Consider the following 57671-nt stretch of genomic DNA (forward strand, 5'->3'; position numbering starts at 1 on the left):
AGCTTTAATTTTAAAAGGAATGGACATGAATTTAGTAAAACAAGAAAAAGAAGCAATTGGTGGTGAAGAAATTAGAGGAGAATATGTACGAATTGGTTCTTTAGGTGAAGTAAGCGAAGACGGAAACTGGCCTCCATTTTATGATAAAGGAGATAAAAAAGATAACGAATAAAAACCTAGATTTTAAAAATCTAGAAGAAAACCATTTATCCATCCAACTTAGTTTGGATGGATTTTCTTTTTGTATTTATAACAAAGTTCACAATGCCATAAGTGTATTTGCTAATTATGAATTTGAAAAAACTCCAGCAACTCCTTTTGAACATTTAGAGTTTATAAAACAATTATATCATCAAGAAGAATTATTAAAATTAAAATATAAAACAGTAAATGTTACACATTTTAATAATTTAGTTACCCAAGTACCACTTCCATTCTTTAATAAGGATAATTTATCCGATTACTTACAAAATACTGTTAAAGTACTTGAGAATGATTACATTACCTATGATGAAGTAAATAATTCAGAAATAATTAATGTATACATTCCATTTGTAAATATTAATAACTTTTTAATTGATACGTATGGAACTTTTATTTTTAAACATTCATCTACAGTATTAATTGAAACACTTTTAAATAAATATAAAAATTTTGATGACGATTTTTGCTTTGTAAATGTTACTAATTTTAATTTTGAAATAGTAATTATAAAAAACAAAAAATTAGCATTATTTAATTGTTTTTCCTTTAAAACTAAGGAAGATTTTATTTACTATATTCTTTTTACAGCAGAACAACTAAACTTAAATCCTGAAGAATTTAACCTTGTTCTTTTAGGTGATATTGAACAAGAATCAGAATTATATAACATGCTATACCAATATATTAGAAATATAAAATTCTACGATTTTGAAAATCCAAATCAATCCATTGAAGGTCTTTCTTTACACTCACACTTTACTATTCTAAATCAAATTTAATGCGCATTATTTCAGGTAAATATAAAAGTAAACGTATTCAGGCTCCAAAAAAATTACCTGTTAGGCCAACCACAGATATGGCTAAAGAAGCACTATTTAACATTATAAATAACTTATATTATTTTGATGAATTAACAGTTTTGGACTTGTTTTCGGGTACTGGAAATATAAGTTATGAATTTGCGTCGAGAGGAACCTCCAATATTACTTCTGTAGATGCCAATTTTGGTTGTATAAAATTTATAAATGAAACCTCTAAAGAATTAGAAGCGACTATTAATACAATTAAAAGCGATGTCTTTAAATTTTTAGAAAATTCAACATCAAAATTTGACATAATTTTTGCTGATCCTCCGTATGATTTTGAATTAGAAAAATTTGAAAAAATTGTTGATTTAGTATTTCAAAATGAATTACTTACTGAAAATGGATTGTTAATTGTTGAACATTCTAAACACACCAAATTAGATACTCATAAAAAAATAAGTTATCAAAAAAAATATGGTGGAAACATGTTTAGTTTCTTTGAAAATTCAGAAGAAGAATTAGAATAAGGATTTTATTATTTGTTTTTCAGAAATTCCTTCAGCCTCAGCTTTATAATTTTTAACAATTCTGTGTTTTAGAATTGAATAAGCTACTGCTTGAACATCTTCAATATCTGGCGAATATTTACCATTAACTGCTGCATTTGCTTTTGCACCTAAAATTAAATTTTGTGAAGCTCTTGGCCCAGCACCCCAATCAATATAATTATTTACTATTTCTGGAGAAAATTCTGAATTTGGTCTTGTTTTAGAAACTAATTTAACCGCATACTCAATTACATTATTTGCAACTGGAATTCTTCTAACCAAATGTTGAAAATTAATAATTTCTTCTGAAGTTAATATTGAATTTATTTTTGTTTTTTCATCATTTGTTGTGCTTTTAACAACTTCAACTTCTTCATCAAAACTTGGATAATCCAATTGAATAGAAAACATAAACCTATCCAATTGTGCTTCTGGTAGTGGGTAAGTTCCCTCCTGCTCAATTGGGTTTTGAGTTGCTAATACAAAAAATGGTTCAGCTAAAATATGATGATGCCCCGCAACAGTTACAGAACGCTCTTGCATAGCTTCCAAGAGTGCAGCTTGTGTTTTTGGCGGTGTTCTATTTATTTCATCAGCTAATATAATATTGCTAAAAATAGGACCTTTTATGAATTTAAAATGACTGGTTTCATCTAATATTTCACTTCCTAAAATATCAGATGGCATTAAATCTGGTGTAAATTGAATACGTTTAAAGTTTAATCCTAAAGTTTCGGCTATTGTGTGTACAATTAGTGTTTTTGCTAATCCTGGAACTCCTATTAAAAGAGAATGTCCACCACTTAAAATTGAAAGTAAAATGTGGTCTATAGCTTCATTTTGACCAATAATTACCTTTCCAATTTCTTTTTTTAAATCTTTATGTTTTAGAACTAATTCTTTTAAAATATCAACATCAGACATATTATTCCTTTTTCCAATTATTTTTAAACTCACATTTTTTAAAATCCTTATTAATTTTTATGTAAGTGTCTTCAATTTTGTTTTTAGCCCATTTATCAACGGTTTCCTCTTGCTTTTTTTGTAATGTTAATTGTTGAATTTTTTCGTAATCTTGCGTGAAATTAGCAGTATGAGTTTCATTTTTGCTTTTCAACAATATAATTTTATGCATTTTTGCACCGCCTCTAATTTCATCAAAGAAAGGTTCTGTTATTTCACCTGCCTTTAGGCTACTTACTTTACTATATAAATTAGGATCCATACGTGTTAAATCAAAACGCGTATCGTTTGTTTGTGGGTTTAATATTAACCCTTTATTGCTTCTGGTTTCTATATCATCAGAATATTTAAGGACTGCATCTTCAAAAGTAATTTCACCATTTATAACTTGTTCACGTACTTTAGCCAACTCAGCTTTAGATGCATCTAATTCTTCCTGGGTAATTTTAGGTTGAATTAATATATGACGCACATCTCTCTCTTGACCTTTTACTTTTTCAACTTGGATAATATGAAAACCAAAACCAGATTCAAATGGTTCAGAAATTTCCCCTTCATCTAAACTAAAAGCCACTTCTTTAAATTCCTTAATAAAATTAGATTCTCTTGTAATAGTATATTTACCTCCTGCACCTGCACCATTTCCTGAAACAGCTGGATCATCAGAGTTTATTAATGCTTTAAGTCTAAAACTATATCCTTCTTCAATATCTTTTTTAATGCTATTTAGTTTTTCAAATACACGGTTGGTTTCTTCTTCAGTAGGTTTTAGGGTTTTTACAATTTGAGCCAATTCAATTTCTGCACTAAATTCAGGTAAACTATTTTCTTTTTCCAGATTTTTAAAATAAGTTCTAACTTCTTCTGGAGTTACATCAATTTTTTCAGTAATACTTGCGCGTTCACGTTGAATTAAAAGTTGTTCATTTTGTATGGTGTACAATTCTTTTCTAAGATCTTCTTCATCTGAAAAACCATAATATTCTACAACTGCATCTATTGATCCTAGTTGCTGACCAAAATAAGCTATATTACGTTCTACTTCAGAATTAACTTCGGCTTCAGAAACCTCAATACTATCAATAACAGCGTGATGAGCTAATAATTTTTGAGTCATAATTTCTTCAAGAATTTCACAATCTGTAATATCTATTTTACCCTCAATACGTTGCTGTAATTCTTTTTTAAACTTATCAATATCAGAATCTAATACAATATTTTTACCTACTACAACGGCAACACCATCCACTTTTATTCGTTCTTGAGCATTTATTCCAATAAAAATAAAAAGGAAAGCTATTAATATACTGTTTTTCATCATGTTAGTATGTTTCAATTTGTTGTTTTTTTCTTGCATCATCAATTAAAGTTTCTTCAATTTTTCTTAATAATAATAATTTACGTTGGTGTAAAATCATTTGCTTTATAGTTGGTGTTATGTAGCTTTTTGGGGCTATATCGTTTCGTTTTAACACCTCTTTTATGGTCACCAAATATAAGCTTAATGAATCTTCTTTTTGAATAAAATTTCCTTTTTTTAATATTTCGTTTTTATCAACATTTTTTAAAACTGTAACTTTAGAAACTAAGTCACTATATTTTACCCAAACTGAATCGTTTAAATGGTGAGAATTTAACGCTAACTCGTTTGCGTGTAAACTATCCAAATCCTTTTTTTTAGTTGATTTAAATAGCTTTAACAATTCATTTTTATTATAAACGTCTTTTCCAATCTTGATATATTTCAACTTCAACAATTCTTCATTTAGTTTAAAATTTTGATTGTTTTTTGAATAAAAATCATCAATATCCTCATTTGTAACAACGGTGTCTAAATATTGTTTAACTACCGCCTCTTTATAGGAATTAATAAATAAATCTTCACGGTATTTTTTAACCAAATTTTCAAAATCTTCCGCTTTGTTTTCTAAATTTAATTGTGCTTTAGATAAAAGAAGCTGTTGTTTAATCCAATTATTTATATAATTGTTGGCTAATAAAATACTATCGTTTGTATTAATTTCATTATTAAATATTTTTTTTAAATCATCTTTATACAAATACGTGTTATTTACACGTGCTACAGCTTCACGATTTTCATTTTTAATAGTGAAATAATTGCAGGAATGCAATACTAAAATCCCAATTATATAAATATATAATTTCTTCAATTTAAACTTTATTTAATTTTAATAATTTCTTTTTTACCTTATTATTTATTTTAACCTGATACTTTTTGTGCAAAGAATCAATCCATAATTTTTCTAAATAATTTTGGTAATCGCTAATTACTACTCCTTTAATATCTTCTAAAATAGCTCCTTTATATTTTTTATCTTTAACAGCATTAAAATAATTTGAAAGCCCTAAACTATCTTTAGATTTTTCCCATACTTTCTTTTCCAACAAATCAAAAAGTAATAACCCTTCTTTAAATTCATTATAAGTTGCCGCAAACTCTTTATTGGTAAACTCAATATTTTCTTTATAATAGTTTAAAACTTCTTGTTCTTTAAAACTATTAAAGGCCTCATTTACTGTATTATATTTAGCTTTCTTTAAAAAAGACACAAAACTATTCTGATTTATATTTTTATTCTCTATTGTAAGTATGTTGCTGTTAAATATTTTTGAATCATTTCTCCAATCATCAGTTTTAAATTGATTTAGTGCATTTTCATGAACCCTTATTTCGTATTCATCAAATAATTTATCAACAACTGATTGCCCTATTAAATTTGAACGGTTATCTCTTTTAATCTTTTGAGTTAGATTATCCTTGACTTTTTCAAAACTTTCAATTGGATATTTATTCAACAATTTTATAATATGCCAACCATATTTAGTTTGAAAAGGTGTTGAAATTTCTCCTACTGTTTGCAGTTTAAACGCAACATTAGAAAAATCTTCAACCATTTGACCGTAACTAAATTTATTTAATTTTCCACCATTAACAGCACTTGCATTATCTTCTGAAACTCTAGTTGCAATTGCTTCAAAACTTTCATTTTCATTTATCACTAAATTATAAATTGAATCTATTCTCTTTTTTGCTTTATTAGATTCGCTTTTTAACATAATATGTGCAACTTCCAATTCTCCTCTTGCATCTCTTTTATCATGCACTTGCACAATATGATATCCAAATTTTGTTTTAAATGGTTTAGAAATAGTATTAACAGGAGTTGAATATACAGCATTTTCAAAAGGATAAACCATTTGCAAAGCAGTAAAAAAACCTAAATTACCTCCATTTTGCTCAACAGATGGATCCTCAGAATATTGTTTAGCTACTTCAGAAAATGATTTTCCCTGCAGCACTTTTTCACGAGCTTCTAACAATTTATTATAGGCTAGTAAAGTGTCATTTGGAGTTGCGTTGGGCTTTATAAAAACAAGCATATGGCTTGCGTTAACTTCTTTTAAAAGCCTTTCATAAGCTTCTTTAACCAATTTGTCAGTTACTTCTTTATCTTTTAAATAAGGCTGAATCAGTCTGTTTTTATAATCTTTTAATTCATTAATATATTTTTGAAAAGTATCTAGTTTTAAATCTTTTGCTTCTTTTACCTTTAGTTTATAGTTTATAAATAACTTTAAATAATCTTCTAAACTATTTGCTGAATCAGGAATAATGTTTCTATTTTTTTCATAATTATAAATAAATTCCTGAGTATCATAAGAAGCATCATTTATTCTAAATAATGTTGACTGTTTAGTTTGAGAAAAACTATAAATACTAACAAAACAAAAAATAATTAATACATTATTTAACTTCATAAAACTGTAATTTTTGTTTTTAAATTAAAACATATAAGATTAACAAAAAACGCTGCAATTTATTTTATATTTTTTAATTTGAATGTTAAAGCAATCACAAAGAAATTATACCTTCTATTTTTTCTGCTAGCTGATATTTTAAAATAATATCATCAGCTTTTTTCATAACAATATGAATTGAAACGCTGGTGTATTTTCCTGTTTTTGAAGTTTTTTTATTAATTACTGCACCTTCATAATTAAATAAATTTTCAACCTGATCAATTTTAGAAGTATCAGAAGGTACAATAAATTTAAAAAGGTATTTTGTTGGAAAACTAGTATCCTGTTTTAATTTTTTCTTTAATTTTTTATAAAATTGTGTTCTATTATCCATCTACTTTTTTTTAAAAATATAAATTGCAAATATAATACCAAGCTAAAATGTTAATATTTTACTGACAAAATTACATTAATATTTTAGTATAATTTATTGAATAACTTATTTTTGTAATATGCAAAATAAAATTGTAATAACTGGCGGACCAGGAACTGGAAAATCTACGGTAATTGAAGAACTTAATAATCGTAATTTTTTATGTATGTCCGAAATTTCAAGAGAAGTTATATTAAATGCTCGCGCTGATGGAATTGAACAATTATTTTTAAAAAAACCATTACTATTTAGTGAGTTATTGCTTGAAGGCAGAATTAACCAGTATATTGAAGCAGAGAAAAAAAATACTGATGTTGTTTTTTTCGATAGAGGAATTCCTGATGTGCATGCGTATATGAATTATATAAGTATCGATTACCCAAAAACGTATGTAAACAAGAGTAATTTATACCGATACAATTACATTTTTTTAATGCCACCATGGGAAGAAATTTATATTTCAGATAACGAACGTTATGAAAATTTTGAGCAGGCTTTAGCAATTCACAACCATTTAGAACGTACATATAAAAACTTAAATTACCCAATTATTGAAGTTCCAACCGGAACAGTAGAAGAAAGAGCTGATTTTATTTTGAAGTGTATTAAATAATGAATACACCTATTGATATATTAAAAACATATTGGAATTACAATCAATTTAGAGCGCCTCAAGAAGAAATAATTAATACAGTTATTAACCGTAAAGATTGTGTGGTTTTATTACCAACAGGAGGTGGAAAATCTATTTGTTATCAAGTTCCAGCTCTCCTTTTAGAAGGAGTTTGTGTTGTTATTTCTCCATTAATAGCTTTAATTAAAGATCAGGTAAATAGTTTATTAGAAAAAAATATTAAGGCAATTGCCTTAACTTCACAACTTTCACAAGAAGAAATTATAATTGCCTTTGATAATTTACAGTTTGGCGGATTTAAATTTTTATACTTATCCCCTGAAAAACTGCAATCAAAATTTATTCAAGATAAAATTAAACAATTAAAAGTTTCCCTTATAGCAATTGATGAAGCGCATTGTATTTCAGAATGGGGACACGATTTTAGGCCATCTTATTTAAAACTACCTATTTTAAAAGAATTACAACCCAATGCAACTATAATAGCTTTAACTGCAACAGCAACTGAAAGGGTAATTTTAGATATCAGCAAAAATTTAGAAATTGAAAATGCTACGCTATTCAAAAAATCATTTCAAAGAGATAATTTAACATACCAAGTTATTTATACCGAAAATTTTTATGGAAAACTATTGCAAATACTTCAAAAAATAAACGAATCTGTAATTATTTATACAAATAACAGAAAACAAACAAAAGAAGTAAACAACTACATAAACAAAAACAATTTTAAAAGTACCTTTTATCATGGAGGACTATCATTTAAAGAAAAAAATACAGCTTATGCAAGTTGGATAACTGACCAAACGCCTATTATGGTTGCAACAAATGCATTTGGAATGGGAATTGACAAATCTAACGTAAGGGCAGTTATACATTTAAATATTCCAAATAGTTTAGAAAATTATATTCAAGAAGCAGGAAGAGCAGGAAGAGATGGTAAAGAGTCTTTTTCAATAATTTTAACTAATGAAGCAACTATTTATAACACGGAAGAACGATTTAAAACAACAACACCTTCATTAAAATTTATAAAAAAAGTTTATTCAAATTTAAATCAATTTTATAAAATTTCACTTGGAGAACAGCCGCTTGAATTATTCAATTTTTCATTACAAGAATTTTGCGCAACATATAAATTAAACATTTTAAAAACCTATAATTCAATTAAAATATTAGAGCGAGAAAATATTATTTTACTAGATGAAAACTATACTAAAAAATCAGTTTTAAAATTTATAGTTAGTAATAAACACCTTTTTAATTATTTAGAAAACAATCCTTCAAAAAACAACTTAATTAAATTAATATTAAGAAGTTATGGTGGAATTTTTGAACACTTCACAATAATTGATGAGCATAATTTATCAATAAAATTAGGCATAAAAAAAAGTGAAGTGATTTCAATTTTAAAAAATTTAAATGAAACTGGAATTGTAAATTATACTTATGAAAATTCAAATTCTAAACTTTCATTTTTAGTAATTAGAGAGGATGCTTACACGATTAACAGAATTTCAAAAAATATTGAGAAACAACATCATTTAAAATATGAAAAATTAATGGCCACTATTTCATTTATCAGAAATAAAACAGCCTGTAGAAACATTCAACTACTCTCCTATTTTAATGAATATATAACTGAAAATTGTGGTAAATGTGATGTATGTATTTCAAAGAACAAAAATACTGAAATTACATTTCAAATTTTAAATCAAATTCTTGCATTGCTATCTGAACAGAGTTTGTCTTCACAAGAACTTTCTGTATTATTAAAATACAACGAAAAACAACTTTTAAATTCTCTTAAAATACTCTTAGAAAAAAATAAAATTGCCATAACTTCGCAAAATAAATTTAAATTAAAACTTTAATGAGAGATTTAAGAATTGTATTTATGGGAACACCAGAATTTGCTGTTGCCACTTTAGATGCACTTATAAAAGCAAAATTTAATGTAGTTGGTGTAATTACAGCTCCCGATAAACCTGCTGGTAGAGGTAGAAAATTAAATGAGTCTGCAGTTAAAAAATATGCTTTAGAACATAAATTAAACATTTTACAACCAACAAATTTAAAAGACGAAGATTTTATTAAAGAACTTGAAAACTTAAATGCCAATTTACAAATTGTTGTAGCATTTAGAATGTTACCAAAAATTGTTTGGCAACTACCAAAATATGGCACCTTTAATTTACACGCATCTTTACTCCCAAATTACAAAGGAGCAGCTCCAATAAACTGGGCTATAATAAATGGTGAAACAAAAACTGGTGTTTCAACATTTTTTATTGATGAAAAAATTGATACAGGAAATATTATTTTACAAGAAGAAGTTAAGATAGGAAAAGATGAAATTTTAGGTGAACTCTATAATAAACTAATGAATATTGGAAGTAATTTAGTTGTAGAAACTGTAAAAATGATTGAAAAAGGTGACGTTAAAACAAAAAAACAACCCGAAACTGAAGAAAAACCAGCGCCAAAAATATTTACAAAAACTTGTAAAATAAATTGGAACGACTCTCTAAATAATATTTATAATTTAATAAGAGGCTTAAATCCATATCCTGCAGCTTGGACAACCTTAATTAACAATGGAGAACCAATAAAAGTAAAAATATTTGATGTAAAACCTGAATTTAAAAATCACAACTTAAAATCAGGTTCAATTATTACATCAAAAAATGAAATTAAAGTTGCCGTTTCTAACGGTTTTGTAATAATTGAAAGTTTACAATTGGCAGGTAAAAAGAAAATGGATAGCAAAAGTTTATTAAACGGATATACGTTTTATCCAAATTCAATAATGAAATAAGCCCTATTTTAAAGGGCTTATAAGGCATTTTCACAAAAAAAAAGCTAGGTTATTAACATTTATAATCATTTATTAACAAAAAACTCACTTTTTTAGTCAAAAACTTGCATAAACCCTTATTCCATCTAACTTTGTTAAGCTTATTGTAAGCAAAAAATGTTTAACCAATTAATTTAAAATTTAAATTATGAACAAATCAGATTTAATTGATGCAATGGCAGCAGATGCTGGCATTTCAAAAGCAGCAGCTAAAGCAGCGTTAGAATCATTAACAGACAATGTAACAAAAACTCTTAAAAAAGGTGGTAAAGTTGCATTAGTAGGATGGGGAACTTGGTCAATTTCTAAAAGAGCAGCAAGAACTGGTAGAAATCCTCAAACAGGAGCTACTATTAAAATTGCAGCTAAAAATGTAGTTAAATTTAAAGCAGGTGCTGGATTTAGTGATGCAGTAAACTAATACATAAGAAATTTCTTATTACGCATTTAAACTCTTCAATTTTTTTGAAGAGTTTTTTTTATAATTAAATTTTACTATATTTAAAAAAACATTGTTCGTTTTTATATGATAGACAAAAATCCAACTAAAGGTAAATTATTAATTGCTGAACCCTCTATTCTTAATGATAAAGAGTTCAATAGATCTGTAATTTACTTAACTGAACATAATAAAGAAGGTTGTATTGGATTTATTTTAAATAAGCCTACTGAATTTGTTTTAAATGATTTAATCCCAGAAATTGAATGTGATTTTGTTGTTTATAATGGTGGGCCCGTTGAACAAGAAAACTTATACTTTATTCATAAAATTCCAGAATTAATTCCAGACAGTATTCAAATTGATGATGAATTTTATTGGGGAGGTGATTTTGATATACTTACAAAACTTTTACATAATAAAGCTATAAATGCTACAGATATTCGTTTTTTTCTAGGGTATTCAGGTTGGTCTATCAACCAATTGAATGAAGAATTAAAAGAATCTACTTGGGTTATTGTTAAAAACAAATATCCAAATATGTTAAACATTAAAAGCGATGATATTTGGAAAAACCAATTAATGGCTTTTGGAGGTGAATATCAAATTTGGGCAAATGCACCTAAAAACCCTGCATTAAACTAAGTCTTTTATTTTTAGAGATAATTCTCGTCCAATTGAAGTTTTAAAAATACTTTTTTTATATTTTGTGACTGGCTGAATTCCAATAATTGAATTTGTAATAAATACTTCATCTGCTTTTTGAAGTTCAAAAGGAGAAATGGCTATCTCTTCTATTGAATAATTATCGCTTTTTGAAAGCATTTCAATAATTTTTTTCCGCATTACTCCTTTAATACAGCCTTCTGTTATAGGTGGAGTTTTAATAATATTATCTTTAATTATAAAAATGTTTCCATTAATTGCTTCAACCACATATTTTTTTTCATTCAACAATATGCAATTATCAATATTATTTTCTTCAGCATAAATACTAGCCAATACATTCGTTATTTTATTAGTGGTTTTAATAGTTGACAACAAACCAGAATACACGTAATAATCTTTAAAAACATCTAATATATATATATCTTTTAATCCATAATTTAAATCTGAAGCCTCAATTAAATAGCTAGTTTCGTTACTTACTGGTGCATAAAAACCGCCATTATTTCTAAAAACAGTAAGTCGCACTCTTGCATTTTCTAAATTATTTGATTTAACAGTATTTATAATTTCATTTTCAAAATATTCCAATGTAAAAATCATTGGAATTTCCATTCTTAACATTCTCATTGAAGCCATTAATCTAAAATAATGATCTTCCAAAAAATGAACCTTGAAATTTTCAACTTTAATTGTTTCAAAAAGCGCATCCCCATATTTAAACGCCCTATTATTGGCATTAAATAATTCTATAGAATCGTTTACAAGTGAACCGTTAAAATTTATCATAAATTAAAAATAAGGTAGTAAAACTACATAAAAAAACCTTGAATGAGATCAAGGTTTTAAAATATAAAAAGTTTTTAATTAAGCGCCAATTGTATGTTTTAATTCATCAATTTGATTTTCCCAAAACATTTTAGATTCTTCTATTTCATCTTCTTCAGCAAAATCAGTAACAATTAATGATACATCTTTGGTTATTTCATCTACTTCAATTCTAAATTCAAAGAACGATTTATCGTCTTCGCCATCTAACCATTTAAATTTTATTTTTTCCTCGGGTCTTTCTTGTAAAACCTTTGCTTTTTCTTCTGATCCATCCCAGATAAAAGTAAATACTTCTCCTCTAGAATTCACATTGTCGGCAAACCATTCTGAAAGTCCAGAAGGTGTTCCAAAATATTGATATAACATATGAGGTGAAGCGTGTATCGGAAACTCTATTTCAAATTTTATTTTTGTTGACATCTCTTTTATTTAAAAGCACAATATATATAAATTATCCATTCTAAAAAAATTTAAATTATTAAAAAAAATAGCTAAATAAATTTGCGACAACAAGTTTTTTATTTTTATATTTGCACCCTCAATAAATGGCGTGGTAGCTCAGTTGGTTAGAGCGTCGGATTCATAACCCGGAGGTCTCCAGTTCAATTCTGGATCACGCTACAAATTTAAAGTCAACAAAACGAACAGTTTAGCTTTCTAAACTGTTTTTTTTATGTCTAGTTTAAATGAAATTCTTACCTTTAACTACGAAAGTGCATACGATTGCTTTTACTATTTTTCATTAATATTTATATTATCTATAGATACAGTTCCAAGTACTATTCCAAAAACATCTTTTTTTGTGTAAAAAACGTTAACTAATTTACCGAAAATGTGGTTTGAAATATATTGTTTGACTTTTTGATAATAAGATTGTTTTTTTCAGGACAATCAATATAAAGTAATCTCACTTTTATTTCGAAATTCCAACAATTATAGCCGCTTCACTTGGATAAAGTTTAGATCTTTAAGGATAGCTTTAAAAATAAAAATTGTTTCATTTGGAAAGAAAATCATTATAAAACTGTTGATTGTACAACTGATTTATCTAGTCCTATTTAATTATATTTTTAAGAACAGCAATTAAAGTTTAATAGGTAATTACAGCTTAAAATAGTTAATTAAATTCGCTGCTTAAAAACTAACCTACTTCAAAACGTTTATTAAAATTAAGTATATTAGCATTACACTACTAACTTTAATTTATTATGTTAAAAATTAAACACCTTTTACTTTTTATAATTGTACTGTCAATTAATTTAAATGCACAGAAAAAAGACTCTTTAAAATGGGATGTTTCAAATCCTAAAGGCGATTGGAATTTCAAAGAGTTAAAATTAACTACTAATGAAGGAACCTGGATGAATTTAGATGTAAGTCCAGATGGTAAAGAAATCGTTTTTGATTTACTTGGTGATATTTACAAAATTCCAGTAAGCGGTGGAAATGCAACATTATTAAGAGAAGGGTTGGCTTTTGAAGTTCAGCCAAGATTTAGTCCTGATGGTAGTAAAATTTTATTTACAAGTGATGCTGGTGGTGGCGATAATATTTGGGTTATGAATGCTGATGGAACCAATGCAAAACAACTTACTAAAGAAAAATTTCGATTGTTAAATAACGGTGCCTGGTCTGCTGATGGAAATTATATTTTTACCCGTAAGCACTTTACTTCAGGACGCTCTTTGGGTGCTGGAGAAATTTGGATGTATCACATTACCGGAGGTGTTGGAACCCAAATTACCAAAAGAAAAAATGATCAACAAGATGTAAATGAACCTGTTACTTCTCCTGATGGAACTTATTTGTATTATAGTGAAGATGTATATCCCGGTGGCTCTTTTCAATACAATAAAGATCCAAACAATCAAATTTATGTTATTAAAAGGTACGATCTTGAAACCGGTAAAACCGAAACAATTACAGGTGGTCCTGGCGGTGCTGCAAGACCACAACTATCAAGAGATGGCAAAAAAATGGCTTTTGTAAGGCGTGTAAGAACAAAAACTGTATTATTTATTCACGATTTAGAAACTGGTGAGGAATGGCCAATTTATGATCAATTAAATAAAGATCAACAGGAAGCCTGGGCTATTTTTGGTGTATATCCTGGTTTTAGCTGGATGCCAAATAATACTGAAATTGTTTTTTGGTCTGGCGGAAAAATCAATAAAATTGACATCAATAATTTAAGTATCAATAATATCCCTTTTAACGCGGAAGCAACCATTAAAATTGCCGAATCAATTCATTTTGACACACCTGTTTTTTCAGATGAATTTACTTCAAAAGTAATTAGAAACGTTGTAACTTCTCCTGATGGAAAAACCATATTGTTTAATGCTTTAGGGCATCTTTGGACTAAAAAATTACCAAATGGCACACCAAAAAGGGTAACAAATGGAACTGACTCAGAAGCTGAACCTAGTTATTCTCCAGACGGTACAAAAATTATATACGTAACCTGGAATGATGAAAATTTAGGTGCAATTTATCAGCTTTCGTTGAAAGATGGAAAAAGTTTAAAATTAACTTCTGAAAAAGGAATCTATCGAACTCCTTCTTACAGTTCTGATGGTAATAAAATTACCTATTTTAAAGAAGGTGGAAACAGTGATCAAGGAAGAACTTTTACCAAAAAAACTGGTATTTACACTATGAATGCCAATGGAACCAATAAAAAATGGATTACTAAAAACGGGCAATTCCCTGAATTTAATAAAGAAGGAACACGAATTTTATTTCAAACCGGTGGTACCTTTTTTGGGAATTTAGTAAAAGAATTAAAAAGCGTTGATTTAAACGGACAAGATGAAAGAACTTTAGTAAAATCTAAATATGCAAACCGATTAGTGCCTAGTCCAGATAATAATTGGATTACTTTTAGTCATTTACACAAGGTTTATATTGCACCAATGCCAAAAATTGGCAAAACCTTTGATTTAGATGATGCAACCAAATCTGTTCCTGTTTCTCAACTTGCAAAAGATGCCGGTGTAAATATTCATTGGTCTTCCGACAGTAAAAAAATTCATTGGACATTAGGTGAAGAATATTTTACAAATAACATTGCAGATCGCTTTACATTTTTAAAGAACTCACCGGATAGTATTTCTCCAATGACAACAAAAGGCATCAAAGTAAATTTGGTACAAAAATCTGATAAACCTTCCGGTAAAATTGCATTTACCGGTGCACGAATTATTACAATGGAAGGAGATGAAGTTATTGAAAACGGAACCATTGTTATTAATGAAAATAAAATAGAATCCGTTGGAAAAAGTGACGAGATAAACATCCCGTCAAATGCTAAGGTAATTGATGTAACCGGTAAAACCATAATGCCTGGAATTGTTGATGTTCATGCACATGTTGGTGGTTTTAGAAATGGTTTAACAGCTCAAAAACATTGGCAATTTTATGCAAATTTAGCTTTTGGTGTAACTACTTCACATGATCCATCAGCAAATACTGAAGCTATTTTTACGCTGGCTGAATTAATTAAAGCAGGAGAAATGGTAGGGCCAAGACTCTACTCTACCGGTTTTATTTTATATGGTGCCGATGGCGATTTTAAAGCTAAAGTGAATAATATAGAAGATGCTCGTTCTGCAATTAGAAGAACAAAAGCATTTGGTGCACTTTCCGTTAAAAGTTATAACCAGCCTAGAAGAGAACAGCGTCAACAAATACTGCAAGCTGCTCGTGAAGAAGGTATTTTTGTAGTTCCGGAAGGTGGATCTACTTTTTATCATAATATGACAATGATTATGGATGGCCATACAGGCATAGAGCATAACATACCTGTTGCACCAGTTTATAAAGATGTATTGGAACTTTGGAGCAATAGCAAAACAGGATATACTCCAACATTAATTGTAAATTATGGAGGTGTTAACGGTGAATATTACTGGTACCAAAAAAATAATATTTGGGAAAATGAAAAACTTTTAAAATATACTCCAAGAAATATTGTTGATGCCCGCTCCAGGTATAGAACAATGGTTCCTTTAGAAGAGTATGAAAACGGACATATTCTAACTTCAAAAACCTGTAAACAATTAGCTGATTTAGGTGTAAAAGTAAATTTAGGTGCACATGGCCAACTTCAAGGTTTAGGAGCACATTGGGAATTAGCAATGCTAGCACAAGGAGGTATGAGTACAATGGAAGCGCTCCATTCTGCAACTATTAATGGTGCCGAATATTTAGGAATGGGAGCTGATATTGGATCTTTAAAAGCTGGGAAATTAGCTGATTTAATTATTTTAGATGAAAATCCACTAGATGCTATTGAAAATTCAAAAACTGTTCGATATACCATGGTAAATGGAAGATTGTATGATACAGAAACAATGAATGAAATTGGAAACAGAATTAAATCAAGAACTAAATTTTATTGGGAAAATAATAAATACAATACTGCTTTTCCATGGCACGAATCAACAAACAGCTATACATTACCAGGATGTAGTTGTGAAGTTTTACATGATTAGTAATTTTAACAAATCATAATCCAAACTTCTTTAGTTCAATTCTGTATATTACTAAAAATTCAACTTTATAAAAAAAAACCTTACATAGAACTGTAAGGTTTTTTTAATAAAGTTGAGGTTAAAAAACTACATTTTATTAAACCTAGTTTTGTTTTAATCTTTTAAAGTATAGCAACTTTCCTAATGTAACCCCAAATTAATACGCTATTTGTTTAACTAAAATTTAAGTTTAACACTTTCAAAACTACTAAGAATTTATAAAAAAAAATTACGGATTTCCATAAAGTATTTTATTAAATAGAATCTTAAATTAGTCCTAAATCTTTTGCAATAGAGACTAAATGTGTAGGATTATTGGCATTAAATTGCTCTCTTAAAATTTTTAATCTTTTTTCTATAGAACTTACGCTTGTAGGAGACCACATTTTTTCTTTTAAAATAGTACTTATTTCTTCTTGCAAATATCCTTTAGATAGACATTCTATCAAGAAAATATCATATTCAACTATTTCAATTGAGTTACTTTTAGACATTGATCCAGCAACATGTGGAGAAATGTAAATACTTTCTGAATTATTTAGTTGTTGTACTGCTTTTTTAAGTTCTCTTAAACCTTCCCTGCTTTTCCAAACATAGGCATTAATTTTATGCTCATTGAATAATGTTTGAACCCTATATTTTTTATCTTCAACCGAAAACACAGCAATTTTTAATGAAGGGAATTCCTTCCTAACAATTTTTATTAGTTCATCACCGGAAGTTATTTTTTGTTCTAAATAATCCTCATTAAATGATAAGTCACTAATTAATAAGTCATAAGGAACATTATTTAAACTTGCGCTCTTTAATTTTAAAAGAGCTTCATCACAATATTGAACATAGTCAATTTGTTCTATATCTAATTTACTGAGTTCTACCTTTATTCCACTGTTAATAAAGTCCATATCTTCAGCTATCAATACTTTTTTAAACATAGCTCTTATTTTTTAAAACTAATAAATGCTTTAAATCCTTTATTTAAAGATGTTTCAAAAGTAATAATACCATTTATTGATTTTATACGGCTTTCCATATTCTTAAGGCCATTTTTAAATTTTAACTCTTTTAAAGCAAATCCAATTCCATTATCAGAATAATTTATAAAATGTTGATTACTGTCTTTTTTAAAGGAAATTGCAACTAGTCTGGCACTACTATGCTTTTGCATATTCACCATTAATTCTTGCAATACTCTGTATATTTCAATTTGTTTGTCTTTCGTTAATAATTTCAATTCAACATTATTAATATCTTTAACAATAATTGTTGTAGTATTTGTATTAAAACTTGCAAGTAATGCTTTTAAAGACTTCTCAAAACTTTCCCCTGTTTCAATTGTGCTGTTTTGATGTGAAATATCTCTTGTAAGCAAATACACTTTTTCCAAATCATCTAAAAGTACTTCTTTTGTTTCACTGGTATACTGAACCTTATTCATAATATTAACAACATTATTAGCCACTTCGTCATGAATTTTTTTGGCAATTCGAGTTTCAGTCTTATAAACTTCTTCTTTTTTTTCTTGTTGATGTTTTTGTCTGCGGTAATATCCAAAACCTATAAAGCCTAAAAGGATTGCACCACTTGATGCAGCTCCAATAATATTTCTCGCTTTTTCTTTTTCTAATTCGAGCTCTTTTTTTGAATTAACAATTTTTAATCTCAAATTTTCTCCACGGTTTTTTTCACTATCATATTTTAATTTGGCGAATTTATTCTCTACTTGTCTTTCAGCCTCAACTAAACTGTCACTTATGCTAATATATGAAGCATAATATTTTTTTATCCTTGAAGAATTATCAAGGCTTATAAGTTTTTGCAGTGCTTCCAACTGGTCTCTAGGGCTTTTTTTATGACTTGCCAGATTATACATTTTTAAAGCATAGTCTACAGCTATTTTATCATTCCTTATTTTATAAAAATCAGATAGGTGAGCATAACTAGTAATAAGTCCCATACTGTCTTTATCCTTCTGCCTAATCTCTTTCGCTAACATATAATCAGAAAGTACACTTAAATTTTTATTATTTAGCCATTGCGCATAAGCTTTATTGTCTATAATTCTAGCTTTTTTTCTTGGTTTTTTTTCGATAAGAGAGTCCTTTAATAATTCAGTAAATAATGCTATACTTTCATCGTATTTTTCCAAACTACGTAAAGCAATTGCTTTATTATTTAAAATACCTATAGAATCGATTCTGTTTGTAGCAATTTTTAAAGCTTTATCATTCCAATAAATTGCTTCATTAAAATCCTTTTGATTTTTTGAATTTATAGCTAAACAATTGTATAAAGAAGATAAGTATAATACATTTGTTTTATCCAAATAGTTTATTGCTTTTATACCTGTTTCATCACTTCCTGTATAATCACCTAAATTTGATTGTATAATTGCCATGTGAGTTAAATTCTCTCCTATCCTAGCACTATCTTCTACTATTAAAAACATTTCATTGGAATAATTATAGCAATAATAAGCACTATCAATTTGAGAATTAGCTCGATAATAATATCCCATTCTGGAATATTGATTTCCTATACCTTTTATATTATCTTTTTTCAACAATTTTAAATATCTTTTTGAAATATAAATCGCACTATCATAGTTTCTTAAATTTCCAAAAAGGTATGTTTTGTATGCCAGAATTTCTTTTTGTTTTGATGTTAACTCTTTCTTTTTTGCCAATTCCATGGCCTTATTCGCATATTTCAAAGAAACACTTAAAGGTAAACTGTTTTCTTTCATATTTTTAATATGATAATCTAAAGAGTCTGATTCAATTTTTAATTTAAATTTTAAAAATTCATCTCCAAAGCTAAAATTTGAGGCATGTGCTATATTAAAAACACAAAAAAAGAGGAATGTAACTTTTAATCGTTTCATTCCTCTAAAATAATATAAAATTTATCAATTATAAATTTTAATCTCCAATAGTTAACACTTTTATTGGTATGTAAATTAGAAGGAGAACTTTACCGTGAATTATAAAATTATTGCTCAAGATTTAGATTTTAAGAAATTACAACCAAAAACCATATTTAATATTTTAATCTAAAACTTAAATTAAAAGTTGGTTGTATAGAGTACCTATCAATAGGTACAATTTCTTTACTTGCAAAATTATAAGTGAAAAATCTGTGAAGTATATTTTTTGCTTTTAAAATATTTACAAAGGATAATTCAATTTCTGGAATTACTTTGCTTTTAAAGTTTTTAAACTCATATCCTAAAGAAATATCCATCCTTTTATAATTTGGTAATGTAAAAGTATTTAACCTATCATATGAAAATCTATATGTTGTAGCAGACAATTCAGTTACTTTAGAAGGGTAAGAATAAGGTTTTCCAGTATGCCATTTCCAAGCCAAAGCAATATTTAAATTAGCTATATCTACAGAGGTTGAAGCAATTAATTGGTGCTTTATACTCTGATTTCCAGGAAACGACTTTGAATTATTTAATTCTTTAAAAATATTAACTGCATCGGTATATGTATAACTTAACCAACTTGTAAAAACACCTGTTTTATTTCTTAAAAAAAAATCAAAACCTTCAATTTCGCTTTCACCTTCATGAAAATCTTGATCATTTGGATCTAAGAACCCATAATTAAAAGTAGTAATTGACTCTATCCCTTTTTTAAAATATTCAATATCTATTAAAAAACTTTTATTATTAAAAGATACTCCTCCATTAAACTGATGAACATTTAATAATGGAAATTGCTCTCCATCTACCCCTACCCATAATTGATTGCCGTTTTCAAATGTATCACTTACGGTTTCATACGTTTGAAGAGATGCTTGTGTTTTTATTTCAAAAGAAGCATTTACATTAAAATGATTAGCAATTGTTTTTTTAGTATAAATTCTTGGTTCAAATTGAAATGAATTTAATTGGTCATAATAATTTAACCGAACACCAAAACGAATAAAATAATTTTCAGGTTTCTGTGCTGTAAAATTACTAAATAAAGAATGTGTTCCAATAATACTCTTTTGAGAATCTGTTATTGAATAATCATCTTCTTGTCTGGATAAATAATCAAATACTATTTTTTTCTCATTCCATTGATAACCAAGTTGAATTTTTGCAACTTCAGTTAAAATATTTTCGCGATTAATATTAAAATTAATCTCTTTTATTTTATTATTTCTAGTTTGTAATTGCTCCTCTTCATAATCATCATCTTCATACTCACTGAGTCGCTGAAAATAATCCATCTCATATTCTGTATAATTAGCAGTAATTTGAGTGTTATTTTTTTTGGTTTCATTATTCCAAACTATCCCGCCACTTTTACTACTGGCATATAAGTTTTCATTTAATAAATACTCATCCTCTTCAAAACTGTAATTAAATTTATCTAACATCATTAAACCGTGTATTCGAAGCGTATTATTTTTATTTAATTTATAATTAACACCTCCACTAAAATCATAATAATAAACATCTTTTTTCAATGTTTTAGATGTTGTAATACTAGAGTTTTTAAAGGTTTGATTCATTAAATTATTAAAAGGTTGTAACTGTAAAACATCTGTAAAAGACCGTCTAAATGAAAAATCTGTAGTTATTTTACTTCCTATTTTTAAATTTGAAGAAAAATCTACATCTAATAAATTAATCCCTAAAGATGCATTTGAATTAATACTGTCTATCATTAAGGTTGAAATCTCAATTAAACCACCTGTATGATTGCCATATTTGGCACTTACTCCGTTGCTAAAAAAGTTTACTTTATTTACAGAGTTTGGGTTTACCGATGAAATACCTCCTAATAAATGCCCTGTTTGATATAATCGAATACCATTCCACAAAATTAAATTTTGGTCTGGTGTACTTCCATGTACAAATAAATCCGTTGCATTTTCTTGAGAATTGGTAACTCCAGGTAAAAACTGTATACTTTGAAAAACATCAGCATTAATCAATCCTCCTAAAACTCCTTGATTTTTTGGATTTAAAACAAATGCACCTTCACTATTTTTTGAAATTCCTTTAGCTAAATATGAAATTTCAACCAGGTCCAATTCAGTTTCTTTAGCTGAAATCTTAATTTCAACATAATTTTTAGTTCCAGAAATTGTAACATTATACTTTCCATAGGCAATATGGCTTATCTGAATATTTTTTGGAACAGTTCTTTTTATAAACTCAAATTTTCCGTTTGCATCTGTAATTGAATTTAAATCATTAACAAATACCAAGGCACCTTCAATAGGTAAGTTCGTATTTTTATCAATAATTACGCCACTAAATTTGGTATCAAAATCTTGAATTGCTAAACTAAGTGCATAAATATTTTTGCCAGTTTTAATAGATGAAATTTGATATGCTTCTTTTAAATCAGCTAAAAAAGTGTCTAATATATCAGGTAATTCTTTGTTATAAACAGCTAAATGAGTAAGTTCCTCATCATTGTATGAAAAAAAAACTTTATATTTATTTTCAGCATTTTTAAGCGTTTGTTTCAGACTTATTTCAGTTTGACTATATAAAATATTGACATTTATTAAGAAAAGAACAATAAAGTAATATTTAATATTCATTAACAAATTCAATTTGATATTTATTTTTCTGAATTTTTTCAGCTTTTAAATGAAATGGAGTAAAAACAGTCAACAATGCTTCCTCTAAATTCTCTTTTGAATACCTTCCTGAAAAATACATTTTTTTATTTAATTCCGAAAAAGAAATTTCAATATCATAAATTGCTTCCAAATCAGCTATTACAACTTCTAGTGGCGTGTGCTGATATGTGGCATATTTCGTCTGAATTTCTTCATTCCATTTATATTTAACAGGTTTTATTTCATTTTGTAAATTATCCACTTCTTGAGAAGCTGTAATTATAAATTCATTCTTTTTAATGCCAACTTTTACTTTACCTTCAAAACAAGCTACTTTAAAAAAGTTTAAGCGATCTAAAACTTTAAAAGTAGTTCCTAAAACAGCAATAGTTCCATTTTTTGTTTCAACATTAAAAGGCGAACCCTTTGAAACTTTAAATACCATGGCACCTTCAGCTTTTAACTTTCTAAAAAAACGATACGTAAGCTTATTATATTGTATTGATGAATTTGGTTCTAAATAAATTTTTGAGCCATCTTGCAAATCTATCGTTTTAAAAGCCGCTATTTCAGTAGTAAATTTTACATTATTGATTTGATAAATACCTAGTCCAAAAACAATTAAAATTGATGCCGCTATACCAACCCAAGAATATAATGAAACTTTTTTCTCTTTTTTTACAAATACCATTTTACTAAGTAATTGTTCCCAAGTAGTATTCTTTCTTTTTGGAACGCTCCAATTATCTAAAGTTTTTATAATTTTAGAATAGGATAAAAAAGCTTCTTTCCCTACAATTTTTTCTAATTCTTCATCGGTAATTTTACCTTCCATCCAATCTGCCAAATACTTTTGATCTTTCATGATTATATTTTTTAGCTTTGGGGTTTATCTATTAAATTCTTTAACATTAGTTCTCAAATAAACCAACGCATTATGCATCCTTTTTTCAATTGTTTTTACTGATAAATTAAGTTCCTCAGCAATTTCTCGATACTTTTTTTTATCAATCCTATTCATTAAAAAAACTTGTCTTTCTCCATCTTTTAAATTTGAAATGACTAGTTCCAATTTTTGTTCAAACTCATTTTTTTCCAAATTAAACTCAGGCGATTCTATATTTACATCTGATATTTTTTGCTTCTGAAAAACAATTTTCACCTTTTCATGCTTTTTTATGTTTAAGCATTCATTTCTACCTAAAGTATATAGGTAACTTTTTATGTTTTCCAAAGAAACCGTTTTACAGCGTTCCCAAAGTTTTAAAAACACATTTTGAGTAACATCTTCCGCTTCAATTTGATTTCCAAATGTGTAATACAAATAATTGTACAAACCATCTGAATACTTTTTATAAACCGTTTCAAATGTTTTATGATTACATAAATTCATAAAATAAATTTTAAGTTTCTACAAACTTAAAAGAAAAACTTTAAACGGTTCTTAATCCATTACAAATTTAAATCCTACATTAACTATTCCAGCTGTTAACCCTGTATTTCTTTTGTAATTACTGTACTTTAAATCAATACTTTTTAAGCCTAGTTTCCAAATTCTTCGAGACGTAAAAATATCGGTATATGAGATTCCAAAGCCAAATTGATTAGAATTAAATTCAGACAAATCATAATCTGAAGTATAATAATCACTGGTTGATAAATTTTCTTCATAAGGTGCAAAATAATCTGCAGCTGTTTGTGTGTAATATCTATACGTTGGATATAAAGTAAAAGTGTCTGAAATTTTTATTGGTAATTCAATATTTGCTGTGTGTGCTGTAATTCCCCAATCATCATAATAATACCTATAATAAGTTCTCAAAGAAACAGCCTCATTTATATAATAGTTAAAACGTGCACCTACAGGAATTTTAAATCTAGTTGTAGGTAAACGCTCAATATCATCTGCTAATTGAAATACATCTGTATTACTTTTTGAAGTATAATTTGGAATACTTGAAGCATTTCCAATAAAATAATTAGCTTTATCTCCAAAATAAACCCGTTGCATAGGATTTGCTAACCAACCATCTTGTTTTACCAAATCTAAAAAGAGAGAAACTTGAGCTTTTTTACTTAAAATTTGAAAAAAACTCAATGAAACTGAATACGTATTTCTTGATTTATTGTCAATTAAATTTGTATTAAATGGACTCCAAACTGTTGGTCCATTTTTGTTTATAATTGTTCCGTTTTTATTTAGAATATCTACCCCGGTAAAAAAACCTGCATTAAGGTTACTGTTTGCCTCTTTATATGCCTTAATTTCTGTTGGATAAACAGGTTGCCAACTATCAAAATATACATTTCCTTTTAAATCTATTTCTGTATTTTTTTCATTAAAAAGCTTTGTAAAGCTTCCACCAAATCCAAATGACGTATAATCAAATTCATTTGCAAAATTTAAGTGCACCCCAACAATACTATTTCTATCAGCTGAGTAATGGCTATAACCAATATCTCCACTTGCCCAAACATCTGATTTTGAAGCTCCGGAAGACTCAACCCAAGGACTTCCACCTGAACTATTAGAAATACTATTTCCTAAATTATTAGTATTTACATTTGTTGATGCAGCACTTTTGGCTGAAATAGTTCCTTTGTCATCATCATCATAATCAAAACGATTTGAAGTGTTTCCACCTCCATCAAACGGATTTACATTACTAGACGAAGCTGATGTGTATGCTGAAATAGTTCCATCAATAGTTAAAACGTCATTTGCATTTAAAGGAATTGAAACTGTAATATTTGTTGCTATATCAGTTAATTTTTCAGTTCCAATACCACCAGTAACAGCTGCATTATCACCATCTTGTGAATAAAAACTTGAAATTAAGTCAACTTCAGCATTTTCTAAAACACGCTTTGTATAGTTTTTGTTTAAATCTTTGCTAGTTTGTGAAAAACCAACAAATGAAAAAAGAAAAACAACTGGTATTATTATTTTTTTCATATTATTTAAATTAATTACATCCACAACCACCACCTGATTTCCCTCCATTAGCTCCAGAAGCTGCCTCTCTATAAACTTGAAAGCTAGTTTCAAACTTATACGCTTTTTTTGATGCTAATAACATATCTGGATCATTCAAATAAACTTTTTCATATTCTTTAACTGCCACACAAGAAGCAGTTAAAGAACTAATTACTAGTAATACACAAATTTTTTTAATCATATTTTATTAATATTTATATTTTTAGAATTATGGATACCACCTTTATTATCAATAATTATGCATTCAATATTGTTTAATTGATTTATTCGGTTAAGTCCAACTTCAGTTCCCATAACAAAAATTGAAGTGGCTAAAGCATCTGCTAATTCAGCTTTAGGTGCAAAAACAGAAACACTAACTATATCACTTGCAGGATAACCAGTTCTGGGATCAATAATATGAGAATAGCGCTTACCATTAAATGTTACAAATTTTTCATAATCACCTGAAGTTACAACTGCCTTATTTGAAATTGGTAAAAGAGCAAATGCATTATTCTTATTTAATGGATTAGTAATTGCTACTTTCCAATCGTTTTCATTGGGTTGTTTTCCCCATGTATTCATATCACCAGAGGCATTAATAATACCAGCCTTAACACCTTTTGAAATTAAAAGCATTTTTGCTTTATCAGCAGCATACCCTTTTCCAATAGCACCAAACCCAATTTTCATACCTTTTAATTTTAAAAACACTGTTGAATTTTCCTTATCAAGAATTATATTTTGAAAGCCAACTTTTAAAACAGATTTTTTTATTTCTTCTTCCGAAGGCATTGTTTTTAAACTACCATCAAATTTCCAAATTTTGTCCATTGAAGCATAACTAATATCAAAAGCTCCATCAGTTAATTTTGAAATAGCTAATGATCTTTCAATTAAGTCAAATAATTCTTTATCAACTTTTACAGGTTTAATACCAGCGTTTTTAATAATTTCTGATGTTTGAGAATTGGTATCCCAAGAAGATATTAGTTTTTCAATTCTTGAAATTTCATTTATGGCTAAATTAATGTACTTAGTGGCACTAACTGTATCATTAGCAACCACCGAAATATCAAATCGGCTTCCCATTAATTTTAATGTTTTTCTATGTATTTGTTGGCTATAAAAAGAAGTCGTTAATAAAAGAAAAACAACTAAAAATTTATATTTATTTTTTAAGCGCATCTTTAAAATGAAATGAGTATTTTTATATATTCAGAAGGTGTTGTTTTTTTGTAACCAGTATTTCCTAAAACCTCCCCTTTTTTATTTAAAACAACAACATAAGGAAAATAACCAGGTTTATTATATTTTTCCATAAGTCTCTTATTTTGTATTTGTTGTTTCTCCGTTAATCTATTTTTACTTTTTCTAGGAAAGTCTGCTTTAAACATTATAAAATGTTGCTTAGAATATTTTATGAATTCAGGAGTACTCCAAATTTCTCTATCTAATTTTATACAAGGCGCACACCAATCGGAACCTTGAAATACCAAAATAATATTTTTATTTTCTTTAAGTGCTAAATTTTTGGCATCATCAAAATTTGTATTCCAATTTTGAGAATACATTGTGTAACTTCCAATAAAAAGAAAAAGGATTGCTATTTTTAAATTCATATAAATATGTTATAAGTATTTCGTTTTACTTTAAAACAATTTAATAATGAGATACCCTAAGAAATTAATATCTTTTTCTCAAAAAAATCTTAAAAACTATATTAGAGCTAAATCATTTCATAAAACATTATTTTAATAATAATTCAATAAAAAGTTAAACATAAAAAAATTGAGTTTGAAGTAGGGTAAATTAAAAATCACTTGTTATAATTAATACAACAAATGTTTATTTATAAATCAATTGTTAATATTTACTAACCCCTAATCCTCCTTTATTTAAGTTGAAAACTTTAACACATACTATTTATATTGCAATTATGTCTTTAATAGTTATCGTTGTTACTATATACCTCTCATATGTAGGTTACAGCTATTACAATACTCCCTTAGAAGAACGATTTTATCATCCTAATCATAATTGGTTTAAATCAAGTGGTCTCTTTGGACAAGGTATTGGTATTATAGGAACCTTTATGATTACTTTTGGTGTAGCAATTTATATTGCAAGAAAAAGGTATCATTTTTTAGCAAAATATATTCGCTTAAAATACCTTTTAGAATTTCATATTTTTTTATGCACTTTAGGACCCATTTTAATTCTTTTTCATACGACTTTTAAATTTAACGGTATAGTATCAATTGCTTTTTGGAGTATGGTAGCTGTAGTATTGAGTGGTGTTGTTGGAAGATTTATTTATATACAAATACCTCGATCTATTGAAGGTAGGGAACTAAGTTTAAGTGAAGTTCATAATATGAAAACGGATTTAACTTTAGTTTTAAACGAAAAATTTGAATTAGACAACAATGTAATAAATATGATTGTAAGTGCTACGGATGCTAACCAAAACTTATCTGAATCCAAAATTTCAATACGAAATTTAAGAAAAATTTTGAAATCAAAAAGAATTCCTAAGCCTGAAAGAAATTCTATTATAAAAATGGTTGTAAAGGAAAAAATTCTTTCAGGTAGAATTGCCAGATTACAAACTATGCAAAGGCTTTTTAAATATTGGCATGTAGCACATTTGCCCTTTGCTCTTATTATGCTCATTATTTTAATTATTCATATTGGTGTAACAGTTGCCTTTGGATATAAATGGATATTTTAATGAAAGATGTAATTTTAGAACAAATAGTAGTTTATGGTGTTGTTTTTTTTATATGTTTAATAACAGTCTTTTTTTATTTAAAAAAGAAAAAAAACGAAACTAGTATTGTTGTAAAAAAAGTAGCTACCGCTAAAGAGGAAGGGCTTTTTGAACCAGTTTCACTACATCCTTATATTGATTTAAACACTTGTATTGGAAGTGCCGCTTGTATAGAAGATTGCCCTGAAAAAGATATTTTAGGAATAGCAAATGGCAAAGCTACTGTAATACAAACATCTAACTGTATTGGTCACGGTGCTTGCTTTCATGCCTGTCCTGTAGAAGCAATAACACTTCGTATTGGAACAGAAAAAAGAGGTGTTGATTTACCACATGTTAACCAAAATTTTGAAACCAATAGCAAAGGTATTTATATCGCTGGTGAATTAGGAGGAATGGGCCTAATAAAGAACAGTGTTGAACAAGGTCAACAAGCTATTGAAAACATGTTAAAAAACAAAAAATCTTCAAAAGAAAATATATTAGACGTTATAATTGTTGGCGCAGGTCCAGCTGGAATTTCAGCTTCTTTGGCGGCTAAAAAACATGGTTTATCTTCTCTTACTTTAGAACAAGACTCGCTGGGAGGAACAGTTTATACGTTTCCTAGAAAAAAAATTGTAATGACAGCTCCAATGGACTTGCCTTTATATGGAAAAGTAAAACTTTTTGAAACATCTAAAGATGAATTACTTCAATTATGGGAAAAAGTAATATCATCACATGATTTAAAAATCTTAGAACATACAAAAGTCGAAAAAATTATTCCTTCTGAAAATGACACCTTTAAAATTATTACTAATAAAGAAGAAGAATTCATTTGTAATAACGTGTTACTCTCTATTGGAAGAAGAGGAACTCCAAGAAAATTAAATATTCCTGGTGAAGATTCTGAGAAGGTTGCTTATAGACTCATTGAATCAGAAAGAATAAAAAATAAAAATATTATTGTAGTTGGTGGTGGGGATTCTGCGATTGAAACTGTTCTATTATTAATAGATGCCAATAATGTAACACTTTCTTATAGAAATGATAAGTTTAATAGATTAAAACCCAAAAATAAGTTGAAAATTCAACAGGCAATAGACAACAAAAAAATAAATATGCTATTCAATTCAAATCTGGTTAGCATCAATAATAATGAAGTGCTTGTTAAATTTTCTAACAATGAAAATGTGGTGCAAATTGAAAATGATCTCGTGTATATTTTTGCAGGTGGTGAATTACCAACTGCATTTTTACAAAAAGCTGGAGTTGAAATTTCTAAACGTTTTAATTACATCATGAAAAAACATAAATAATGAATGCGTAGGTATTTTAAACATATTATCCTTATTTTATTATTAAATACCTCATATAACTATGGACAAATTTCTCCTGGGAAATTAAGTAAAGCCCACTCAGAATTAGAAGGAATGAGTAACTGTATGCTGTGTCATGATTTAGGAGAAAAAGTATCAAACGCAAAATGCTTAGATTGCCATAAAGATATTCAATCACTAATTTCTGAAGAAAGAGGATATCATAATAGTTTTGATGTAAAAGATAAAGATTGTTTTAAATGTCATAGCGAGCACCATGGTTTAAAATTTGAGATGGTTCGTTTTGATGAAGAAAACTTCAACCACAAACTTACTGGATATAATTTAGAAGGTAAACATGAAGTAATTGATTGTAGAAAATGCCATGTTTCCGATTTTATTGAGGATTTAGATATTAAAAAAAGAGAGAAAACTTTCTTAGGATTAGAGACAAAATGTTTATCATGTCATGATGATTATCACCAAGAAACACTTTCTTCAAACGATTGTGCATCTTGCCATGACATTGAATCCTTCTCTCCTGCTTCAAATTTTGAGCATTCAAAAACGGATTATATTCTTAATGGCCAACATGAAAAAGTTGAATGTAAAGAATGCCACCAGTTAACTACAAAAGATGGTAAAGATTTTCAAGAATTCAACAATATTGCTTTTAATGATTGTAAATCTTGTCATGAAGATGCTCATAATAACCAACTACAAGGAAAGTGTTCTCAATGTCATACAGAAGAATCTTTTTCAGCATTTAATGGTAACCAAAATTTTAACCATAATACAACTAATTTTAAATTAAAAGGAAGTCATAAAAAAATTGATTGCTTTAGTTGCCATGACAAAACTTCAAATCCTCTACTCGTTTTTCAAAACACTAAAAATGTAGAAGAAAATAATTGTATTGAATGCCATACAGATAAACATGAAGGTAAATTTGGCAATGAATGTGTTAAATGCCACATTGAATCAAGTTTTGTTTCTTTAAAATCTATGGATTTTTTCAACCATAATGTAACAGATTATCCTCTTGAAGGATTGCATAACCAAGTTGATTGTAAACAATGTCATGATAAAAGATTTACAGAAGCAATAGATTTTTCATCGTGTAATAGTTGTCATGAAGATTATCATCAAAATGAATTTAATGTAAATAATATTTCACCTGATTGTAATAGTTGTCATACTCTTGAAAATGGCTTTGACACAAGTATTTTTACTTTTGAAAGACATGAGGAAACACAATTCCCATTAGAAGGAGCCCATGTTGCAACTCCTTGCTTTGCTTGTCATATTAGTGAAGAAGATGATCGATGGACTTTTAAAAATATAGGGACTACCTGTGTTGAATGCCATGAAGATATTCATAAAGATTATATAGATAAAAAATATTACCCTGATAATAACTGTACAACTTGTCACGTAAATGAAACTTGGCAAAGTATAAGTTTTGACCATAAAACAACAAATTGGCCTTTAGAAGGGAAACATCTTGAAGCTGATTGTAGAGAATGTCACATTACCAATAATGAGTCAAAAGATATATTCAATCAGAAATTTTCAAATTTAGAGACTAATTGTACTAGTTGTCACGAAAATAAACATGGGGATCAATTTGAAATAAATGGGGAGACAGAGTGTGTAAGATGTCATATTTTAGAAAGTTGGGTTCCTGAAAAATTTGATCATAATACTACTGCTTTTCCTTTAGAAGGAAAACATGCAGAAATTGAATGTAATAAATGTCATATAGCTTCTATAAGTGCTATAGATACAATTAATACAAGTTTTAATTATAAAATTGAAAAATTCCAATGTATAGATTGTCATCAATAATATTAGTGGTATTTGCAAGCATGCAACTATTAGCTCAATCTCCTCATGGGAAAGAGCTAACTGTAGATTGTGCCCAATGCCATACTTCTGAAAGTTGGAATGTTAATATACAAACATTAAAATTTAACCATAATGAATTAACCGATTTTAACCTTGAAGGAACACATTCCGAAATTAATTGTAAAGAATGTCATACAACACTAATATTTGAAGAAGTTCAAAATCAATGTATTTCTTGTCATACAGATATGCACAGTGCATCTGTAGGTAATGATTGCGCAAGATGTCATACTGCACAAAACTGGAATGTAGATAACATCCCTGAATTGCATGAACAAAATGGCTTTCCACTTATTGGAGCACATACAAGTTTAAATTGTGTAGAATGTCATACTTCTGAAACTAACTTAAGGTTTGATAAATTGGGGAATGAATGCGTTAATTGTCACCAAAGCGATTTTAATGAAACTATAAATCCTAACCATACAATTGCAGATTTTTCACTTAATTGTACTGAATGCCATAGCGCATTTGATACAACTTGGTCACTTGGTGATTTTAATCATGATAAATTTCCTTTAACTTTAGGCCACGATATTCAGGAATGTAAACAATGTCATAAAACTAATAATTTTAGTGACACTTCACCTGAATGTATTACCTGCCATCAAAATGATTTTAATAATTCTGAAATTCCAAACCATACAAACGCACAGTTTTCAACGGATTGTATTACTTGCCATACAACTAATCCTGATTGGACTCCTGCTAACTGGAATCACGATTTTTATGCTTTAAACGGGGCACATGCAGAAATCTCAGATGATTGTGTAGCCTGTCATAAACCTAAATATGGAACTTATGATAATACACCTACTGATTGCGTAGGATGTCATTTAGAAGATTTTAATAGTACAACGGAGCCTAACCATAGTGCATCTAATTTTTCTACTGATTGTACTTATTGCCATACCGAAAATAGTTGGACACCTTCAACCTTTAATCACGATTCATTCCCGCTTACTTTAGGTCATGATATTGATGGCTGTACACAATGCCATACAACCTCAAATTATGCTGATGCATCTCCTGAATGTGTGAGTTGTCACTTAAATGATTTTAATAATTCTGAAATTCCAAACCATACAAACGCACAGTTTTCAACAGATTGTATTACTTGCCATACAACTAATCCTGATTGGACTCCTGCTAATTGGAATCACGATTTTTATGCTTTAAACGGGGCACATGCAGAAATCTCAGATGATTGTGTAGCCTGTCATAAACCTAAATATGGAACTTATGATAATACACCTACTGATTGCGTAGGATGTCATTTAGAAGATTTTAATAGTACAACGGAACCTAACCATAGTGCATCTAATTTTTCTACTGATTGTACTTATTGCCATACCGAAAATAGTTGGACACCTTCAACCTTTAATCACGATTCATTCCCGCTTACTTTAGGTCATGATATTGATGACTGTACGCAATGCCATACAACCTCAAATTATTCAGATACATCTTCTGAATGTGTGAGTTGCCACTTAAATGATTTTAATACAACCTCAGATCCTGATCATCAAAATGCTGGTTTCTCAACAGAATGTAATGCCTGCCATACAACTGGTGGATGGACTCCGGCTACTTTTGATCACGACTTTTTCCCGCTTACTTTAGGACATGATATTAATGACTGTAAACAATGTCATACAACATCAAATTATGCTGATGCATCTTCTGAATGTGTGAGTTGTCACTTGAATGATTTTAATACAACTTCAGATCCTGATCATCAAAGTGCTGGTTTCTCAACGGAATGTACTGCCTGCCATACAACTGGTGGATGGACTCCGGCTACTTTTGATCACGACTTTTTCCCGCTTACTTTAGGACATGATATTAATGACTGTAAGCAATGCCATATAACCAATAATTATGCTGATGCATCTCCTGAGTGTGTAAGTTGTCACTTAAATGATTTTAATACAACCTCAGATCCTGATCATCAAAGTGCTGGTTTCTCAACAGAATGTAATGCCTGCCATACAACTGGTGGATGGACACCGGCTACTTTTGATCACGATAGTCAATATTTTCCAATTTATAGTGGAAAACATCAAGGAGAATGGGATAAATGTACAGATTGTCATACTACAAATAACTATGCAACTTTTAGTTGTATAGATTGTCACGAGCATAGTAATAAAGCAGAAGTAGATAGTGATCATAGAGGTGAAAACGGATATGTATATGAGAGTAACGCTTGTTATAGATGCCACCCGGATGGAAGAGATTAAATACTAAAAATGAAATTAAAAACGATATTAATATTTATGCCTTTGATGTTATTATGCCCAAAACTATTTGGGCAAGACAAAGATATTTTAATTACAGGAAAGGTTTCGTTTGTAAATTCAAAAAATATTTATGTGAAATTTGAAAATACAAAAAACATTAATATTGGTGATACTCTCAAGTTTTTAAATCAAGAAAAACCTTGTTTATTAGTGCAAAACAAGTCTTCCAAATCTGTTATCTGTATTTCATTATTTAACTGTGAAATAGAAAAAGGTGCTATTGTTTATCATAATTACACTAATAATGATTCAAAAAAAGAAGAAATTGATAAAAAAACTATAATTATTGAAAATAAAAAAATTATTAAAAACATAGAAAAATCTGAAAAAGAATTAGATGCTATTGAAAGAATAAGAGGCAAATTATCTGTTGCCAGCTATAGTGATTTTAAACCATCAAATAATAATAGCCATCGCATGATGTATCGTTTTTCAATAAACGCGCAAAACATTGATAATTCTAAAATTTCTTTGGAGACTTATTTAAATTATAGGCAATATTTTCAATCAAAAGATAGTGCAGTACGTCAGAGAGAAAATGTATTCAATATTTATAATTTAGCTTTAAAATATGATATTACACCAACATTTCTCTTAACTGTTGGTAGAAAAATAAACAATAAAACATCATCTTTAGGCGCAATTGATGGTTTGCAAGCTGAAAAGTTTTTTGGCAATAGCTATGTTGGAATTATAGCTGGCTTTAGACCTGACATTAATGATTATAATTTTAATTCAGATTTACTTGAATATGGTGGCTATTTTGGAAGAATTACAAATAATCAAAATTTTCAATCTCAAACAACATTAGGCATATTACAACAAACTAATAAAGGATTAATTGATAGAAGGTATGCTTATTTTCAACATTCTAGTGCCGTTTTAAAAAAATTATTTCTTTTTTCTTCGATGGAATTTGACTTATATAATAAGGTTGATACTCTGACTTCAAACACTATAGATCTTACAAATTTGTATGCTTCAGCAAAATATAAATTTAGTAGAAAATTAGATTTAATGGTTTCATATGATTCCAGAAAAAGAATTCTGTATTATGAAACATTTCAAACTGAAATAGAACGACTTTTGAATGATAATGAAGCTAGACAAGGATTAAGGCTACGATTAAATTTAAAACCAACAAAATTTTTGTATGCTGGAGCAAGCTATAGTAAAAGGTTTCAAAGTTCAACACAAAATAAATCTAATAATATAAACGCCTATATGAGTTCCTCTAAAATTCCAGGTATTGGAGGTCGACTTTCCATTAATTTTAATAAAAACACTTCTAATTATTTAGAAAGTACAATCATTTCTATCCGACATTCAAGAGAACTAATTCTAAACAAACTAAGTGCAGATTTTTATTTTAGAATGGTTGATTATGATTATTTTAATGAAAATTCAACAAATAAACAAAATTATTATGGCTCTAGCCTTTCGCTGCGAATTAGCAAGAGCTTAAAATTTAATTTATTTGGAGAAATGTCTGTAATATCTGGAGAAAAAAATAATTACAGAATTAACACATCAATTTCTAAACGATTTAAAAATAAAAGAAAAACTAAAATATTTTAATTATGATTTTAAAGTTAAAAAACACTACAATAATTGCATTTATTATAATAAGTATATCGGCTTGTAATACTGGTCCGAAAGTAATAGAAGCATCAAATGAAGCAATCGGTTCTGAAAAAAGCAGTGGTATTTTTTCTGATGAAAATAAAATTGAGCCAAGTACAACTGGAACAAGCACTTTTAATGGTGATTTACATACTGTTAAAGTAAATGAAATTCTAGAGACTTCTAAGTATTTGTATATGAATGTGACTGAAAATGATGAGCAATTTTGGATAGCAACAAGATTAATGGATGTTGCAATAGGCGAAACATATTATTATAAAGGAGGGCTTCTAAAAACAAACTATGAAAGTAAAGATTTTAATAGAGTTTTTGAAAAAATATATTTAATATCAGGTAGTTTAGTGGCTGCAAATCATTCAAGCACTAAAAAAACTACAAGTAATAGCAACCAATTACTTACAAAACAAGAAACTACAAAAGCAACGCCAGCTCCAATTAAAACTACTGTAAATAAAATTGAAGTTGAAGGTTCTATGAAAATTTCAGAATTGGTAAAAAATGCTAAAAATTTAGAAGGAAAAACAGTTCAAATAAGTGGTGTTTGTGTAAAATCAAATGCTAATATTATGAACAGAAATTGGATACATTTAAAAGACGGCAGTAAAGATGATTTTGATCTTGTAATTACATCAGATACTTTCATTCCTGAAGATGCAATTATCACTTTAAAAGCAACTGTTTCTTTAAACAAAGATTTTGGAGCAGGATATAAATATGATTTAATTTTAGAAAACGGAATAATACTACCTTAACCTAAAATTTTAAAATTAACCAGTCTAATATTCGTTTAAATGAAGAAAATTATAAACATATTCAACAAAATTTTTGAAGCTCTTTTTAACACAAGAGCTGCTGGATTATATATATTATTATTCGCAGCAGCAATTGGTATTGCAACATTTATTGAAAATGATTACGGAACAAGTTCAGCTCAAAAGGTAGTATTTCAAGCATTTTGGTTTGAACTATTACTCTTATTTTTTAGTATTTCAATAGTTGTTAATATTGTTAAATTTAAAATGATTAAACAAAAAAAATGGGCTCTAGTACTATTTCATGGTGCTATTATTTTAATTTTAATTGGTGCTGGTATTACACGCTATTTCGGATTTGAAGGTATTATGCACATAAGAGAAAATGATTCTTCAAATACGTTTTTATCTTCAACAAACTTTCTAAAATTTAAAGTCATTAAAAATGGTAAAACTTTCGAATTTAATGAAGAAGTATTATTTGCAACATTAGGAAATAACAATTGGCACGACTCCTATTTAATTGAAAATGATTTAATTGATGTTACAATAAAAGAGTTTATTCCAAATCCAACTCAAAAATTAATTAATAGTTTAAATGGAACCGCAACTTTAAAGGTAGTAGTTGCTGGAACGAATGGTAGAGAAGAATATTTTATAAAAGAAGGTGAGCAAAACAAGTTTGGAAACTTGTTCTTCAATTTTAGTAAAAATATGCTTCCAAATGCAATTAACATCTTATATAAAAATGATTCCTTATTTTTTAAAACTAATAAGGTATTTACTCAAATGGTAATGGCAACTCAAAAAAAAGATACTATTTACCCTTCAAATACTTATCAACCCTTATTACTTCGTTCATTGTACTCTGATGGGTTAAATAATTTTGTTTTACCAGAATTTACTAAAAATGGAAATGCTACAATTGAATCTGAAAACCCAAAAGTAAGTAGTAGCAGTAAAGTAGCTCTTTTAGCTGCTATTTCTGTAAATGGAAAAATTCAAGAAACTTATTTATACGGACAAAAAGGATCACCTGGAAGACCTGAAATATTAAATTTTGAAAATTTAAAGTTATCTGCGTCCTACGGTACCAAAGAAATAAAAGTACCTTTTACTATAAAATTAAAAGATTTTATATTGGATAAATACCCTGGTACAAACAGCGCTTCATCGTATGCAAGTGAAGTTCAACTAGTTGATACTAATAAAAATATTAAAAAAGATTTTAGAATATTTATGAATAATATTTTGAATTATAATGGCTATCGTTTTTTTCAATCATCTTTTGATAAAGATGAAAAAGGTACTTATTTAAGTGTTAACAACGATTATTGGGGTACTTTAATTACCTATATTGGATATATACTTTTAACAATAGGTCTGTTACTCACTTTTTTCAGCAAAAAAACAAGGTTTTATACAGTTTTACAGAAAATAAAAAAAATGAGAGCAAAAAACACTGCACTCATATTTGTTTTATTATTTTCAATAACATCTTCTACAACATTTGCACAATTAAATAAAGAAGATTTAAAAGTTACACATATAATAGACATTAATCACGCTAATAATTTCAGCAAACTTGTTGTGCAAGATTTTAGAGGTAGAATGAAACCTGTGCATACACTTACGCGTGAAATATTAAGAAAACTAGCGAGAAAAGAAAGTTTATATGGGCTAAGTTCTGAGCAAATTGTTTTAAGCATGTATGCAAATAGTAGTGATTGGTATGATGTGAAAATTGTGAAATTGGGCAAACACGAAGATATTTCAGCAAAATTAGGTGCTACTACCAAATATATATCCTATAAAGATTTTTTTGACCAAAATGGTGTTTATAAATTAAAAGATGAGGTTCGTAATGTTTATAATTTAAAACCCGTAGATAGGGGTGTTTACGAAAAGGAATTGCTTAAAATAGATGAGAAAGTTAATATTTTGAGTATGCTATTTTCAGGAACTTTATTAAAAATTGTACCTAACGTAAACGATCCAAATAACACTTGGTTATCTAATCATGGTTCAGGTAATCACAATCATTCAGAATCTCAAAATAGTATAGCCGCTAAATTTTTCAGTTCGTATAGTAAAATGTTAAATGATGCAATGCATACTAACAATTACAGTGAAGCAAATAATCTAATTAACGAACTTAAAGAATATCAAATTAAAAATGGAGGAGCAATTATGCCTTCTTTATCAAAAATTAATATAGAAATACTACTAAATAATTCTCAAGTTTTTAGTCGTTTAGCACTACTCTATTTTATATTAGGGCTTGCATTTTTATTCTTTTTATTTTTATCAGTTTTTAAACCAAGTAAAAACTTAAAACTAGCCTATAAAATCTTATTCACATTAGTCCTAATTGGTTTCATTTTTCATACAATTGGACTAGGTTTTAGATGGTATGTATCGGGAAGAGCACCTTGGAGTAATGGGTATGAATCTATGATTTACATTGCTTGGACGTCCACTCTTGCTGGAATTATTTTTACTAGAAAATCTTTTGGTGGTTTAGCAGCAACAATGGTTTTAGCTTCAATTATATTATTGGTTTCTATGCTAAGTTTTTTGGATCCGGAAATCACGCCATTAGTACCCGTATTAAAATCATATTGGTTAACAATTCATGTTTCATTAGAAGCTGGGAGTTATGGATTTTTAATGTTAGGTGCTATAATTGGAATTATAAACTTAATATTAATGTTGTTTATAAATGAATCTAATAAAGATAGAATTGTTAGAATTATTAAAGAAATGTCTTATATAAGTGAATTAACCTTAATTGGAGGTTTAGTTATGGTAAGTATAGGTACCTATTTAGGAGGTGTATGGGCAAATGAATCTTGGGGAAGATATTGGGGTTGGGATGCAAAAGAAACCTGGGCATTAGTAACAATATTGGTTTATGCTTTTATTTTGCATATGAGAATAATTCCAAAATTATTTGGATTATATTCCTATAATGTAGCCACTATTTTTGGATTAGCGAGTGTTATAATGACATATTATGGTGTAAATTATTATTTGTCTGGCTTACATTCCTATGCTACAGGTGATCCAATACCAATTCCTAATTGGGTATATATTGTAGTTGTATGTTTATTTATTTTAAGTATTTCGGCTTATTTTAAAAAGAGAAAATTCAAATTAAAATAATAATTTTAAACTCATAAAACTTCAAATTAATAATTAAGAAAATCTTCAGTTCAACGCTGAATCACTTAATTAATATCAATTTAATTACTCTAAACGAATATTTTATATTAATATCTGGCTGGTATGTTCCTTTGTTTTAACTTTAGCAATTACATTTTCAATAACTCCATTTTCATCAATTACAAAAGTAGTTCTATGAATACCATCATATTCACGTCCCATAAACTTTTTTGGTCCCCAAACTCCAAAAGCGTTAATTACAGTTTTATCTTCATCTGCCAATAAAGGAAAAGGTAATTCGTTTTTATTAATAAAATTTTGTTGACGCTTTGCTGAATCAGCACTAACACCTAAAATAGCATAGCCTTTTGCTAAAAAAGTTTGATAGTTATCTCTTAAATTACAAGCTTCAACGGTACAACCTGGAGTACTTGCCTTTGGGTAAAAGAAAATTACTAACTTTTTTCCTAAATAATCACTTAGTTTTATAGTATTTCCATCCTGATCAAGTGCTTCAAAATATGGTGCCTTGTCACCTGCTTTTAATGTTATCATAATTTGTATTTTAGCTTTTTGTAAAGATACTAAAAATGACAAAGAAAGAAAAAGTTCAATTTGTAATTGATACACTTGAAAAATTATATCCTAAGGTTCCAATTCCATTAGATCATAAAGACCCATATACATTGTTAATTGCTGTATTAATGTCTGCTCAAAGTACAGATGTAGGTGTAAATAAAATTACTCCCATTTTATTTGCAAAAGCAGATAATCCCTACGATATGGTAAAACTTTCAGTAGAAGAAATTAGAGAAATTATTAAACCTGTTGGTTTATCTCCAATGAAAGCTAAAGGAATTTATGGTTTATCAAAAATATTAATTGAAAAGCACAATGGTAAAGTACCTCAAAATTTTAAAGATTTAGAAGCTTTACCTGCCGTTGGACATAAAACTGCAAGTGTTGTAATGAGCCAGGCATTTGGGGTTCCGGCATTTCCAGTAGATACTCATATTCATAGATTAATGTATAGATGGGGTTTAAGCAATGGTAAAAATGTTGCTCAAACCGAAAAAGATGCAAAAAGATTATTTCCAAAAGAATTATGGAACAAATTACATTTACAAATTATATTTTATGGTCGTGAATATTCACCTGCGAGAGGTTGGGATATTGAAAAAGATATTATTACAAAAACAATTGGAAGAAAATCCATTTTAAAATAAAAAGCCCATTTTCGGTTAAAAATGGGCTCAAAGAACATTAATTCAAATGTAATTCAATATAGTCGTTTTTGTTGGTTTTAATTACTCTCATTTGCTTAGAATAATTTAACAAATATTGAATTATTTCAGGTCTTGGTTGCTCCTTTGAAAGAGACTTCTTAGTGTAAAGTTTCATCATATATTACTGGTTTATATTATAGTAACGACGAAAAATTACATTTAGTATTAGTTTACCAAAATAATATTATGTTTTTCTATTAACTTTCTTAAATTAATTAATGCATAACGCATTCTTCCTAGCGCTGTATTAATACTTACATCGGTATTTTCAGCAATTTCTTTAAAGCTCATGTCTTTATACATACGCATTATCAACACTTCCTTTTGATCCTCTGGAAGTTCAACAATTAAACCTTTAATATCATTTAAAATCTGATCTTTAATAATTTGCTTTTCTACATTTAAAACCTCATCACTTATAACTGTAAAAATATCAAATTCATCAGTATTTCTAAAAGTTGGTATTCTTTTATTTCTTCTAAAATGATCTATAACTAAATTATGTGCAATACGCATAACCCAGGGTAAAAATTTCCCTTCTTCGTTATAAGCACCTCTTTTTAAAGTGTTTATAACCTTAATAAAGGTATCTTGAAAAATATCTTCTGCAATTTCTCTATCTAAAACTTTAGACAAAATAAAACTAAAAATTCGTTGTTTATGACGAATAACTAATATTTCTAAAGACTTTTCGTTTCCGTTAATATAGTTGCTTACTAAAACGCTATCGGCAATAACTTTTCTTTCCATAATTTAAATACATTATAGGGGTTAAATGTGTATTTTATAATTTTTATAAAAAGTAAAAGTGTTATATAGGCGTTCTTTTTTTTGAATTAATATTCAAATATGCAGCATATTTTTAACATTTACAAATAAAATCCTATAAACTAGTATTAAAAATATTTAAAATATATGTTTAATAATACAGTTAAAAATCTCATTAATTGTAATTATCTTTGCATTTATTCACTTTTTTTAAAGTAAACATGACCCAAAATATAGCAACATTAAACCCAAAAGAATTCATTCTAATAAAAGGAGCAAAACTTCATAATTTAAAAAATATTGATGTTGCAATACCTAGAAATAAATTGGTAGTTATTACAGGGCTTTCTGGATCTGGTAAATCCAGTTTAGCATTTGACACATTATTTGCTGAAGGTCAGAGAAGATATGTTGAAAGCCTGTCATCCTATGCGCGTCAGTTTTTAGGAAGGTTAAATAAACCAAAAGTAGATTATATTAAAGGAATTGCACCTGCAATAGCTATTGAACAAAAAGTAAATTCCACAAACCCAAGATCAACAGTTGGTACTTCTACTGAAATTTACGATTATTTAAAATTACTTTTTGCCAGAATTGGTAAAACCTACTCCCCAATTTCAGGAAATGAAGTAAAAAAAAATACCGTTTCAGATGTTATAAATTATATTAAAACTTTAGAGTTAAAAACAAAGTTACTACTACTTGCACCTGTTCATATCCCCGATGAAAGAAGTGTATTACAAACTTTAAAAATATTAGCACAACAAGGTTATTCAAGAATAAAATACAAAGATGAAGTTTTAAGAATTGAAGAAATTAAACAGGAAATTGAACATGATTTTTATTTAGTTGTTGATAGAATTTCCGTTAAAGATGATGAAGATTTTTACAATAGATTAGGTGATGCTATACAAACTGCTTTTTTTGAAGGAAAAGGTGAATGTATTCTTGAGAATTTAAATACAAATACTCAAATATTGTTTAATAATAAGTTTGAATTGGATGGACTACAATTTTTAGAGCCTAATACACATCTGTTTAGTTTTAACAATCCATATGGAGCTTGTCCAAAATGTGAGGGATATGGAAATGTTATTGGAATTGATGAGGATTTAGTTATTCCAAATACTTCAATTTCAATTTATGAAGATGCTATTTTACCTTGGAAATCAGATTCATTTAACCATTTCAAAAACGATTTAATAACCCACGCCTATAAATTTAATATTCCAATACATAAACCTTGGTTTGAATTGAATGAAGATCAAAAACAACTTATTTGGAGTGGAAATAGTTCTTTTAATGGATTAACTCATTTTTTTAACCATCTAGAAGAAAAGAGCTATAAAATTCAGTATAGAGTTATGTTATCGCGTTACAGAGGTAAAACAAAATGTACTTCTTGTAAAGGAAAAAGATTAAGAGACGAAGCTACTTATGTTAAAATAAATAACAAAAACATAAGTGAATTAGTGGATTTACCTTTAAATGAATTAGCAGATTTTTTTAAAAACCTAAAATTAGAAGTTTACGAACAAAAAATTGCAAAACGATTATTGGTTGAAATCAATAATAGATTACAATTTTTAAATGATGTAGGTTTAAATTATTTAACTCTTAACCGAACTTCAAATACATTATCAGGTGGTGAAAGTCAACGTATTAACTTGGCTACTTCATTAGGAAGCAGTTTGGTTGGCTCCATGTATATTTTAGACGAACCAAGTATAGGTTTACATCCAAAAGATACTGAACGCTTAATTAAAGTGTTAAAAGATTTACGAAATTTAGGTAATACAGTTATTGTTGTAGAACACGATGAAGATATTATGAAAGCTGCCGATGTTATTATTGATATTGGACCTGAAGCTGGAACTTTTGGAGGCGAGGTTACTGCTGAAGGTACTTTTAAAGAAGTTTTAAAATCTGATTCGTTAACAGCTCAATATTTAAATAACAAACTTAAAATTGAAATACCTAAAACAAGGAGAAAATCAAAAAATAGCGTTAAAATAATTGGCGCTCGTGAAAACAATTTAAAAAATATAGATGTTACTTTTCCTTTAAATAGTTTAACTGTTGTTACTGGAGTTTCAGGAAGTGGAAAAAGCACATTGGTAAGTAAAATATTGTTTCCAGCCATTCAAAAGAAAATTGGTGGATATGGCGAAAAAGTTGGTCAGTTTACAGAAATTACGGGTGCTTATAATACTATTGAACATATTGAGTTTATAAACCAAAATCCTATTGGACGTTCAAGCAGATCAAACCCTGTAACATATATTAAGGCATATGATGATATTAGAGCTTTATTTGCTTCAGAAAAATTGTCTAAAATAAGAAATTATCAGCCAAAACATTTCTCCTTTAATGTAGAAGGTGGAAGATGTGAGGTTTGTAAAGGTGAGGGTGAAGTTACTATTGAAATGCAATTTATGGCAGATGTGCATTTAGAGTGTGAAACCTGCAAAGGAATGCGTTTTAAAAAGGAAATTTTAGAAGTTAAATTTTATAACAAATCCATTAATGATATTTTAAATTGCACTATTGATGATGCCATTGCCTTTTTTAAATTACATAAAGAAAATAAAATTGTAAAAAAACTACAACCTTTACAAGATGTTGGTTTGGGTTATGTAACATTAGGGCAATCTTCATCAACACTTTCTGGAGGTGAAGCACAACGCATAAAATTAGCCTCCTTTTTAGTAAAGGGAACTCGCCAAAGTAAATCGCTATTTATTTTTGATGAGCCAACAACAGGTTTACATTTTCATGATATTAAAAAATTATTAAAATCGTTCAATGCTTTAATTAATAACGGACATTCAATAATTGTAATAGAGCACAATATAGATTTAATTAAATGTGCTGATTATATTATAGATTTAGGAAAAGAAGGTGGTAAAAATGGTGGATCCCTCCTATTTGAAGGAACCCCAGAAGAACTTATTAAATGTAAAAATTCTTATACAGCTCCTTTTTTAATCGAAAAATTAAACTAATTATTATTCTTTTTTTTCTGAATTTTCTATTGTAGTAATCTTACTTTTAGCAAGTACAAAATCTGGAAATAAATTTACTGCTCTCATAAAACTTAGTTTAGCTTCGGTAGTCTTTTCTAAGTTTAGCTCTATAATTCCTTGCAAATAAGCAATTGCAGCTTTTAAATCTACATTTTGATTAAAGTTTTTATTTACCTGAAATGTAACTTTAACGGTGCCATTATCAGGTAGTTGATCTGCTTTTTTAATTGATTCGTAAGCTTCATTATACTTTTTAGTAGCAACTTGTAACCCTGCAATTTTATAAGCGTGGTAATTATTATTAGTTTTAGCTAATAAACTAGTATACACTTCAGCAGCTTTATCTAATGCTCCCATAGATTCAACAGAAATGGCATTCATTTCTAATAACTCTATATTTTCAGGATTATTTTTTAAAATATCGTTTGTAATTAAAAAACAAGAAACATATTTTGCATCATTAAAATACAAATATGCTAAACTATCTTTATAAGTACTTTTATCTCCTTCTAAAGAAATAATTGAATACATTGCTGATGCAGCAACATCTTTATCATTATAATTTAAAGCTAACTTTAATTTTTGTTTTTCTAATTCTAAATTAGTTGTTGATTGAGCTACTATTGAAGTTGCTAGTAATAAAGAAAAGATATATAAATAATTTTTCATTTTGTAATATTTAATTTCGGTTTGTAAAACTATTAAAATAATTGTTATCAAATGTAAATATTATCTTAAAAAAGAAAGTTTTAAAACAAAAAAAGGTCTGAAAAACAGACCTTTTATTTTGGGTGGAAGACCGGGTTCGAACCGGCGACCTCCGGAACCACAATCCGGCGCTCTAACCAGCTGAGCTACAACCACCATTTAATCGCGGATGCAAATGTAAAACATTTCTAATTTTATACAAACATTTTTTTACATTAATTTATCTAAATTTTCTACAGCTATATAACGCTCAACATTAAAGCCTTCTGCGTGAGCTGTTCCAATTAATCTACCTAAATCCTGAGCTCTATATAAAATACTATCTAAAAAATTCTTACTCGAAATTGGTGATGAAGGTTCTTTACTTTTTGGGTCGTAAAATTGAGAGCTGTAGGCTTTTACAGCTTCTAATTTAGTATCTATAAAACCAGTTACATCCACTACAAAATCTGGTTCTATATTATCCCATTGAATATAATGATACACTCTTTTAGGCCTCCAAGCGTCCTGTACATTATCATTTAAAGTTGTTTCAATTTTAACCAAACCCGATAAAAAACAAGCATTTGATACTAATTCACTTCCTTTAGAATGATCAATATGCCTGTCTTTAATTGCGTTACACAAAACTATTTCAGGCTTATATTTTCTAATAATTTTAATTATTTCTAACTGATGTTTTTTATCGTTTGTAAAAAAACCATCAGCAAAAGCTAAATTCTCTCTAATTTTTACACCTAGAATTTTAGCGGCATTTTTTGCCTCTTCATCTCTAATTTCAGCCGAGCCTCTTGTTCCTAATTCACCCCTTGTAAGATCTAAAATTCCTACATTTTTTCCTAAAGAGATTTCTTTTGATACGGTAGCTCCACAACCTAATTCTACATCATCTGGGTGAGCTCCTATAGCTAAAATATCTAACTTCATATACTTAATTTTCTTTTAATCATACAAATATATAACATTTTAAATTCAATAATCTAGTGTTGAAATTTACCAGTATTGAAAAACCTTACCTAATAAGGGTTTTTCAATAAATGGATTAAAAATACAAACAAATGGTATGTTTTATTTGTTAAAATGAATAATATAATCTATATTAGCTATAAGTTTTTAGTAATTTAACCCTAAAATCCCCAAAGAAAATGAAAAAAATTACCCTAACAATATTGTTTTTAATAACAATTTCTGCTGTATCTTTTTCTCAAATTTCTCAAATAGAAAAAAATGTTCTTTTAGATTTATATAAATCTACTAATGGTGATTCTTGGAATAATACTTGGGATTTAACTAAACCTGCTGAAAATTGGTATGGAGTTACAATTAGCAATAATACTGTAACAAAAATTGATTTAAAAATGAATAATTTAGAAGGTTCAATTCCAGCCTCCATAGGAAAATTGAAATCTTTAACTCATTTAAACCTAGGATTCAATAAATTAAATGGTGAAATTCCTGTTGAATTATGCGAAAATAAATCTTTAGAAACTTTAGAGTTATTTATGAATCAATTGGAAGGTGAAATTCCTTTTAATATTGGCAAAATTACAAACCTTAAAGAAATAACACTTTTTAATAATTTTTTAAGTGGTGAATTACCAAACTCTATTTACAACCTAAATAAATTAGAAATTTTACAACTTAGCAGCAATAAATTAAGTGGTTCAATTTCTAAAGAAATTGGTAATTTAAAACAACTTAAAGTAATTAGTTTTTTTGATAATTTAATGCATGGAAATTTACCTAATGAAATAGGATTATTAAAAAATTTAAAAGAGCTTTCGTTATCAAATAATTTATTTGAAGGTAATTTACCTGTAGAAATAAGTAATTTAACTAATTTGAAAACTTTATTATTAAATAAAAATAATTTTATTGGAGACTTAAATCCAATAATTAAAAATTTAAGTGCTCTTAAAAATGTTGAATACAGTGCTCCTAAAGAGAAAGAAATTTATAGCAACCCTGTATCTCAAGCTACAATTATTCCAATTAACTAAAATTAAAATTTTATTTATAACATAAAAAAATCACTCAATTGAGTGATTTTTTTGTTAACAGTCGTTAACATTATTTAACATAGTTGCATATGCAACTATGTTAAATAATGTATATATTCGCTGCTTAAATTATACTAAATGGAAATTGACATTAAACTGTCAGATTTTAACGAAACTATATTACCTTGGCTTGGAAAAACATCAAAACTAATGAACATGTTTATTTCTGATGTTTTTCATAAAAATAATATACAAATTACTAAACAGCAGTGGATTGTATTAAAAATTTTAAGCGAAAAATCAGATGGCATTATTCAAAATGAACTTGCTTGTATAACTGAACGCAATAAGGCATCTTTAACAAGGCTTATTAATGTTATGGAAAAAAACAATTTAGTAGCCAGAGTTCCTTCAAAGCTTGATTCACGAAAAAATTTAATCAAAATTACACATTCAGGTGAACACTTATTTAATATCACCAAACCAATAATGATTGCTAGCATAAAAGCTATAGAAAACAACATTTCAGTTGATGAAATGAACATTTTTTTAAAAGTAATGAGCAAAATTCAAACAAACCTAAAAATCAATCAACTTAATTAGTTGTTAAACAAATAAATTAACCAAATGAGAAAAATAATAATTATAGTAATATCGGTAATTCTACTAATAGGTTCCATATTTTTAGCAAAATATTTAATTGATAACAAGCAAAAACCTAAACCTGTTTTTGATAAAATTGTTAAAACTGTTTTTACTGAAACTGTTACCAACAAATCTGTTCCAATTGTTATAACAACAAACGGTAATTTAGAAGCAAAAAATAAAATCGAGCTCTATTCGGAAGTTCAAGGTGTATTAGTTGCAACCTCTAAAGAATTTAAACCTGGTACAACTTATAATAAAGGAGAAACTTTGGTTAAAATAAACAGTAGTGAATTTTATGCAAATTTACAAGCTCAAAAAAGTAACTTGTTTAACGCTTTAACTTCTATAATGCCAGATATTAGATTAGATTATCCTAACGAATATGATAAATGGCAATATTATCTTCAAAATTTTGATATTAGCAAACCAATTCAAAAATTACCAGAAACCAATTCTGAAAAAGAAAAATTCTTTATTTCTGGTCGAGGAATCTTAACTACATTTTATAACGTTAAAAATTTAGAAGTAAAATTGGATAAATACACCTTAAAAGCACCATTTACTGGGATTTTAACAGAATCCTTGGTTAACACAGGAACATTAATTAGAGTTGGTCAAAAATTAGGTGAATTTATTAATCCTTCTGTTTATGAAGTTGGTGTTTCAATAAAATCAGAGTTTAGAGATTTATTACAAGTTGGTAAAGAGGTTGAACTTTATAATTTAGAAAAAACAAAAACGTGGATAGGAAAAGTAATTCGAATTAATGGTAAAGTTGATACTTCCACACAAACTATACAAGCATTTATTCAAGTTAGTGGTAACGATTTAAAAGAAGGTCAGTACTTAGAAGTTGCCTTAAATGCAAAACCTGAGAATAATGCCTTTGAAATATCACGAAAACTTTTAATAGATAATTCAAAAGTTTATGTTGTGAAAGATTCGGTTTTAGATTTAGTTGAAATTACACCAATTTTTGAAAACCAAAATACAGTTGTTATAAAAGGATTAAATGATGGAACTCAAATTCTTTCTCAACCTGTACCTGGTGCTCATACTGGAATGTTAGTTAAAGTTTTTAAAGAAAATAAAGCGCAATAATGAAAAAAGTAATTTCGTATTTTATAAAATTTCCTGTTGCGGTTAATGTTACAATTATAGCATTTGTTGTATTTGGACTGGCTGGTGCTTTTTCAATGAAATCTTCATTTTTTCCGTTAACAGATTCTCAAAATATCACAATAAACTTAACCTATCCAGGTGCTTCACCACAGGAAATAGAAGAAGGTATTGTGCTTAAAATTGAAGATAATTTAAAAGGTATTGTTGGAATAGATCGGGTAACATCAGTTTCAAGAGAAAACGCTGCAACCATTAATGTTGAAATAATTAAGGGAAAAAATATTGACGTTGTATTATCTGATGTTAAAAACGCCGTTGACAGAGTTCCTTCGTTTCCGTCGGGTATGGAGCCTCCAATAATTGCAAAAGTTGAAAACATTAGACCAACAATAAGCTTTATTTTAAGTGGAAATGATATTCCTTTAGCAACGTTAAAACAATATGCTCGAAATGTTGAAAATGAATTAAGAAATATTGATGGTATTTCACAAGTAAGTCTTTCTGGTTTTCCAGACCAAGAGATTGAAATAGCAGTTAGAGAAAATGATTTAAGAGCTTATAACTTAACTTTTAGTGAAGTTGCAGATGCAGTAAGTAAAACGAATTTATTAATTTCTGGTGGAAATATAAAAACGGATGCAGAAGATTATCTTATTAGAGCCAGAAATAAAAATTATTATGGAAATGAACTTTTAAATCTTGTTGTTAGAGCGTCATCCTCTGGAAATATTATTAGACTAAGTGACATTGCCGATGTTAAAGACACATGGTCTGAAAATCCAGATAGGTTATATTATAATGGTGAAAAATCTATAGATATTACGGTTAGTAATACAAATAGTGAAGATTTGATTTCTACTGCTGATAAAATTAAAGAATATATTGAAAAATTTAATCAGCAATATGATAATGTACAAATAAATATTTCAAGTGATGCCTCCATAACCCTTAATCAACGTACTGAATTATTGCTGAAAAATGCAGGTATGGGAGTGCTTTTAGTTTTATTTTTCCTTGCATTATTTTTAAATATTCGCTTAGCGTTTTGGGTTGCATTTGGAATTCCAGTTGCGTTTTTAGGAATGTTTATTTTTGCCTCTAATTTAGGTGTAACTATAAATGTGCTTTCATTATTTGGAATGATTATAGTTATTGGTATTTTAGTGGATGATGGAATTGTAATTGGAGAAAATATTTACCATCATTATGAAAAAGGTAAAACACCAATACAAGCAGCTATTGATGGAACATTAGAGGTAATTCCTCCTATTGTTTCAGCTATTTTAACAACTATAATTGCATTTTCAGCTTTTTTCTTTTTAGATGGAAGAATAGGAAATTTTTTTAGTGAAGTTTCCTTAATTGTAATGCTAACATTAGGCGTATCATTAATTGAGGCATTAATTATTTTACCTGCGCACATTGCACATTCAAAAGCACTTGAGAAAAAAGATAAAAAGAGAAACAAACTAAATACCTTTTTCTATAATATAAATACAAAAGCAGAAAAAATATTATTTTATTTTAGAGATAATTGGTATGCACCCTACCTTAAATTCTTTTTAAAACATAGAATTTTAGGATTTGCTATACCCATAGCATTACTTATTTTAAGTATAGGAGGCTTAGGTGGTGGTATTGTAAAAACTTCATTTTTCCCTTCCATAGCAAGTGATAGAGTTTCCATTAATTTAAAAATGCTTCAAGGTACTAATGAAATAATTACAGATTCTATAATATCTGAAATTGAAAAAGTGGCCTGGGAAATAAATGATGAATTTACTAAGAAGCAAACTGGTAACATTTCTGTTATAGAAAATATAATAAAAAGAATTGGACCTGGATCAGCAAACGGGAGTTTAACTGTAAATTTATTACCAGGAGAATCTCGTGATTTTTCTTCACCTGAAATTACAAATGCTATTAGAGAAAAAGTTGGAACTGTTCATGGAGTTGAAAGTTTAACTTTTGGTTCAGGTGGTAATTTTGGAGGAAGCCCTGTTGCTGTATCTTTATTAGGTAATAATATTAACGAGTTAAAAGCAGCTAAAATTGAATTAAAAGATATTTTAAGTAACAATCCATTACTAAAAGATATTTCAGATAATGATCCTGCAGGTATTAAAGAAGTTAGAATAAAACTAAAAGATAATGCCTATTTGCTCGGTTTAAATTTACAAACTGTAATGGGCCAAGTTCGTTCCGGTTTCTTTGGTATGCAAACACAACGTTTTCAGCGTGGCCAAGACGAAATTAAAGTATGGGTTCGCTATAAAAGAGAAGACAGATCATCTATTAAAAATTTAGATGATATGTGGATTACAACTCCAACAAATAATAGCGTTCCTTTTTCAGAAATTGCTACTTATGAAATAGCACGTGGCGATGTTTTAATAAATCATTTAAGCAGTAAACGTGAAATACAAATAACTGCAGATATGAAAACTCCCGGTGAAAGTGCTACAGATATATTAGATGAAATTAAAACTACAATAATGCCAGAAATTACATCAAAATATCCTACAGTTAGTGCTGCTTATGAGGGACAAAACAGAGAAGCGCAGAAAACTGTAAATTCTGCAAAAAAAGTGGGATTAACTATTTTGGCACTTATTTATATTGTAATTGCTTTTACATTTAGATCTTACGAACAACCACTGTTATTAATGCTTTTAATTCCGTTTAGTTTAATTGGTGTTATTTGGGGGCATTATATTCACGGTTTTCCAGTAAATATACTTTCTTGGCTTGGTATTATTGCATTAATTGGTATTATGGTAAATGATGGTTTAGTACTTATTGAAAAATTTAATCGCTATTTAAAAGATGGGATGAAATATGATGAAGCTCTGGTTCAAGCTGGAATTTCAAGATTTAGGGCAATATTACTAACATCAATTACTACAATTGCTGGTTTAGCACCTTTGCTTCTTGAAAAAAGTAGACAAGCGCAATTTTTAAAACCAATGGCAATTTCTATTTCTTACGGAATTATGATAGCAACTGTATTAACATTGGTAATGTTACCATTACTATTATCAGTTTCAAATTCTGTAAAAGTATTTTTAAAATGGCTATTTACTGGTAAAAAAGTATCAAAAGAAGAAGTTGAAAGAGCAATTATTGAATTAAAAAGCGAAGAAGATGAATTACATCAATAAAATTACTATCCTTTTTTTACTTTGTGTTTCTATTAGTTATGCACAAGAAAAACTTACAAAGGACCAAGCTGTTAGTTTAGCCTTAGAAAATAATTATGGCATTAAAATAGCTGAAAATAATGTTAAAATAGCCAAAAATAATAGCCGTATTTATAACACTGGTTATTTACCAAGAGTAAATGCTAATGCAGGTGCTAATTTTAGTTTAAATAATACTGAAATTACTTTTAGAGATGGGGAAATTAATGAAATAAATGGCGCTGAAGCACAATCGTATAGTACATCTATTGGCATAGCTTACACCCTTTTTGATGGATTTGGAAGGTCATACAATTTTAAGCGCTTAAAAGAAACTTACAATTTATCAAAACTAGAGGCTCAAACAATTATTGAAAATTCAATTTTGCAAATTTTTACCGTGTATTATCAGGTAGCACAACTTACTGAAGATCGGAAAAATATAGAAACATCTTTAACTATCTCTAAACAACGACTTGAACGCGCCAACTATAGTTTTGAATATGGCCAAAGCACAAAACTTGAGGTATTAAATGCGGAGGTAGATGTAAATAATGATAGCATTAGATATATTAATTCTCAACGATTATTAGCAAATGCTAAACGCGATTTAAATTTATTATTAGGTAGAAATATCGCTACAAATTTTATGGTTGACACAAATATTTCTTTCAATTTAACTTTCAATTATGATACATTACTGGAGAAAGCTAAAAAATATAATGTTGAAATATTAAAAGCAAAAACAAGCATTGCATTAAACAACTACAACCTTAAATTTAACAAGTCATTGCTACTTCCAAGCATTATATTTAGTGGTTCTTATGGTTATAATAAATCTAAAAACGATGCGAGTATATTTATCAATCAATTATCGAATGGTTTAAATACTGGCGTGAATTTAACTTGGAATTTATTTGATGGAGGTATTTCAAAAACCAAAATACAAAATTCTAAAGTAGCTGCAGACAATTTAGAAGTTCAAAAAGAACAAATTGAAAGTGAATTGCAACGCACTATTGCTAATTCACTTGAAACCTATAACAATGCTTTATTCATATTGCAGGCTGAAGAGAAAAATGTAGAAACCAATAAACGTAATTTTTCTAGAACTGAAGAACAGTTCAAATTAGGCCAAATTACAACCATAGAATTTAGACAGGCACAAATAAATTTATTGAATGCGCAATCTAATTTAAATATTGCAAAATACGATGCTAAAAATGCTGAATTAGTACTATTGCAGCTTTCTGGAGAATTACTTAATACAAGTTTCTAAAAGCTAAAAACAGGCAATAATCAATCTGGAATTATTCGTTTTCAGATTGATTATTATCAACATTTTTATTTAATTTCTTTGCCTTTTTACTCCCTTCATAAATATCATACCGTACATAAACACAGTCTAAATCACCATTTTTTAAGGGAAGTCTTTTAGATGTTCGTAAACCAACATTTTTAATAGCTTCTTTATTTGAAGTAATAAACCAAACGGTAGAATCTGGATACCCATTTTTTAATGTATCACCAATTTTTTTATAAAATTCATTTATATCAATATCCAATCGTTCACCATATGGAGGATTAAATAATATGGTAGTTTTTCCAAAAACTTCTTTAACCGAATTAAAGAAATTCACGTGATGTACCCCTATAAATTCACTTAAATTGGCATTTTCAACATTTTCTTTAGCTTTTCGAACTGCTGAAGGTGCTTTATCAAATCCCATAATTTTAAAATGGGAACTTCTTATTTTTTTTAATAAAGATTCTTGAATTTTAAAATACAAATCTTCATCATAATCTTCCCAATTCTCAAAACCAAACTCTTTTCTATTAATATTTGCCGGTATATTATTTGCAATCATAGCAGCTTCAATTAAAATAGTACCAGAACCACACATCGGATCTATAAAATTACAATCTCCCGTATAACCAGATAACAAAACCAAACCAGCTGCTAAAACTTCATTTATAGGAGCAATATTTGTTAAATTTCTGTATCCACGCTTATGCAAAGAATCACCTGAACTATCTAAAGAAATAGAACACAAATCCTTTTGAACATGAACATGAATTTTTAAATCAGGGTGTTTTACATCTACATTTGGACGTTTATGATATTTATGTCTAAAATAATCCGCAATAGCATCTTTCGATTTTAAAGAAATATAATGAGAATTTGTAGTGAAATTTTTTGAATTTACCACTGCTCCAATAGCAAAAGTGCTATCAACATTCATAAAGCGCTCCCACTCTATTTGCTGAATTTTTTTATACAAATCATCTTCATCAAAAACTTTAAAACGTTTTATTGGTTTTAAAATTCTAATAGCAGTACGTAAAGCAATGTTTGCCTTGTACATAAAACCTTTATCGCCAACAAAAGAAACGTTTCTTACACCTGGCGAAACATCTTGAGCTCCTAAATTTTTCAATTCGGTTGCCAAAACTTCTTCCAAACCAAACATGGTTGTGGCAACCATTTTAAAATTATGATTCATATTTTTTTATTTCTGCAAAAGTACTTAAATAATAATTTAAAAGTATAAACCTGAATATTTAAAACTTTTTAATAAAATAAATTCTAAAATTCCTAAGTAACAATCAAACAAAATAGATCCAATTCATTATTTTTGCTTCCACTTTACAATTATGAATAAAAATAAAGAATGGTTTGCTTCGTGGTTTGATACTAGCTATTATCACATTTTATACAAACATAGAGATGATACTGAAGCACATGAATTTATACAAAACCTAGTGTCTTTTTTAAAAATTAAAAAAAATCACACCTTGTTAGATTTAGCTTGTGGTAAAGGGAGACATTCTATTTATTTAAATAAATTAGGTTACAATGTAGTTGGAGCAGATTTATCTAAAAACAGTATTAAACTTGCAAAAGAATTTGAAAACAGTACATTAAAATTTGTTGAACACGATATGAGAAATCCGTTTAAAACTAAGTTTGATGTAATTTTAAATTTATTTACAAGTTTTGGATTTTTTGAAGATGATAATGAAGATATAAATGTTTTAAAAAACATTAAAAAGGGTTTAAATGCTAATGGAATTGCTGTAATAGACTTTATGAATGCAAAAAAAGTAATTTTAGACCTTGTGCCTGAAGAAATTCAAATTATTGAAGGTATTACGTTTAAAATTTCTCGTTATGTTAACAATGGATTTATTGTGAAAGAAATAAATTTTGATGCCGATGGAGAACATCATACATTCTTTGAAAAGGTGAAAAGCCTAGATTTACCAAAAATAAATTTATATTTAAATTCAGTAGGTTTTAAAATAAAACATACTTTTGGTAATTACCAACTTGATAGTTTTAATGAAAAAACCTCAGATCGTTTAATTTTAGTTTTAGAATAATGACTTACATAGCACTTATTTTATCAGTTTTAATTGGTATGGTTATAGTTTTTGGGCTAAAACCAAGTAATAAAACTGTGCAGTTATTATTGGCTTTTAGTGGAGCTTATTTACTGTCAATTACAATTTTACATTTATTTCCTGAAGTTTATATTACTGAAAATTCTAATATTGGACTTTATATACTTATTGGACTTTTATTACAGCTAATATTAGATTTTTTCTCAAAAGGAGCAGAACACGGCCATATACACATACAAGACAATATTGTTTTTCCATGGGCATTATTTATAAGTTTAGGAATACATGCATTTATGGAAGGAATTCCACTTGCAAATAACCATCATCATGAACATTTACTTTGGGCAATTGTAATTCATAAAATTCCTATTGCAATAATTTTATCTACTTTTTTTGTAAAATCACAAATTTCAAAAAAGTATGCGGTTTTATTTTTGGTAATATTTTCATTAATGTCACCTCTGGGAAGATTGGCAGGAGAAAATTTTCAGCTTTTAGTAACCTATAAAACAGAAATTACAGCCATAATAATTGGTGTATTTTTACATATTTCAACAATTATTTTGTTTGAAACATCTAAAGATCACAAATTTAACTTATTAAAATTTATTGCTATTCTTGTAGGAATGGTAGTTGCTTATTTAGCGTAATTATTTTTTTTGACTTAAAAAGTTAATTTTAATTAGCAACCTGACTGATAAATTTAATACGCATTAATCGTAATTCTTCCTCGTCATAATCTCCATCAAATTCATCTAATGCTCTTTGAATACTATCATTTTCAGCTTCCATAAAATATTCGAAAATTTCTTCTTGCTGATCTTCATCTAATAAATCATCAATACAGTAATCAATATTAATTTTTGTACCGCTATAAACTATACGCTGCATTTCTTCAATAAGTTCACTAAATTCTAATCCTTTTGATTTTGCAATGTCTTGTAAAGGTAATTTTCTATCAGTATTTTGAATAATATATAATTTTAAACCAGAATTAACACCTGTACTTTTTACAACAAAATCATCTGGTCTTAAAATATCATTTTCTTCAACATATTTTGCTATTAATTCAACAAATGGTTTTCCAAATTTTCTTGCTTTTCCATCACCAACTCCGTAAATATTTTTTAATTCATCTATAGTTATCGGATATTTTAAAGCCATATCATCTAAAGATGTTTCCTGAAAAACAGCATAAGGTGGTACTCCATTCTTTTTTGCAACTGTTTTTTGAAGATCTTTTAATAATTTAACTAACGTTTCATCTGCAGATGCACTGCCTCCTTTTGTACTTGCTACTATAGGTGCATCATCACTTTCAGTATAAACGTGATCTTCTGTCATCATAAACGAAGTAGGATTGTTAATAAAATTTATTCCTTTTTCAGTTATTTTAACAACACCATATTGTTCAATTTCCTTTTTAATAAAACCCGCAACTAAAGCCTGTCTTATAAGTGCCATCCAATAATTTCCTTCTCGTTTTTTACCAGCTCCAAAAAAACTTTGTTGATCTGTTTTATGAGATTTTAATAAAGCATTTACTTTTCCGATTAAGGTATTTACAACTTCTTTAGATTTATATTTTTGATTGGTTTCCCGAACAACTTCTAATAATAATTTTAAATCGTCTTCTGCTTCATGTTTTTTCTTTGGATTTCTAACATTGTCATCCATATCTGCTCCTAATCCATTTACATCGTCAAATTCTTCTCCAAAATAATGTAATAAATATTTTCTTCGAGACATTGAAGTTTCAGCATATCCAACAACTTCTTGCAAAAGTGCATTTCCAATTTCTTGTTCAGCGATTGGCTTACCTGATAAAAATTTTTCTAATTTCTCAATATCTTTGTATGAATAATAAGCCAAACAATACCCTTCTCCTCCATCACGGCCAGCTCTACCAGTTTCTTGATAATAACTTTCTAAACTTTTAGGAATATCATGGTGAATAACAAAACGAACATCTGGTTTATCTATTCCCATACCAAAAGCAATGGTTGCAACTACAACATCAACATCTTCCATTAAAAACATATCCTGGTGTTTAGCCCTGGTTTTTGCATCTAAACCTGCATGATAAGGCACAGCTTTAATCCCATTTACTTGTAAAACCTGCGCAATTTCTTCAACTTTTTTTCTGCTTAAACAATAAATAATACCCGATTTATTCATATGTAAACGAATAAAACGAATAATATCTGAATTTATATTTTTTGTTTTTGGCCTAACATCATAAAATAAATTAGGTCTGTTAAACGATGCTTTAAAAGTTTTAGCATCAGACATTCCCAGGGTTTTTAAAATATCTTCCTGAACTTTTTCAGTAGCTGTAGCCGTTAAACCAATAATTGGAACATTGTCAATTTTTTCAATAATATTCCTTAAATTTCTATATTCAGGTCTAAAATCATGTCCCCATTCAGAAATACAATGCGCTTCATCTAT

Annotated in this window: 47 protein-coding genes and 2 tRNA genes (2 of these 49 cut by a window edge); 26 read left to right on the plus strand and 23 right to left on the minus strand. The window is 28.1% G+C overall.

Annotated elements, in window-relative coordinates; genetic code table 11:
- The 3 genes in view from BX611_RS07020 to rsmD are tightly spaced (each overlapping or abutting the next) and all read left to right on the plus strand, a layout consistent with a single transcriptional unit that may run on beyond the window.
- Positions 1–172 carry the end of a hypothetical protein gene (locus BX611_RS07020; protein WP_115879589.1) on the plus strand. The gene continues 557 nt to the left of window position 1, outside the view, so 172 of the gene's 729 nt are visible here — the last part of the coding sequence; its start codon lies beyond the left edge, outside the window; the stop codon is at positions 170–172.
- Positions 141–983 (plus strand): DUF3822 family protein, encoded by an 843-nt coding sequence (locus BX611_RS07025; protein ID WP_115879591.1) that lies wholly within the window; start codon positions 141–143, stop codon positions 981–983. The genes BX611_RS07020 and BX611_RS07025 overlap by 32 nt, the downstream gene beginning before the upstream one ends.
- On the plus strand, positions 983–1537 hold the full coding sequence (gene rsmD, locus BX611_RS07030) for a 16S rRNA (guanine(966)-N(2))-methyltransferase RsmD (RefSeq protein ID WP_115879593.1): 555 nt from the start codon (positions 983–985) through the stop codon (positions 1535–1537). The genes BX611_RS07025 and rsmD overlap by 1 nt, the downstream gene beginning before the upstream one ends.
- Here rsmD and BX611_RS07035 read toward each other — a convergent pair.
- The 5 genes from BX611_RS07035 to BX611_RS07055 form a co-directional block, all read right to left on the minus strand.
- On the minus strand, positions 1529–2482 hold the full coding sequence (locus BX611_RS07035) for an AAA family ATPase (RefSeq protein ID WP_115880465.1): 954 nt from the start codon (positions 2480–2482) through the stop codon (positions 1529–1531). The two genes, rsmD and BX611_RS07035, sit on opposite strands and share 9 nt — an antisense overlap.
- 1 nt (position 2483) lies before the next feature.
- On the minus strand, positions 2484–3842 hold the full coding sequence (locus tag BX611_RS07040; RefSeq protein WP_240324921.1) for a peptidylprolyl isomerase: 1359 nt from the start codon (positions 3840–3842) through the stop codon (positions 2484–2486).
- A 1-nt stretch (position 3843) separates the two neighbouring features.
- Positions 3844–4692 (minus strand): peptidyl-prolyl cis-trans isomerase, encoded by an 849-nt coding sequence (locus tag BX611_RS07045; RefSeq protein WP_115879595.1) that lies wholly within the window; start codon positions 4690–4692, stop codon positions 3844–3846.
- 1 nt (position 4693) lies between these two features.
- A complete protein-coding gene (locus tag BX611_RS07050; RefSeq protein ID WP_115879597.1) occupies positions 4694–6301 on the minus strand; it encodes a peptidylprolyl isomerase in 1608 nt (535 codons plus the stop codon).
- A gap of 94 nt (positions 6302–6395) precedes the next feature.
- The gene (locus BX611_RS07055) at positions 6396–6677 is read right to left on the minus strand and encodes a DUF493 family protein (protein ID WP_115879599.1); all 282 of its coding nucleotides are present in this window, start codon (positions 6675–6677) and stop codon (positions 6396–6398) included.
- Between the two features lie 118 nt (positions 6678–6795).
- Here BX611_RS07055 and BX611_RS07060 point away from each other — a divergent pair, with 118 nt between their 5' ends.
- The 5 genes from BX611_RS07060 to BX611_RS07080 all read left to right on the plus strand — a co-directional run bounded on the left by BX611_RS07060 (position 6796) and on the right by BX611_RS07080 (position 11291).
- Positions 6796–7329, plus strand: a complete 534-nt coding sequence (locus BX611_RS07060; RefSeq protein WP_115879601.1) for an AAA family ATPase — start codon at positions 6796–6798, stop codon at positions 7327–7329.
- Positions 7329–9224, plus strand: coding sequence for a RecQ family ATP-dependent DNA helicase (locus BX611_RS07065; RefSeq protein ID WP_240324922.1), 1896 nt, complete (start codon positions 7329–7331; stop codon positions 9222–9224). Before BX611_RS07060 ends, BX611_RS07065 begins: the two co-directional genes overlap by 1 nt.
- A complete protein-coding gene (fmt, locus tag BX611_RS07070; RefSeq protein ID WP_181897237.1) occupies positions 9224–10168 on the plus strand; it encodes a methionyl-tRNA formyltransferase in 945 nt (314 codons plus the stop codon). The genes BX611_RS07065 and fmt overlap by 1 nt, the downstream gene beginning before the upstream one ends.
- A 187-nt stretch (positions 10169–10355) precedes the next feature.
- The gene (locus tag BX611_RS07075; RefSeq protein WP_115879606.1) at positions 10356–10628 is read left to right on the plus strand and encodes an HU family DNA-binding protein; all 273 of its coding nucleotides are present in this window, start codon (positions 10356–10358) and stop codon (positions 10626–10628) included.
- A 105-nt stretch (positions 10629–10733) separates the two neighbouring features.
- Positions 10734–11291, plus strand: coding sequence for a YqgE/AlgH family protein (locus BX611_RS07080; RefSeq protein ID WP_115879608.1), 558 nt, complete (start codon positions 10734–10736; stop codon positions 11289–11291).
- On the opposite strand, the gene BX611_RS07085 is transcribed toward BX611_RS07080, so the two are convergent.
- Complete coding sequence (locus BX611_RS07085) at positions 11283–12101, minus strand: aminotransferase class IV (RefSeq protein ID WP_115879610.1); 819 nt, start codon at positions 12099–12101, stop codon at positions 11283–11285. The genes BX611_RS07080 and BX611_RS07085 overlap by 9 nt on opposite strands.
- A 78-nt stretch (positions 12102–12179) precedes the next feature.
- Positions 12180–12563, minus strand: a complete 384-nt coding sequence (locus tag BX611_RS07090; RefSeq protein WP_115879612.1) for an START-like domain-containing protein — start codon at positions 12561–12563, stop codon at positions 12180–12182.
- 127 nt (positions 12564–12690) lie between these two features.
- Between BX611_RS07090 and BX611_RS07095 the strand changes: the two genes are divergently transcribed.
- A tRNA-Met gene (locus BX611_RS07095) sits at positions 12691–12764 on the plus strand.
- Positions 12765–13351: 587 nt separating this feature from the next.
- The gene (locus BX611_RS07100) at positions 13352–16639 is read left to right on the plus strand and encodes an amidohydrolase family protein (protein ID WP_115879614.1); all 3288 of its coding nucleotides are present in this window, start codon (positions 13352–13354) and stop codon (positions 16637–16639) included.
- 305 nt (positions 16640–16944) lie between these two features.
- Here BX611_RS07100 and BX611_RS07105 read toward each other — a convergent pair whose 3' ends face one another.
- The 9 genes from BX611_RS07105 to BX611_RS07145 form a co-directional block, all read right to left on the minus strand.
- The gene (locus tag BX611_RS07105) at positions 16945–17613 is read right to left on the minus strand and encodes a helix-turn-helix domain-containing protein (RefSeq protein WP_115879616.1); all 669 of its coding nucleotides are present in this window, start codon (positions 17611–17613) and stop codon (positions 16945–16947) included.
- A gap of 5 nt (positions 17614–17618) precedes the next feature.
- A complete protein-coding gene (locus BX611_RS07110; protein ID WP_115879618.1) occupies positions 17619–19562 on the minus strand; it encodes a tetratricopeptide repeat-containing sensor histidine kinase in 1944 nt (647 codons plus the stop codon).
- Between the two features lie 155 nt (positions 19563–19717).
- The gene (locus BX611_RS07115) at positions 19718–22231 is read right to left on the minus strand and encodes a TonB-dependent receptor (protein WP_115879620.1); all 2514 of its coding nucleotides are present in this window, start codon (positions 22229–22231) and stop codon (positions 19718–19720) included.
- On the minus strand, positions 22221–23117 hold the full coding sequence (locus BX611_RS07120; protein ID WP_115879622.1) for a FecR family protein: 897 nt from the start codon (positions 23115–23117) through the stop codon (positions 22221–22223). Before BX611_RS07120 ends, BX611_RS07115 begins: the two co-directional genes overlap by 11 nt.
- Positions 23118–23141: 24 nt before the next feature.
- Complete coding sequence (locus BX611_RS07125; protein ID WP_115879624.1) at positions 23142–23645, minus strand: RNA polymerase sigma factor; 504 nt, start codon at positions 23643–23645, stop codon at positions 23142–23144.
- Between the two features lie 51 nt (positions 23646–23696).
- Positions 23697–25208, minus strand: coding sequence for a DUF3570 domain-containing protein (locus BX611_RS07130; RefSeq protein ID WP_115879626.1), 1512 nt, complete (start codon positions 25206–25208; stop codon positions 23697–23699).
- Between the two features lie 10 nt (positions 25209–25218).
- On the minus strand, positions 25219–25431 hold the full coding sequence (locus BX611_RS07135; RefSeq protein ID WP_115879628.1) for a DUF4266 domain-containing protein: 213 nt from the start codon (positions 25429–25431) through the stop codon (positions 25219–25221).
- Complete coding sequence (locus tag BX611_RS07140) at positions 25428–26420, minus strand: FAD:protein FMN transferase (RefSeq protein ID WP_115879630.1); 993 nt, start codon at positions 26418–26420, stop codon at positions 25428–25430. Before BX611_RS07140 ends, BX611_RS07135 begins: the two co-directional genes overlap by 4 nt.
- A gap of 2 nt (positions 26421–26422) precedes the next feature.
- A complete protein-coding gene (locus BX611_RS07145; RefSeq protein WP_115879632.1) occupies positions 26423–26854 on the minus strand; it encodes a thioredoxin family protein in 432 nt (143 codons plus the stop codon).
- A 317-nt stretch (positions 26855–27171) separates the two neighbouring features.
- Between BX611_RS07145 and BX611_RS07150 the strand changes: the two genes are divergently transcribed.
- Genes BX611_RS07150 through ccsA form a run of 7 tightly spaced genes read left to right on the plus strand, consistent with a single transcriptional unit; the run spans position 27172 to position 39078 of the window.
- On the plus strand, positions 27172–27966 hold the full coding sequence (locus tag BX611_RS07150; protein ID WP_115880471.1) for a hypothetical protein: 795 nt from the start codon (positions 27172–27174) through the stop codon (positions 27964–27966).
- On the plus strand, positions 27966–29306 hold the full coding sequence (locus BX611_RS07155; RefSeq protein WP_115880473.1) for an NAD(P)-binding domain-containing protein: 1341 nt from the start codon (positions 27966–27968) through the stop codon (positions 29304–29306). The genes BX611_RS07150 and BX611_RS07155 overlap by 1 nt, the downstream gene beginning before the upstream one ends.
- Positions 29307–29309: 3 nt before the next feature.
- Positions 29310–31154: a cytochrome c family protein gene (locus tag BX611_RS07160; RefSeq protein WP_115879634.1), complete on the plus strand. Its 1845-nt coding sequence runs from the start codon at positions 29310–29312 to the stop codon at positions 31152–31154.
- Positions 31142–33457 (plus strand): hypothetical protein, encoded by a 2316-nt coding sequence (locus BX611_RS07165; protein WP_220344136.1) that lies wholly within the window; start codon positions 31142–31144, stop codon positions 33455–33457. Before BX611_RS07160 ends, BX611_RS07165 begins: the two co-directional genes overlap by 13 nt.
- A gap of 9 nt (positions 33458–33466) precedes the next feature.
- Positions 33467–35095: a hypothetical protein gene (locus tag BX611_RS07170; RefSeq protein WP_147296405.1), complete on the plus strand. Its 1629-nt coding sequence runs from the start codon at positions 33467–33469 to the stop codon at positions 35093–35095.
- 2 nt (positions 35096–35097) lie between these two features.
- Positions 35098–35913 (plus strand): GW dipeptide domain-containing protein, encoded by an 816-nt coding sequence (locus tag BX611_RS07175; RefSeq protein WP_115879640.1) that lies wholly within the window; start codon positions 35098–35100, stop codon positions 35911–35913.
- A gap of 39 nt (positions 35914–35952) precedes the next feature.
- Positions 35953–39078: a cytochrome c biogenesis protein gene (gene ccsA / locus BX611_RS07180; RefSeq protein ID WP_115879642.1), complete on the plus strand. Its 3126-nt coding sequence runs from the start codon at positions 35953–35955 to the stop codon at positions 39076–39078.
- 102 nt (positions 39079–39180) lie between these two features.
- Here ccsA and bcp read toward each other — a convergent pair whose 3' ends face one another.
- Positions 39181–39633, minus strand: coding sequence for a thioredoxin-dependent thiol peroxidase (gene bcp / locus BX611_RS07185; protein WP_115879644.1), 453 nt, complete (start codon positions 39631–39633; stop codon positions 39181–39183).
- Between the two features lie 35 nt (positions 39634–39668).
- Here bcp and nth point away from each other — a divergent pair, with 35 nt between their 5' ends.
- Complete coding sequence (gene nth / locus BX611_RS07190) at positions 39669–40304, plus strand: endonuclease III (RefSeq protein WP_115879646.1); 636 nt, start codon at positions 39669–39671, stop codon at positions 40302–40304.
- Between the two features lie 225 nt (positions 40305–40529).
- Here nth and BX611_RS07195 read toward each other — a convergent pair whose 3' ends face one another.
- The gene (locus BX611_RS07195; RefSeq protein WP_181897238.1) at positions 40530–41114 is read right to left on the minus strand and encodes an RNA polymerase sigma factor; all 585 of its coding nucleotides are present in this window, start codon (positions 41112–41114) and stop codon (positions 40530–40532) included.
- Positions 41115–41353: 239 nt separating this feature from the next.
- On the opposite strand from BX611_RS07195, the gene uvrA reads away from it, so the two are divergent.
- The gene (gene uvrA / locus BX611_RS07200; protein WP_115879650.1) at positions 41354–44137 is read left to right on the plus strand and encodes an excinuclease ABC subunit UvrA; all 2784 of its coding nucleotides are present in this window, start codon (positions 41354–41356) and stop codon (positions 44135–44137) included.
- A 3-nt stretch (positions 44138–44140) separates the two neighbouring features.
- On the opposite strand, the gene BX611_RS07205 is transcribed toward uvrA, so the two are convergent.
- The 3 genes from BX611_RS07205 to bshB1 all read right to left on the minus strand — a co-directional run bounded on the left by BX611_RS07205 (position 44141) and on the right by bshB1 (position 45793).
- Positions 44141–44827, minus strand: coding sequence for a tetratricopeptide repeat protein (locus tag BX611_RS07205; RefSeq protein ID WP_147296406.1), 687 nt, complete (start codon positions 44825–44827; stop codon positions 44141–44143).
- A gap of 120 nt (positions 44828–44947) precedes the next feature.
- Positions 44948–45023: transfer RNA gene (locus BX611_RS07210), tRNA-His, on the minus strand.
- A gap of 53 nt (positions 45024–45076) precedes the next feature.
- Entirely contained in the window at positions 45077–45793 is a 717-nt protein-coding gene (bshB1, locus tag BX611_RS07215) for a bacillithiol biosynthesis deacetylase BshB1 (protein ID WP_115879655.1), read from the minus strand.
- A gap of 218 nt (positions 45794–46011) precedes the next feature.
- On the opposite strand from bshB1, the gene BX611_RS07220 reads away from it, so the two are divergent.
- The 5 genes from BX611_RS07220 (at position 46012) to BX611_RS07240 (ending at position 53094) form a co-directional block, all read left to right on the plus strand.
- Positions 46012–46866, plus strand: coding sequence for a leucine-rich repeat domain-containing protein (locus BX611_RS07220; RefSeq protein ID WP_115879657.1), 855 nt, complete (start codon positions 46012–46014; stop codon positions 46864–46866).
- Between the two features lie 138 nt (positions 46867–47004).
- Complete coding sequence (locus BX611_RS07225; protein ID WP_115879659.1) at positions 47005–47469, plus strand: MarR family winged helix-turn-helix transcriptional regulator; 465 nt, start codon at positions 47005–47007, stop codon at positions 47467–47469.
- A 24-nt stretch (positions 47470–47493) separates the two neighbouring features.
- On the plus strand, positions 47494–48615 hold the full coding sequence (locus tag BX611_RS07230) for an efflux RND transporter periplasmic adaptor subunit (RefSeq protein ID WP_115879661.1): 1122 nt from the start codon (positions 47494–47496) through the stop codon (positions 48613–48615).
- Positions 48615–51797 (plus strand): efflux RND transporter permease subunit, encoded by a 3183-nt coding sequence (locus tag BX611_RS07235; RefSeq protein WP_115879663.1) that lies wholly within the window; start codon positions 48615–48617, stop codon positions 51795–51797. Before BX611_RS07230 ends, BX611_RS07235 begins: the two co-directional genes overlap by 1 nt.
- Positions 51781–53094, plus strand: a complete 1314-nt coding sequence (locus BX611_RS07240) for a TolC family protein (protein ID WP_115879665.1) — start codon at positions 51781–51783, stop codon at positions 53092–53094. Before BX611_RS07235 ends, BX611_RS07240 begins: the two co-directional genes overlap by 17 nt.
- Positions 53095–53125: 31 nt before the next feature.
- Here BX611_RS07240 and BX611_RS07245 read toward each other — a convergent pair whose 3' ends face one another.
- On the minus strand, positions 53126–54319 hold the full coding sequence (locus BX611_RS07245; RefSeq protein WP_115879667.1) for a THUMP domain-containing class I SAM-dependent RNA methyltransferase: 1194 nt from the start codon (positions 54317–54319) through the stop codon (positions 53126–53128).
- Between the two features lie 151 nt (positions 54320–54470).
- Here BX611_RS07245 and BX611_RS07250 point away from each other — a divergent pair, with 151 nt between their 5' ends.
- Together BX611_RS07250 and BX611_RS07255 are read left to right on the plus strand one after the other, a co-directional pair.
- Positions 54471–55199, plus strand: coding sequence for an SAM-dependent methyltransferase (locus tag BX611_RS07250; RefSeq protein WP_115879669.1), 729 nt, complete (start codon positions 54471–54473; stop codon positions 55197–55199).
- On the plus strand, positions 55199–55870 hold the full coding sequence (locus BX611_RS07255; RefSeq protein WP_115879671.1) for a ZIP family metal transporter: 672 nt from the start codon (positions 55199–55201) through the stop codon (positions 55868–55870). The genes BX611_RS07250 and BX611_RS07255 overlap by 1 nt, the downstream gene beginning before the upstream one ends.
- Before the next feature lie 28 nt (positions 55871–55898).
- Here the strand turns inward: BX611_RS07255 and BX611_RS07260 are convergent, their stop codons facing one another.
- Positions 55899–57671: the 3' portion of an ATP-dependent DNA helicase RecQ gene (locus tag BX611_RS07260; protein WP_115879673.1), read on the minus strand. It continues 426 nt past the right edge of the window; the window shows 1773 of its 2199 coding nt (coding positions 427–2199); the start codon falls outside the window, past its right edge — the gene reads right to left on this strand; it ends in the stop codon at positions 55899–55901.

Source organism: Lutibacter oceani (genome assembly GCF_003384935.1).
In the GTDB taxonomy this organism is placed as follows: Bacteria; Bacteroidota; Bacteroidia; order Flavobacteriales; family Flavobacteriaceae; genus Lutibacter; species Lutibacter oceani.

Excerpts from the sequence above, each read along its gene's own strand:
- BX611_RS07060 (WP_115879601.1), top strand. The coding sequence starts at position 6,796 with ATGCAAAATAAAATTGTAATAACTGGCGGACCAGGAACTGGAAAATCT.
- rsmD (WP_115879593.1), top strand. The coding sequence starts at position 983 with ATGCGCATTATTTCAGGTAAATATAAAAGTAAACGTATTCAGGCTCCA.
- BX611_RS07235 (WP_115879663.1), top strand. The coding sequence starts at position 48,615 with ATGAAAAAAGTAATTTCGTATTTTATAAAATTTCCTGTTGCGGTTAAT.
- BX611_RS07255 (WP_115879671.1), top strand. The coding sequence starts at position 55,199 with ATGACTTACATAGCACTTATTTTATCAGTTTTAATTGGTATGGTTATA.
- BX611_RS07195 (WP_181897238.1), bottom strand. The coding sequence starts at position 41,114 with ATGGAAAGAAAAGTTATTGCCGATAGCGTTTTAGTAAGCAACTATATT.
- BX611_RS07230 (WP_115879661.1), top strand. The coding sequence starts at position 47,494 with ATGAGAAAAATAATAATTATAGTAATATCGGTAATTCTACTAATAGGT.
- BX611_RS07150 (WP_115880471.1), top strand. The coding sequence starts at position 27,172 with ATGTCTTTAATAGTTATCGTTGTTACTATATACCTCTCATATGTAGGT.
- BX611_RS07250 (WP_115879669.1), top strand. The coding sequence starts at position 54,471 with ATGAATAAAAATAAAGAATGGTTTGCTTCGTGGTTTGATACTAGCTAT.
- BX611_RS07160 (WP_115879634.1), top strand. The coding sequence starts at position 29,310 with ATGCGTAGGTATTTTAAACATATTATCCTTATTTTATTATTAAATACC.
- BX611_RS07245 (WP_115879667.1), bottom strand. The coding sequence starts at position 54,319 with ATGAATCATAATTTTAAAATGGTTGCCACAACCATGTTTGGTTTGGAA.
- BX611_RS07025 (WP_115879591.1), top strand. The coding sequence starts at position 141 with ATGATAAAGGAGATAAAAAAGATAACGAATAAAAACCTAGATTTTAAA.
- BX611_RS07240 (WP_115879665.1), top strand. The coding sequence starts at position 51,781 with ATGAATTACATCAATAAAATTACTATCCTTTTTTTACTTTGTGTTTCT.
- BX611_RS07155 (WP_115880473.1), top strand. The coding sequence starts at position 27,966 with ATGAAAGATGTAATTTTAGAACAAATAGTAGTTTATGGTGTTGTTTTT.
- BX611_RS07130 (WP_115879626.1), bottom strand. The coding sequence starts at position 25,208 with ATGAAAAAAATAATAATACCAGTTGTTTTTCTTTTTTCATTTGTTGGT.
- BX611_RS07175 (WP_115879640.1), top strand. The coding sequence starts at position 35,098 with ATGATTTTAAAGTTAAAAAACACTACAATAATTGCATTTATTATAATA.
- BX611_RS07075 (WP_115879606.1), top strand. The coding sequence starts at position 10,356 with ATGAACAAATCAGATTTAATTGATGCAATGGCAGCAGATGCTGGCATT.
- BX611_RS07145 (WP_115879632.1), bottom strand. The coding sequence starts at position 26,854 with ATGAATTTAAAAATAGCAATCCTTTTTCTTTTTATTGGAAGTTACACA.
- fmt (WP_181897237.1), top strand. The coding sequence starts at position 9,224 with ATGAGAGATTTAAGAATTGTATTTATGGGAACACCAGAATTTGCTGTT.
- BX611_RS07220 (WP_115879657.1), top strand. The coding sequence starts at position 46,012 with ATGAAAAAAATTACCCTAACAATATTGTTTTTAATAACAATTTCTGCT.
- BX611_RS07040 (WP_240324921.1), bottom strand. The coding sequence starts at position 3,842 with ATGATGAAAAACAGTATATTAATAGCTTTCCTTTTTATTTTTATTGGA.
- nth (WP_115879646.1), top strand. The coding sequence starts at position 39,669 with ATGACAAAGAAAGAAAAAGTTCAATTTGTAATTGATACACTTGAAAAA.
- BX611_RS07115 (WP_115879620.1), bottom strand. The coding sequence starts at position 22,231 with ATGAATATTAAATATTACTTTATTGTTCTTTTCTTAATAAATGTCAAT.
- BX611_RS07205 (WP_147296406.1), bottom strand. The coding sequence starts at position 44,827 with ATGAAAAATTATTTATATATCTTTTCTTTATTACTAGCAACTTCAATA.
- BX611_RS07035 (WP_115880465.1), bottom strand. The coding sequence starts at position 2,482 with ATGTCTGATGTTGATATTTTAAAAGAATTAGTTCTAAAACATAAAGAT.
- BX611_RS07125 (WP_115879624.1), bottom strand. The coding sequence starts at position 23,645 with ATGAATTTATGTAATCATAAAACATTTGAAACGGTTTATAAAAAGTAT.
- BX611_RS07170 (WP_147296405.1), top strand. The coding sequence starts at position 33,467 with ATGAAATTAAAAACGATATTAATATTTATGCCTTTGATGTTATTATGC.
- BX611_RS07100 (WP_115879614.1), top strand. The coding sequence starts at position 13,352 with ATGTTAAAAATTAAACACCTTTTACTTTTTATAATTGTACTGTCAATT.
- BX611_RS07120 (WP_115879622.1), bottom strand. The coding sequence starts at position 23,117 with ATGAAAGATCAAAAGTATTTGGCAGATTGGATGGAAGGTAAAATTACC.
- BX611_RS07105 (WP_115879616.1), bottom strand. The coding sequence starts at position 17,613 with ATGTTTAAAAAAGTATTGATAGCTGAAGATATGGACTTTATTAACAGT.
- BX611_RS07065 (WP_240324922.1), top strand. The coding sequence starts at position 7,329 with ATGAATACACCTATTGATATATTAAAAACATATTGGAATTACAATCAA.
- bcp (WP_115879644.1), bottom strand. The coding sequence starts at position 39,633 with ATGATAACATTAAAAGCAGGTGACAAGGCACCATATTTTGAAGCACTT.
- BX611_RS07140 (WP_115879630.1), bottom strand. The coding sequence starts at position 26,420 with ATGCGCTTAAAAAATAAATATAAATTTTTAGTTGTTTTTCTTTTATTA.
- BX611_RS07135 (WP_115879628.1), bottom strand. The coding sequence starts at position 25,431 with ATGATTAAAAAAATTTGTGTATTACTAGTAATTAGTTCTTTAACTGCT.
- ccsA (WP_115879642.1), top strand. The coding sequence starts at position 35,953 with ATGAAGAAAATTATAAACATATTCAACAAAATTTTTGAAGCTCTTTTT.
- BX611_RS07110 (WP_115879618.1), bottom strand. The coding sequence starts at position 19,562 with ATGAAACGATTAAAAGTTACATTCCTCTTTTTTTGTGTTTTTAATATA.
- bshB1 (WP_115879655.1), bottom strand. The coding sequence starts at position 45,793 with ATGAAGTTAGATATTTTAGCTATAGGAGCTCACCCAGATGATGTAGAA.
- BX611_RS07080 (WP_115879608.1), top strand. The coding sequence starts at position 10,734 with ATGATAGACAAAAATCCAACTAAAGGTAAATTATTAATTGCTGAACCC.
- BX611_RS07225 (WP_115879659.1), top strand. The coding sequence starts at position 47,005 with ATGGAAATTGACATTAAACTGTCAGATTTTAACGAAACTATATTACCT.
- BX611_RS07050 (WP_115879597.1), bottom strand. The coding sequence starts at position 6,301 with ATGAAGTTAAATAATGTATTAATTATTTTTTGTTTTGTTAGTATTTAT.
- BX611_RS07085 (WP_115879610.1), bottom strand. The coding sequence starts at position 12,101 with ATGATAAATTTTAACGGTTCACTTGTAAACGATTCTATAGAATTATTT.
- BX611_RS07055 (WP_115879599.1), bottom strand. The coding sequence starts at position 6,677 with ATGGATAATAGAACACAATTTTATAAAAAATTAAAGAAAAAATTAAAA.
- BX611_RS07090 (WP_115879612.1), bottom strand. The coding sequence starts at position 12,563 with ATGTCAACAAAAATAAAATTTGAAATAGAGTTTCCGATACACGCTTCA.
- uvrA (WP_115879650.1), top strand. The coding sequence starts at position 41,354 with ATGACCCAAAATATAGCAACATTAAACCCAAAAGAATTCATTCTAATA.